Source organism: Providencia sp. CIM-Carb-044 (assembly GCF_033901115.1).
In the GTDB taxonomy this organism is placed as follows: domain Bacteria; phylum Pseudomonadota; class Gammaproteobacteria; order Enterobacterales; family Enterobacteriaceae; genus Providencia; species Providencia hangzhouensis.
Genome location: NZ_JAXADV010000013.1, coordinates 1 through 57,671, shown reverse-complemented (window position 1 = coordinate 57,671; position 57,671 = coordinate 1). Strand labels below are relative to the sequence as shown.

Here is a 57,671-nt window from a genome sequence, read left to right as displayed (position 1 = left end):
CATTAGGTGAATTACTTTATCACAATGATTCATTTAAAGAATTTGTCTTGGCGGGTGCCGTTGATTACTTACAACCTGATGCAACACGCTGTGGCGGTTTAACAGCGGTATGGGAAATTGCTGACTTAGGTATGGCCTTTAATTTACCAGTGACACCACACCATGGCGATATGATGCAGGCACAATTGCATCTGGTAATGGCACATCCCGCTTGTTCTTTACTGGAATTTATTCCATGGACACTGGATTGCTTTGTTGACCCAGTCGAAGTCATTGATGGTGTTTATACCACACCAACCGCGCCTGGGGCAGGTACGACGTTAAAACCTGAAGCATTAGCCAAATTTAACGTGAAATAATGATCATTCCCTTTTTCAATATTTCATTTCTAACAACATGAAAAAGGGAAATTAATAACAAGAATTATTCATTTTAAATTACTTATTTATACTCTGAATAATTCATGGTGCAATCAACAACACTGCAACTTGAAGTATGACGAGTACATTAGCTCTATACTCTACTCTGCTGGTTATTCAGCGGCGGGCTAAACACATAATAAAAATGAATAAATAACATTACTATCTTACAAAAAACTGGGGTGAACCATGTCCACCAATACGGATCATTTATCATCGGCTACCAGCAAAGCAATACGAAAAATAATACCTATGGTGGTATTAATGTTCATATTGGCTTATTTAGACCGTTCAAATATTGGTTTTGCAAAACAAGAGTTTCAATTAACAACTGGGTTAAGTGACGCTGCATACGCATTTGGCGCAGGGATCTTTTTTATCGGCTACGCACTATTTGAAGTGCCAAGTAATATTCTGTTGTACCGAATTGGCGCTCGGGTATGGTTATCGCGCATTATGGTCACATGGGGGCTAGTCTCTGCCGCCATGATGTTTGCTCATGATGAAACCACCTTTATTGTGCTGCGTTTCTTACTTGGTGTCAGTGAAGCGGGCTTCTTTCCGGGGGTTATTCTGTATTTAACCTTCTGGTTCCCACAAAATATCCGGGCACGGGTGACAGGCTACTTCTTATTTGGGGCACCACTGGCGTTTATCATTGGCGGCCCATTATCTGGCTCATTATTGTCGTTGGAAGGAACTTCATTTGCCTTCGGTTTATACGGCTGGCAGTTAATGTTTGTCGTAGAAGGCTTATTAGCATCTATTGTCGGGATTTGGGTGTTCTTTTACCTTGATGACCGCCCTGAAAAAGCCAAATGGCTGACAGCTGAGGAAAAAAGTGCACTTTCCGCTAAATTAGCCTTGGAAGAAGATGCCAAAGCAGGCCATAGCCCGAAAGGCGCCTTGAGAGCATTATTAGATATGCGCGTTCTCTACCTGTGTCTGATTTGGTTTACCGTTCAAATATGTGGCTATGGGATTTATTTCTTCTTACCAACCCAAATCGGTACGTTGTTGGGCAGTAAAGTCGGCATACTTGTAGGCTTTGTTACCGCCATTCCACCACTGTGTGCGGCAATTGCGGTTTATTATGTACCTCGTATTTCAGAACGTCTAAAAGAACGTCGTAAAGTCGCTGCCATCACCTTTATGTTAGGTGCTGCGGGAATTGCGGTTTCTGGTTTATTCGATAGCATTCCCGTCATTGCGATTATTGCCCTGTGTGTGGCAGCGGCTGGTCACTTGGCGATGCAGCCTCTGTATTGGAGCTTCCCATCTGCATACTTAGGCGGCACCGCAGCTGCATCGGGTATTGCTTTGATTAACTCAGTGGGTAACTTAGGTGGTTTTGTGGCACCAAACTTACGAGTTTGGGCTGAAACTACCTTTGAATCTGCCCGTGCAGGACTCTATTTTATCGCATTGGTCACCTTTATCGGTGGTCTGTTGATTCTGACATTAAAAAGATTAGGTATTGAAAAACGATTTGAAGATTAATTAATTATCTTTTAAATCCCTCCCGAGCCACATTAATGGCTCGGGTTTTCTATTACCTTATTTCTTATTTATGAGGTTTACTCGAATATTACGGCGGTTCATGATTGAACATAACCCTACCAAATGTCATGATAAAGTTAGCCAATCATGCAGGGAGCATTCAGATGAACATTGCGGTACAAAACAGCCAATTAGTTCTAACGCATGAAAATATTCTTGAAATATTAAAAACAAATAGTTGGTTTAGTAACTTACCTGATTATTTGATTTCCATCTTAATGACATGCGCCACATTACGTTTCTATCCAGATGGTGAAATGGTTCACTATCAGGGTGACCCTGCTCGTGGTCTATATGCGGTGATTCAAGGTTCAGTAAAAGTAAGTTCAATTTCCTCAGATGGCCGTGAATGTGTATTTCGCTATCTTTCACCAGGCAATTGGTTTGGCGAAATTGCCATGCTAGATAAATCAGCGCGCACCCATGATGCCAAAGCGATTAGCCCAACCATATTACTGACGATATCACCGAAAGACTTAACCATGATCTTGGAAAAACACCCCGTTTTTTACCAATTTCTGAATATTTTACTCTGCAAAGTGATTCGTAATGCCTTTACCATTATCAATGACAGTGCCTTATTATCTGTTTCAGCCCGACTCGCCAAACGCTTATTGAGCTTAGCAGAAGGCTATGGCGAACCTCATGAAAAAGGAATTCAACTAAGCTTATATCTCACACAAGATGACTTAGCGACCATCATTAATACCACACGGCAAACCATCAATAAGCGTTTAGTCGCATGGGAAAAACTAGGCTGGATTGATGCAAAATACGGGAAAATTATTTTAGTTAACCTCCCCGCGCTGAAGCAAATATCGGAAGATGATGAGGAATAACTAGCTGTTATCATCCATGGTTGGGCTATCTGCGAAAAAGTAGCGGTCCATGGTGAACTCGAAGTCATCACTGGTCGCGTTGAATAACATTTTTTTGGTATTTTCCAAATGTTGCCACATAGCTTGCCGCGCCCCTTTAGGGTCTCGACGCGCTAACGCCTGCAAAATTTGGTCATGTTCATCGCACCAGCTCTCAATCGAACGGTTATCAATATGCTCATGAAGCTTGAGCCAGTAAGGGTTACGTAAGCGTTGGCTCCACATTTGCTCAACGATCACCACCATCGCACTGTTATGGGTCGACGCGGCAATTTGCATGTGAAAAGCAAGATCCCATGTTGAATCACGAAAACGATCCTCTTTGCGAGCATGCTTTTGAATATCAACTAGTTTTAAAATATCTTCTTTGGTAGCTTGGGTCGCGGCAAACTCGGCGATATGGCTTTCAATCAGTTGCCTTGCTTGCAAGAGCTCAAACGGCCCACAGCGGCTAAACTCTAATCCCGTTTCTGTATTGACTGAGTTATTAGACCGGTTACTAATAACATGTATGCCAGATCCTTTGCGTACATCCACATAGCCTTCTACTTCTAACATAATGATGGCTTCACGGATCACAGTACGGCTCACCTTCATTTCGTCAGCAAGTAACCGTTCCGCAGGTAATTTAGTGCCAACTGGGTATTCGTCATTTTCGATACGTTCTTTGACCAGAGCCGCAACTTGTTGGTATAGGCGCGGTTCACTCTCTTGTGAGCTCATTATTTTCTCCTTTCACATAACCACCCGACTCGCTGGCCATCAATGTCCACAGTATAACGAAATTTTTCGACGATGGGTGAAATAGAACTTCACTAATAAATAAATCATAATAAATTGGTATAACACCTTTTAAAGTTGTAGACCAGATCGTATAATGAATGAAATTTAGACAACAAAAGATCATTCATACTTTTTATGGCTGATCATGCTTAATCCGATTTCCAGTTCAGGGAACGCAATATGATAAAAGATATAATTAAAATACATCCCAATGACAATGTCGCCATTACTTTAGTTAACCGACAAGCAGGGGAAACCATTAGTGTTGCAGAGCAATCAGTAACATTAAAACAAGATGTTGATCGAGGGCATAAAATTGCCCTCACCTTGATTGAGGCTGGCAATAATATTGTTAAATATGGCGCTCCTATCGGCCATGCAACGACGACCATAACGGCTGGAGAGCATGTTCATACTCATAATACCGCCACCAATTTAAGTGCCTTAAATGATTATGAATACCACCCTGAACACAACACAATTGCCGTTACACGGCCGGATCCAGAAGTGCAAATCTATCGCCGAGCAAATGGTGATGTCGCTATCCGTAATGAAATTTGGGTGATCCCAACGGTTGGCTGTGTTAATGCGCTGGCGAGAAAAATGATCGAACGCTTTAATAAACAACATAATGGCGCTTCTGATATTGATGGTGTTTATCTTTATAACCATACTTTAGGGTGTTCCCAGCTCGGTGATGACCATTTAACAACCCGTACTATTTTACAAGATATGGTTAAGCACCCTAATGCAGGTGGCGTTTTAGTCATCGGTTTAGGCTGTGAAAATAATCAAGTCGCCGCCTTTAAAGAAACATTAGGTGACTATGATGATGAACGCGTGAAATTTATGGTATGCCAACAATTAGATGATGAAATTGAAGCCGGTGTAGAGCACCTTAATGCACTTTATCAATTAGTACAGCAAGATAAACGTGAGGCAGGCAAACTGAGCGAAGTGAAATTTGGTCTTGAATGTGGTGGATCTGATGGCCTTTCAGGGATCACGGCTAACCCATTGTTAGGCTGTTTTTCTGATTTTTTAGTCAGCCATAACGGCACCACGGTGTTAACCGAAGTGCCTGAAATGTTTGGTGCTGAACAAATTCTAATGAACCACTGCCATGATGAACTGACGTTTGAGAAAACGGTCAATATGATCAATGACTTCAAACAGTATTTTATTGCCCATGACCAGCCAATTTATGAAAACCCATCTCCAGGTAATAAAGCCGGAGGCATTTCGACACTCGAAGAAAAATCCCTCGGCTGCACACAAAAAGCTGGCACTAGCCAAGTAATGGATGTTTTAAAATACGGGGAGCGCCTGACAACCCCAGGATTCAACTTGTTAAGCGCGCCGGGTAATGATGCCATTGCCACCAGTGCCTTAGGAGCAGCTGGCTGCCATATGGTGTTATTTACAACAGGTCGTGGCACGCCATATGGTGGCTTTGTCCCCACCATGAAAATTGCGACCAATAATGAATTAGCCGCCAAAAAACCCCATTGGATTGATTTTAATGCAGGTGCCTTATTAACAGGAAAATCCATGAATCAGTTATTAGATGACTTCATTCAGTTGGTTGTCAAAACCGTTAATGGTGAACCTACAAAAAATGAAATCAATGATTTCCGTGAATTAGCAATTTTTAAAATGGGCGTCACACTTTAAAAACAAACTAATCCCTATTGCTTTGGTTATTATTAAGCAATAGGGATATAACTAACTATTTATATTTATTAACTTTTTCCTACCGACCTTACTTTCTATCCTAAGCCATAAGCCCCATTATCGTGACACGAAGACAATAAAGAAAAGTCACCATTTCCCTATTTTTAAGATATGGTAGGATCCATTTCGTAATGACGAATTTTAATTTATTAGCAGGGTAAATAATGATAGACCTAAAACTTAGAGAGGCCAGAGACAGCCTTTCCACCAAAGAAAAACAAGTCGCTGAGTACATTATTGCTAATAAGAAAAACATGCAAAGTATGAGCATTCAATCCCTAGCCCAAGAAAATAAGGTCAGTACCACCACTATCTTGCGCCTGTGCCATAAGTTAGGCTACCAAGGCTTTAGCGATCTAAAAATTGATTTAATTTCATCGATTAATCACAAGTCTTACGGCACTCTACTACAAGAAGATATTGATATTAATGATTCAATGGAAACCGTTAATCACAAAGTAGGATTGATTGAAAAATCATCCATAGAAGAAACTTGCGCTTTGGTCAATTTAAATGCCTTTAAGCTAGCAAATGAATTAATTAGTAAGAGTAAAAAAATTGTCATTTATGGTGCAGGCAGTAGTGGATTAGTTGCAAAAGAATTTGAATATCAACTAATTAAAATAAAAAAAGATGTTAATTGTCACCTTGATTACAGCATTCAATTTAGTATCGTGAATACATTAGATCAGAACGATCTTGTCATTGTCATCTCTCATTCTGGTGAAAACCACGAATGTATCAAACTACTCACTCTTGCCAGAGAATTGAAAGTTCCGACCATTGCTATCACGAAAATGGGGCAAAGCTCGGTGTCATCGCTAGCAGAAACAGTCTTGCACACGATCTCCACGGAGCACGTTTCAAGGCTTATCCCTATTCGCTCAAAAATTTCGCAACTGACTGTAATTAATATGTTGATTACTAACTTATTTATTAAACAGTACGATGAACGAATTCAAAAACAAATTAGTACTCGTGCGGAGCGCTTTTCTCGCTTAAATAGCAATAACTAATCGGCTTTCTCCTCCTTAATATCTTCTATGTGGCTCTAAGTAGCCACTTCGATCTTGCTCACAAAAATGACCCTTTCTAGGAACTCCCCCTTTTCATTCCCCTTTTTTGTGATATTGTTACTTTAAAATAAATATATAAAAGTAATTTTATTACTAAAATAAAAAAATAAATATAAGGGGAAAAAATGAGCTCTCAAATACCTATCATACTGGCTAGCCATGGGCCTTTTGCACAAGGGTTATTGGAATGTGCTGAAATGCTAATCGGCTCTCAAGAAGATATCAGCGTGATTTCCATTCAAAGAGAAAGCAATATTAATGAGGTAAAAAAACATTTATTTGAAACATATCAAAATGTTAATAAAGGCGATGGCGTTTTAATTTTAGTGGATTTATTAGGCGGTTCTCCTTGCAATTTAGCCAGCGAGCTCGTTATTACCCAAAATGATGTTGTGCTGTACTGCGGAATCAATGTTCCTACTTTTCTCGAAATACTCAGCAGCCGAGACCTCCCTTTACATGAACTTCATCAAGTCATTAATGATGTATACCCTGACAGTTGCCTTAATGTCGGTGAACAACTTAAACCATTAGCACAAAATGATAGCGAACTTTAGGAGAATCCCATGCCAATTAATGTTGCTCGAATTGATGACAGACTTATCCATGGCCAAGTTATAACCACTTGGGTTAAAAATTTTGATATTGAACAGGTGATTATCGTCAATGACAAAGTTGCCAATGACACCGTTCAACAATCAGTTCTTACTATGGCTGCTCCACCAGATCTAAAAGTAGTCGTTTTTGGCGTCGATAAATTCATTGAAGTCTTAAAAAAAGCGGAAATTAAACGCCGCACTATGCTGCTGTTTACTAACAGTATTGATGTGAACAGGCTTGTCGAAAGTGGCTTAAAACTGGAAAAACTGAATGTCGGCGGGATGCGTATGCAAGAAGGCCGTCGTAATTTATCCCGTGCGGTTGCTGTAACACCGGATGAAGAACAAGCCTTTAGGTCACTTATCAACAATAACGTTGCCGTTGAAATTCAAATGGTTCCTAAAGATCCCATTGTTGAATTGAAAACATTACTCAATTAATTCATTTAATCATACTTATTTTCACTCAATAAGTAAGGAGCCTATTATGTTAGTAGAGGCCATTTTAATTGCAATTTGGGCAGGCATTTGCTCATTGGATGATGTCGGTCCGCAAATGCTAAGACGCCCACTGCTCACCGGTACTGTGGCCGGTATTATCATGGGCGATATGGTTCAAGGGTTAGCCATTAGCGCCACATTAGAATTGATGTGGATGGGAATTGGTAACGTCGGCGCTTATTCTGCACCCGATATTATCGCTGGTTCAATTATTGGAGTTGCACTCGGTATTGCTTCCAATGGCGGAATTGCAGCGGGTATCGCCCTTGCCGTGCCAGTCTCTATTCTATGCCAACAATTACTGATTATCTGGCGTTCTTTTGCCAGTTTCTTAAATGTCTGGGCCAGTAAATCCATTCTTGATGGAAACTACAGTGGCCTAACAAAAGTCCATTATTTTTCGACGCCACTGTGGTTTTTTATTCGCGCCATTCCCTGCTTTATTGCCGTTTATTTTGGTAGTGACTTAGTCAATAACATATTAAATGCCGTACCTGAAAGTATTCTTACCGGTATGGGGGTCGCATCTAAACTGATCCCTGCTGTCGGTATCTGTATTCTGCTACTCATGTTGCTTAAAGGCAGAATGTGGTTTTTCTTTCTGCTCGGTTTTATGCTCACAACCTATTTAAAACTGCCAATTATCCCAATTACTTTTATCGCTCTGGCATTTGCAGTGCTTTATGACATGGCATTTGCCAGCAGTTTGCGCCAAACACCAGAAGAAAAAACAGCACCAACCTCCCATAAAAATGAAGAAGAGGAGTATGACCTATGAGTGAAGTAACCACCTCTGAAAATAAGAAACTCACGAAAAAAGAGCTTAATGGTATGTTTTGGCGAATTCAAACCATGTCATTCTCATACAACTACGAAAAATTGCAAACTATTGGTTTTGCGCATTGTATGGTCCCCGTTCTCGATAAACTGTATGAAAAAGCGGATCAAGAAACACGTATTAAAGCCATGCAACGCCATTTCGAGTTTTTTAACACGCAAATTAACGCTGGCGCATTAATTCTCGGTGTCACCGCTGCATTAGAAGAAAAAACAACAGAAGAAGAAAAAGAAGCTGTCGTTTCTGTAAAAGCCGGTTTAATGGGGCCATTTGCAGGCCTAGGTGATAGCTTATTAAAATTTACGTGGTTGCCTATTTGCGGCAGCATCGGAGCCGCATTTGCACTGCAAGGTAATATTATTGGCCCTATCTTAATGTTTATTCTGTTTAATATCGTCAATATCGGCACCAAATATTTCTTTATTCATTATGGCTATAACAAAGGCGTTGATTTAATCGAGCAATCGAAAAAATCAAATATTATTCAGCGAATTACTAATATAGCGAACGTTGTCGGGGTCATGGTCCTAGGTTCCTTGATAGCGACGACCGTCAAGCTTTCCACTCCGCTAACCATTGCCGTCGGTGAGCAATCTATCAAAGTACAAGAGATGTTTGACAAGGTAATACCTAACTTACTCACTCTTCTCTTTGCCCTCGGTATTTTCTTCCTTGTTCGTAAATTTCAAGGGAAACATACCGTTGCACTCATTGTCGCCATTATGGTTTTAGGTGTTATTTGTTCTGTGTTCGGAATTTTAGGATGATAAAGGGAAATATATGGAAATCGAAGTCAACAGAGTGAGTGAATCAACACTCGAAATAAAGTTTAGTGAAATTCCATCCTCTCCTCTAGCATTATATTGGACGGATAGACCTGATACTCAAGTTTATCCTGAGAATTTCATTACAGATAAATTAGAGAATACCATTACAGTTCAAGACCCATTAAATGCTAAACAACGTATCTATTTTATTTTACAAAATGCCAACGGACGTAGATTATTCGCTGAAAGAACATTGCCTATTGAGGGATTAAATAACTTCCGTGATTTTGGGGGTTATACCACAACAGACGGAAAACAGGTGAAATGGGGAATGTTATACCGTTCCAACCATTTGTTTAATTTGAATCAACAAGCGGTCAACTATATTTCCCACCTAGGGATTAACAGCATTATCGATTATCGTACTCAAAATGAAATTAATAAATCGCCTAATTGCTATGTTGGTGAAAAGGAAACTTATCACCTTGATGCAACGGCTCAAACTGCTGAATTAGCAGCACAATTTGCCGCATCACCAGATAATGAAGACAAAGCACTAATCGAAAGTGTTATCCAACACATTCCGAAAGAAATGATTAACGGCGATGGGTTACAAATATTGGAACAATATCGCCAATTTGTGGTGAGTGATAAGTCAAAAGCTGCCTTTAAGCAAATGATAGAGGTTTTATTAAATAAACAAAATGCCCCAAGTATTCAGCATTGCCGTGGAGGAAAAGACCGAACGGGTTATGGTGCATTGCTGGTACTTTCCATGTTAGGAGTGCCAAAAGAAACCATTGTACAGGATTATATGATCACCCATTTTAACCGGCTTGAACGTAACGAAATTAAAATGGCGGGATATCGAAAAATAACCCAAGACCAAAATGTACTGGATTATTTACTCTCACTAATTGATACTCAAGAATCATTTATTTTAGAAGTCTTTAATACAATGGAGGAAATATCTGGCTCTGTTGAAAGGTATATTAAAGATGAACTTAAATTCACAGATAATGATATTAAGCAGCTTAGAGAGATATACTTAGTTTAAATAAATTTAATTATCTTATAAACAACCACAGGCTTAATAAAATAAACCTGAGAAATTGCTTTATTTAAAATAACAGTAAAATAGCCACATAGAATATTCATTGTGGCTATTTTATTGACGAAAAAAAATCCGTTATTGATCATAGAATCAATAATTACTCTCGTTCGCCAATTCTATTTAATTAATTTTTTAGCTACTTTATTTTTGCCCGTAATATGCATTTTTACCGTGCTTACGTAAATAGTGTTTATCTAATAATACTTGTTGCATTGAACCTACTTGTGAACTTAATTGACGGGTAAATAAATTCATATAGGCAATTTCTTCTAACACTACGGCGTTATGCACTGCGTTATCGGGGCTTGTCCCCCAAGCAAATGGGCCATGGCTATTCACTAATACGGCAGGAATATCTTTTGCTGACAGGCCTTTTTCCTTAAAGGTTTCAATGATCACATGGCCCGTTTCTCTTTCATAATCCCCTTCAATCTCACTTTCTGTCATTTTACGGGTACAAGGAATTTCACCGTAGAAGTAATCGGCATGGGTTGTCCCTAAGGCGCTCAATGGCTGCCCTGCTTGAGCCCATATCGTGGCGTGACGAGAGTGAGTATGAACAATACCGCCAATTTCAGGGAATGCTTGGTACAGTGCCAAATGCGTGTCGGTATCTGAAGACGGTCGATATTTCCCTTCGACTACTTCTCCACTTTCTAACGATACCACCACCATGTCTTCTGCTTTCATGGTTTCATAGTCAACGCCAGAAGGTTTTATCACCATTAGCCCAGCTTCGCGGTCAATACCACTCACATTTCCCCAAGTAAATGTCACTAGGTTATGTTTGGGTAAGGCAAGGTTCGCTTCAAAAACCTGTTGTTTCAATTGTTCTAACATAACAACTCCCTAGCTTGCTTAAATATGCTTTAATATCAACAACAAAAATTTATTATGGTGATGTTTTTTGTGTGTTGATAACCTTTATCTGGCTATTAAGGTAAACAGATTTAGGCCATTTAAAAAGCACCTCACTTTACAAATTCGTAACAAAATCGCCCAAGTCGGTCTTATTCGGGCATATTCAGTCAAATAAAGTCATAATACAGATGTGGTTAAATGACCGAGTTAGCCCAATATTTTTTGTTTATTAAGAGAAAAGCAAAAAAAACACCGCAAATATAGTGATTCAAATCTAATTATTATGTAACAAGCCACATTAGCACTCTTAAAATTAAGATCAAAATCACTTTAGCAGGCTTTGTTTTTTTCAAAAACAGATTACTTGAATCCAATCACGACAAAAAAAAAGCAACACGGGCAGAATAAATATCGTGGAAAGAATAGGAGTTAAATATGTTACAAGCCGAACGCCATAAATTAATTTGTTCTCATGTTTCGCAGAATGGTTCGGCGTTAGTACGTGATTTAGCTCAATTGTGTCTCGTTTCTCAAGAAACTATCCGTCGTGATTTAACTGCCCTTGAGCGGGAAAATAAGATCATCCGTAGCTTTGGGGGCGCGGTAGCCATCGACCAAGAAGAAATGTCGATGGTGAATGTTATGCCTTCTTCGGTCAAACTCAGTCAAATGGTTGATGGCGCAGAGTCTTTTCGCAAAAGAACCGAAGAGCACCCTGATGCCAAGATGAAGATTTCAAAGGCCGCACTAAAATTAATTCAGCCTGGTGACTGTATTATGTTAGATAACAGTAGTACTTGCTGGTTTCTAGCACGGCAAATACCTGATATCGACATTACGGTAGTGACAAACTCGGTCAAGATTATCCAAGCCTTGGCCTGCCGTGACCGAGTACGTGTTATTGGTATTGGCGGGGAATATTCAGAACGCCATGATGATTTTCATGGCCCAATTGCAGAAAGTATTATCCGTAGCTTTCAGATAAAAACCTTATTTCTTTCATGCCAAGGGTTCAATATCGAAAATGGTATTCGCGATGGCAGTGAAATAAACTCAAAATTAAAAAATATTATGTTACAGGTTTCCGAAAATAAAGTTTTGCTCGCGGATAATAGTAAATTAGGAAAATATGCATTTAGCCAGGTTTGTACATTTGATGATATTGACGTATTAATTACAAACAAACTAAATGATAATAGTTTTCAAGAAAAGTTCTCTAACCTTAGAATTATCGAGTGCGATAAATAAGTTATAAAAATAAAAATCATGTAACTGTGATGTAAGTAAAAAACAATAAGTTCTATTTTATTTTCTGTATTAAATAAGTGCAGGGATATTATTTACTCATAATTCCTTGGCACTTAATTATAGGCATATCTAAATATAAGAAGTTCATTATTTCTAAATAATGGAATTTCTTGATTTAGTATCCATCTACACTAAGGAATACAACTATGAACATGAAGAAGCTAGTTTTACCTTGTTTAATGAGCGTTGCACTATTTTCAAATGTCGCGATGGCTGAATCACAAAAAGCACAAAAGCCCTTTACCATGGGTGTCGTCGTTAAAGTCGGTGGTATTCCTTGGTTTAATGTGATGGAACAAGGTATTACTGAAGAAGGCAAAAAACTCGGTGTAAATGCCTTCCAAGTCGGTCCAACAACGGCTGACCCAGCGGAACAAGTTCGTGCTATCGAAGATTTAATCGCGAAGAAAGTGGATGTCATTGGCGTTGTCCCTAACGACGCTAAAGTGCTTGAGCCTGTATTAAAACGTGCTCAAGACGCTGGAATTAAAGTCATTACCCACGAATCACCAAACCAAAAAAATGCAGATTGGGACTTTGAATTACTTGATACCCAAAGTATGGGCGCTAACCATATGAGAGATATGGCGGCATGCATGGGCGAAGAAGGCAAATATGCCATGTTTGTGGGAAGCCTGACAGTACCATTAGTGAACGAATGGGCCGACGCTGCAATTGCTTACCAGAAAGCGAACTACCCGAAAATGCAAATGGTCGATGACCGATTTGGTGTTGCCGAATCCGTTGATGACTCAATGCGTACAGCTAATGATTTGTTATCTAAGCACAAAGACTTAAAAGGCATCATGTCATTTGGTTCACAAGGCCCTATCGGTGCAGGCCGAGCCATTGATAAACGCCGTAAAAATGATGAAACCTGTGTATTCGGGACATTCACACCTGGCCAAGGCATCAAATTACTGGAAAAAGGCGCAATTGATGGCGGCTATATTTCTAATCCAAAAGTCGCAGGACAAGTATTTGTACAGGTTGCGACTGCCATGATGAATGGTGAAGAAATTAAAGATGGCGTGTCTATTGGTGATATGGGTGAAATCAAAGTCAGTGGCAACACGATTTTGAGTGACAACCCCGTTAATTTGAATATTGGAAATACGAAAAAATTGGTCGAAGTCGGTCTGTAATTTCACCTTGTCAAAATAATGTTCAAAACAAAAATACAATATTTATCAAGATATTAATTTTAATGTTCTTTGAGTTCGAGTCGCCTGCACTAACGCAGCGGCTCGAACTCATCACGAACAAGCCAACACCAATTTATTTGCAGTAGGAATTGTACTTATGACAAGCACCTCAAAAGCTGACAAATCCGATCCACTCATTACCTTGCGCGACCTTTCCAAAAGCTTCGGTGGTCACCGTGCATTACGCAATATCGATTTGACGCTCAACAAAGGTGAAGTGCACTGTTTAGCGGGCACCAATGGGTGTGGGAAAAGCACATTAATTAAAACCATCAGTGGTGTCTATGCCCCTGATGACGGTAGCAAAATTGAAATTGATGGAAAAAGTTATCACCGGTTGACACCAGATAAAGCGCGGGAATTAGGCGTACAAGTTATCTACCAAGATTTGTCGTTATTTCCAAATTTAACCGTTGCCGAAAATATCGCCTTTGAGCTGAACCTCAAAGGCTATTTTGGCTGGTTTCGCAAAAAACAACTGCGCGAAAAAGCGCTAGAAATCCTCAATGAACTGGCTTTCACCATTGACCCCGACACACCTGTGCAATTTTTACCCATTGCTCAACGCCAACAAGTTGCTATCTGCCGCGCCCTAGTTGCTGATGCACGTCTGGTCATTATGGATGAACCAACGGCTTCATTGACCCGTACAGAAGTCAACCAACTACTCTCAACGGTTAATTACCTAAAAGATAAGGGTATTACTGTTGTTTTCGTAAGTCACCGACTAGAAGAAGTGAAAGAGATTTCTGACCGCATCACGGTGATCCGCGATGGTCAAAAAATTGGCACATGGCCTGCTGAAGGCTTAACTACCCGCAAAATTACTGAGTTAATGACTGGCTTAGATATTGTCCATGAACGTAAGCCACCTAATAACGCGGAAGACCGACGCACAGTACTTGAGCTAAAAAACCTCAGTCGAGCTGGGCAATATCGTGATATCAACTTAAATTTAAAACGCGGTGAAGTGTTAGGTTTATGTGGTTTGTTAGGCTCAGGCCGCACCGAATTAGCATTATCGTTATTTGGTATTACCCATCCAGATAGCGGCGAATTATTTATCGAAGACAAGCCTGTTAAGTTAAAAAACAACACCGACGCCATTAAGCGTGGCATTGGTTATGTCTCTGAAGACCGCCTGACTTTAGGTGCCATTTTACAACAATCCATCGCAGACAATATGGTGATTTCGATTCTTGATCGACTCAAAACACCTTGGCATTTAATCGATGAAAAACAGTGCCAAGAAATCGTACAAGAGTGGATAGCCGACTTAGATATTAAAGTCACCGACCCAAATAACGCCCTTTCAACACTTTCAGGCGGTAACCAGCAAAAAGTGGTACTTGCCAAATGGATTTTAACTCGCCCTAAAGTACTGATTTTAGATTCGCCAACCGTTGGTGTTGATATCGGTGCAAAAGACAGTATTTACAAGCTGATTCACCGTTTATCAGGTGTTGGTATCTCCATTTTATTAATTACCGATGAAGCCTCCGAAGCTTATTACAATTGCGACAGAATTTTACATATGAAACAAGGCGCTATCGTCAAAGAAATTGTGACAGATTCCATCAATGAGCAACAATTGGAGGAAATCATCAATGGTTAATTGGCAAAAATTACGACCACAATCTGTCGAAGGCTGGCTGACTTGGGTCATTCTTATCATGGTGGTGTTCTTCACATTGATGAGCCCACAATTTCTGACTATTCAAAATTTACTCGACCTCAGTGAAAGCTATGCGGTGACGGGTATTTTCGCCTTGGGCTTATTTGTGGTTCTTGTCACTGGGGGCATTGATATTTCGTTTGCCGCTGTGGCTTCCGTAGTGCAATACGTGATTGCGACTTGGTTATTGCAAGGTTTTATTGCAAGCCCTGCCGTTAGTATCACATTGGCGATTATCATCGGTATCGCTTTTGGCTTAATCAATGCCATTTTAATTTACTCGCTGAATGTTGTGTCAATTATCATCACCATCAGTATGCAATCACTGCTGTTTGGAATGCTGATGTGGTTAACCAACGGTCACAGTATTTATGACTTGCCAGATTGGTGGGTTGACCCTGTGACTATCCTGCCTTTTGAAGTGGATGGCGAATATTACCAAGTTGGCTTGCCGTTAATTGTAATGCTAGGCATTGCCTTCTTAACGTGGATTTTAATGAATAAAACCCACATCGGCCGTCAGTTATACGCTGTTGGCGGCAGCCAAGAATCTGCATCTCGTATTGGTATTCGTGTTTCCGTGATTTATCTGTTTGCATACGGCTACCTTGGCGCGATGGCAGCGATTGGCGGCATGTTGCAAACCTACCGAATGAGTGAAGTGGTACCGAGTGCCCTTGTGGGAGGGGAGCTGGATGTGCTTGCCGCTGCTGTATTGGGTGGAGCCAGTTTATCCGGTGGCAGAGGCTCGGTGATAGGTACATTAATGGGGGTTTTCCTGATTGGTATCTTGAAAAACGGCCTTAACCTGATTGGTGTTTCAAACTACTTCGTCAATATCGTCATCGGGCTGGTTATTCTCATTGCGATTTGTATTACCCACTATAAAAAACGTAAAGAGACGGACGTAGGTTTTGTTTAACAGGAATATCACCATGAAAAAAAATGCTTTTTTTAAAATTGATGGCTCTGTTATCGGACTGCTTTCAATCTTTGTTCTGGCTATCGCCGCGTTTAGTATTGCCATGCCAGGGCACTTTTTTACTCAAAATACCTTTTTGAGTATCACTTTTCAGTTACCTGAATTGGGCTTACTCACCTTTGCCATGTTTGTACCTATGTTAAGTGGCGGCTTAAACCTCGCCATTATTAGTACCGCTAACTTAACTGGCCTGTTTATGGCTTGGGTGTTTATCAATTACCTGCCAGTGGATGCAGGGACGGGCACACAGCTGATGTGGCTGGTCTTCGCATTGATCGGCGCAACTGTAATTGCGGTCATTATCGGTAGCTTAACAGGGCTGATGATTTCCCATATCGGGGCACACCCTATTCTAGTCACTCTCGGTACTATGACGATTATTAGCGGTATTGGCGTTTACCTCACCAAAGGAGCAGCGCTGAGTGGCATGCCGCCCATTGTTCGTGCCATTGGTTCCGATACGGTGCTTGGGGTACCAATTGCGATGATTATTTTCATTGTTACCGCAATTCTCTTAGCGCTGTTTCTAGGCTGTACGCGTTTAGGTAAAAATATCTATATGAGTGGCAGTAACATCAATGCAACGTGGTTCAGCGGTATTCGTACCGACCGTGTCATGATTGCGATATACACCATTTCTAGCCTGTTATGTGTATTAGCTGGGCTCATCATGATGGCTCGCTTTAACTCTGCACGTATGGGCTACGGGGACTCCTATTTACTGCTCACCATTCTTGCCATCGTATTAGGTGGAACTAACCCATTTGGGGGGGTTGGTAAGGTTAGCCGAGTGTTCTGTGCCTTATTGGTTTTACAGGTCATTGCGACAGGTTTAAGCCTGCTTGGTGTAAGCCTGCACTTTAACCTCGCAGTTTGGGGGATCACGCTCATCTTGGCACTAGCATTCAAGTTCTTCAAAGAAAAATGGAGTGCTAAACGTGCGATGAACCGCAACCAACGCCTTAATAAAGCATCGACACAAAGTTAATTTTTCAAGGGGAAAACCATGCGCAAGCATCCAATTGGTATTTATGAAAAAGCATTACCGAAAAACAGCAGTTGGTTAGAAAAATTAGTTATCGCAAAATCTGCAGGTTATGATTTTGTGGAGATGTCAGTAGATGAAACTGACGAACGTCTAGCTCGGTTAGACTGGAGCACCGCTGAACGTCTGGAAGTGGTTAGAGCCATTCAAGAAACAGGTATTCGCATTCCAAGTATGTGTTTATCGGGCCATCGCCGTTTTCCTTTCGGTAGCCATGATGAAGGCACTCGCATGATGGCCTATACCTTAATGGAAAAAGCCATTAAGCTCGCTCAAGACTTAGGCATTCGCACTATTCAGCTCGCGGGTTATGACGTTTACTATGAAGAGCAAGATGCCGAAACGATTGCCAATTTCGAAAAAGGCATGCAATGGGTCAGTGAAATTGCGGCCGCTTCTCAAGTGATGTGTGCGGTAGAAATCATGGATACGCCATTTATGAATTCCATTAGCAAATGGCAAACGCTTTCCGATAAAATTCGCTCGCCTTGGTTCAAGGTGTATCCTGATGTCGGCAACTTAACGGCATGGGGCAATGATGTCGAAAAAGAATTCACCCAAGGAATTGAACACGTCGCAGCAATTCACTTAAAAGATACGTATGCGGTGACTGAAACCTGTAAAGGCCAATTCCGTGATGTGCCTTTCGGTGAAGGCTGCGTGGATTTTGTTAATTTATTCAAATTATTAAAACGTTTAAATTACCGTGGCTCCTTCCTGATTGAAATGTGGACAGAAAAAGCCGATGAGCCACTGATTGAAATTATCAAAGCTCGTCATTGGATGGAAGACAAAATGCAACAAGCAGGCTGGCACAACGCCTAAAGGAGCCGATAATGAATGCATTTTTTATGGGTGTTGACCTTGGTGGTACCGTCATTAAAGCGGGTATCTACACCGCAGAAGGCCAAGAAATTACCGTTGCTGAACATTCTTTTCCCACTGAGAGTCCACAAGCAGGTTTTAGTGAACGCAATATGGAAATGCTGTGGGAAGCGGCTTGCAGCGTGATTCGCCAAGCGATTCAAAATAGCCAGCTCAACGCCGCCCAAATTTCCGGTGTCAGCTTTTCTTCTCACGGCAAAGGGCTGTATTTACTCAATAGCCAAGGAAAACCGGTTAGGAATGGGATTGTGTCATCTGATTCACGAGCTCAATCTATTGTTGATGAATGGCACCAAGACGGCATCGCGGATAAAGCTTATCCATTGAGTTTGCAGCAATTATGGGCTTCTCATCCCGTGGCACTACTGCGTTGGCTAAAACAACACGAGCCTGATAATTATCGCGATACTCAGCATGTTTTGATGGTTCATGACTATATTCGCTATCGCTTAACCGACCAAATTGCCTGCGAAGAAACCAATATTTCGGGTAGCCAATTATTTAACCAAATCCAGTCGAGTTATGATCCTAAACTATGCCAACTGTTTGGTATTGATGAAGCAAATGACAAACTAGCTCCCGTGATTAACTCGGCCCAATTAGCGGGTACCGTAACCCACAAAGCTGCCGCAGAATCTGGACTGGTGGAAGGAACCCCTGTATTTGGTGGCTTCTTTGACGTGGTGGGTGCAGCGTTGGCGTCAGGGGTGAGCCAAAAAGATAAACTCAGCGCCGTAGCCGGAACTTGGACCATTTCAACACGCGTCTTCGATGAAATCGTGCCTTCAGATTACCCATACGTATGGAGTAAATACTGTATTCCAGGTACCTATTTTGTCCACGAAGGCAGCCCGACTTCCGCCAGTAACCTCGCGTGGTTCACTCGTCACTTCTTCAATCAACGTTTGCAAGATTATGATGTACTGAATCACTGTGTGGCTGAAGGGGCAACGCGGCCAAACGATATTCTGTTTTTCCCTTGGCTGTACGGTTCTAACTACCACAGTAATTTGCACGGTGGTCTACTCGGATTGAGTTCACACCATACGGATGCCGATATTGTTTATGCTATCTATCAAGGGATTGTATTTTCACATTTATTGCACCAAGACCGTATTGTTGGCCTTGATAATACAACAGAATCTATTCGTTTCACGGGTGGCCCAACACAGTCACCACTGTGGATGCAAATGTTCTGTGATGCCAGTAACTTGCCGTTAGATGTCGTCAATGTACAGCAATCAGGTTGCCAAGCCGCTGCACTTTGTGCCGCAGTCGGAACAGGTTACTATTCAGGTTTTGATGTCGCTATTGCGGCAAGCACACCCAAAATCACGACTTACCAACCAAACACCGTTGGGTATCAACAGTTACGTGATAAATTTGCCCGCTTTAAAGCAGTTGCAGATGCATTGAGTCAATAACTTGTTGAATAAAAATAAAGGCAGAACTGATAGCTCGGTTCTGCCTTATTTTTTGACATATTAATTGTCAGCGACAACTTTGGTATTAACTGTGGCTGGTGATAATACGGTATCCTGCGGCAAGCTATCGTACTTCACAAACTCGTCCCGTGGGAAAACAAAGACATCGATATCTTTTTCAGGTGTGATAGTCTCCGCCACGATACTTTTCGCTGGGGAGGTTAGGTTAGTTTCTACTCCTAACCACGACGCGAAGTAATCAAATAAATTCCACTCACTTAACATTTCATCGCGAAATTCACGTTTAGTATCATCCGAATTGATGACCACTAATGGGACTTGATATGCCCCTTTCACGAGTTGACCATGGCGTAAGTATAGATTTCCGTCTTTGATATACCCTTTATACTCTGCTTCCAGTGCTTTTACGTGCTGCTTATTGGCTTTGACTAGCCCTTGTCCATGGTCAGAAAAATATAAAATGGAGAACGGGTAATCCCCATTTTTATTATTTTCTTGCAAGATACTATAAATATCGCCAATAAAATCATCACTCAGTTTAATCGCTGAAACATAACAGTTCGCTATACTTCCCCAGCCAGTATCAAATTGCTCAGGGTTAATGTTGTAATTATTTTTAACGAGTTCGCAAGCTCCTTTCGGCCAACCATCATGGTGAGGTCCCCACATATGAACAAAAATGACTTTTTCTTTCTCTGACGGGTTATTTAACGCGGCTTTAAAGGCAGGTAACATTTTAAAATCATTGGTGAGTTTATTCACACTGTCATCAACGACAAACTTTTCTTGCACGAAAAGGTTTTCAAAACCAGGCTTGCTGTCTCTAACCGGTAAAAAATAATTCGCCTTTAGAAAATAATTTGTAAAGCCAATTTCATCATCACCAAAACTGCCATTATTACCGATATAATAAGTTTCATAACCCGCTTTGTTGGCTAAATCAACAACTGAATTATTATTGTAATACGGCTTTTCATGGTGCTGAGTGATCGTCTTTAAATCATTTTTCGCTAAAGCTCGCGTTAAGGTCGGTACCGTATTGGATGCCGCACTAATAAAATTATTGAAAAAACGCCCATTTACCGATGAAAGAAACGGTGTATTTTCTAATGGGTAGCCATAAGTATTCATATAATTCTTATTGGTACTTTCACCAATAATGACAACTTTTATCTTATATTTATCATCGTTTTTTTTAGTAATTTGAATATCACTAGCCGTATTCACGCCATAGCAAATATCTGCATTGCTTTTTGCTGCTTGAATTAACTCAGGTGTACAGGCTTTTTTATAGACGCCGGCACTTTCATTGGTATTTGCTTGAGCCCATGAAACGCTAGCTAACAGAAGCGCACTATAAAGTGCGGTTAATTTCATTACTTTCATACTCAGAACCTCATCTTCGTAACTTATTATATTTATGAGTTGCTGTGGTGTAGCCAGGGTAGAGTTTGTGAAATAATGTAGCATTGCACTAAAATTTCACACCTTAATTAATATATTGAAATATTATTTCATTAAAAGACGAAGAAGACGAAATTGAGATACAGCTAACAATAATTAATTATGAAGAATCACGCATTTACTAGGCATATTTTCATGTTAGCTGTATATCAAGAAAGATAAAAAATTAGTAATCAACTAGTTATATACCATAAATTCATTTATCAGAATGAATAATAAGCGTTACACCCATTACATCTAGAGTTGTGATAAAGATCTGCAATTAAACATTAATCGACATTTGATTAGTGATACAGCTCTAATTTTGCTCTTTCCTCACTAGAAAGCATTATGGAACCGGTTCCATAATGCTTTATTCGCAATGACAAATGGGCAAAATGCCCTTTAATCAGACAGAGGAAAGTCATGAGCAAACACATTATTGTTGTCACTGCGGCCTATGGGGCGCAAACCGTAAAACAATTAGGCGGCCAACAAGCCTTATTCGAAGTGATTCAAAACAGCCATGCAGATGGCGTGGAGATCCGCCAAGAGCTTTTGCTGCCGAATGATAGCCTGACGGATATTGCTGATAAGCTACAAGCAAGGCAACTAAAAGCTGTCTATTCTATTCCTGATACCCTATTTCAACAACGAGCTCCTATCGCAATCACCAAATTACAAGGCTATTTCGAAGATGCCAAACAACTCAATGCACGCTTTTTAAAACTATCACTTGGTGAGCTACCTGAGTGCTATGACTTATCCGAAGTTATTGGTGTCATCAATCAATACACCACCCAATTGGTGATTGAGAACGACCAAACAGAAGCCGGTGGTCATATTGCGCCTCTTGAACGCTTTTTTGCTGATGTCAAAACCCAGAATATGCCCATAAAAATGGCGTTTGATATGGCGAACTGGCATTGGCATCGGGAAGATCCGTTAAAAGCCGCACATATTTTTGCTCCCCAAGTCGCTTACATTCACGTTAAAGCCTGCCAATTGCGTGACAACAAACGTGTTGCTGTAGCACTTGATGACAGCGATGGCACATGGAAAGAAGTGCTAAACGCCCTACCGAATGACGTTCCTTGTGGTATCGAGTTTCCACTCGAAGGCGATGATTTACGTGCAGTCACTGAATACTATGTTTCTCTGTTAAAGGCTTTCTAGGTTAGAGGGAGAATTAATTTTATGAAAAACCAATTAGATGTCGTAACTCTTGGTGAGGCCATGATGATGTTCGTCGCCACACAAACAGGGAAATTACATGAGGTCGAAAACTTTGTTCGCCGTGCCGCAGGGGCTGAACTCAACGTTGCTGTTGGCCTTTCACGCCTTGGGTTAAAAACGGGATGGATTAGCCGCTTAGGTAATGACTCTTTTGGGCGTTTTATCCAAGCCACATTGGATAATGAATATATAGATACTCAATGTGTTACGGTAGATTCTCGTTACCCAACTGGCTTTCAACTCAAATCTAAAGCCGAAAATGGAACCGATCCCATCGTAGAGTATTTTCGTCAAGGTTCTGCGGCAAGTCACTTAGATTTAACAGACTTTAATGAAGATTATTTTCTATCCGCACGCCATTTACATTTAAGTGGCGTGGCAGCAGCACTTTCACCCACCAGCTACCAACTGTCACTGCATGCCGCGAAATGGATGCGAAATGCAGGAAAAACACTATCATTTGACCCCAACTTGCGCCCTTCTCTATGGAAGAGTGAAACAGCGATGGTAGAACAGCTCAACCAACTCGCGTTCCAAGCTAATTGGGTCTTACCAGGCTTAAAAGAAGGCAAAATTCTAACGGGTTTCGACCACCCCGAGTCTATTGCTGACTTTTATCTCGCCCAAGGTGTTGAAGCCGTTGTGATTAAAACCGGAGAACACGGGGCTTATTATAAAAATGCGGGTAACCAACAAGGTATGGCTCCTGCCGTGCATATTAAACAAGTCATTGATACCGTTGGTGCCGGTGATGGCTTTGCCGTTGGCGTCATCAGCGCCTTACTTGAAGGCTTAACACTACCGCAAGCTGTTGCAAGAGGTAATTTTGTTGGAGCTAGAGCCATTCAAGTTATAGGTGATAGTGAAGGCTTACCAACTCAAGCACAATTGCAGCATGAAATGGCATTACTCCCCGCAGCCACTACTAAAGCTGCATGTTAAAAGGAAATCGATTATGACAATGAATACTCCAGCAGCGTCACGTTGGTGGCGCATCATGCCAATCGTGTTTATCACCTATAGCCTTGCTTATTTGGATAGAGCAAACTACAGCTTTGCCGCCGCTGCAGGTATCAACGCTGACTTAGGCATTACCAAAGGGATGTCGTCACTACTCGGCTCATTATTTTTCCTTGGCTATTTCTTTTTCCAAATACCAGGCGCTATCTACGCGGAAAAGCGCAGTGTCCGCAAACTGATTTTTGCCTGTATTTTTCTCTGGGGAATGTTTGCCAGCTTAACGGGAATGGTCAGTAATATCCCAATGCTAGTAATTATTCGCTTTAGTTTGGGTGTCGTTGAAGCCGCCGTGATGCCAGCGATGCTCATCTATATCAGTAACTGGTTCACTCAATCAGAACGCTCACGCGCCAATACCTTTTTAATTTTAGGTAACCCAGTCACGGTGTTGTGGATGTCCGTGCTATCCGGTTATCTCATTCAAGCATTCGGTTGGCGTGAAATGTTTATCATTGAAGGGGTTCCAGCGATTTTGTGGGCTTTTTTCTGGTGGAGAACAGCACGTGATAAACCAAGCCAAGTGAATTGGCTAAGCCAGACTGAAAAAGAGACATTAGATAAAATTCTCAGTGACGAACAGAAAAACATCAAACCTGTCCGTAACTACCGTGAAGCTTTTAAATCACGTAACGTGATTTTACTGTGCGCCCAGTATTTTTGCTGGAGCATCGGTGTGTATGGCTTCGTACTGTGGTTGCCATCTATTATTCGTGGAGCATCTAACCTTGGGATGGTAGAAACAGGCTGGCTTTCTGCCGTTCCTTACCTTGCGGCAACCTTAGCGATGATCCTCGTATCATGGGCATCTGACCGTATGCATAACCGCAAACTATTCGTTTGGCCAATGCTTTTACTCGGTGCGATTTGCTTCCTCGGTTCGTACTTACTCGGTAGCACGAATTTTTGGTTCTCTTATACCTTATTAGTGATTGCGGGTGCAGCAATGTACGCCCCATATGGGCCCTTCTTCGCTATCATTCCTGAAATGTTGCCAAAGAACGTTGCAGGTGGTGCAATGGCATTAATCAATAGTATGGGCGCATTAGGTTCATTCTTTGGTTCATGGTTTGTTGGCTATTTAAATGGAGCAACAGGTAGCCCAAGTGCTTCGTATATGTTTATGGGACTCGCATTATTAGCCTCGGTTTTCTTTACCTTGATAGTCAAACCAAACCAAGAACAAAACAATGATGTTGTCATCACGAAGCATGCTTAAAAGGGATACTATGAAACAGAATATTATTTTATATAAATCCATTCCTACGGATCAACTTGAACGGCTACAGCAACACTTTAATGTTACTGTATTTGATAGCGTTACACCTGAAAATCTCGCTAGCTTTAAACAAGCGTTATCCCGCGCTGACGGCATTATCGGGGCCAGCTATCCTATCACGGCAGATGACATTGCCAATGCTCCGAATTTGAAAGCGGCATCGACCATTTCCGTTGGTATCGATCAATTTGATATTGATGCAATGAATGCTAGAAAGATTGCATTAATGCATACACCTAATGTATTAACCGAAACCACCGCCGATACCATTTTTACGTTAGTGCTTTGCAGTGCACGCCGCATTATCGAAATGGCTGAGATGGTCAAAAATGGCCAATGGACTCAAAGTATTGGTGAAGATGCATATGGCAGTAATGTGAATGGGAAAACTATCGGTATTTTAGGCATGGGCCGCATTGGCTATGCCGTTGCCAAACGCGCTTATTTAGGCTTCGGGATGCCAGTTCTCTATTACAATAACCATATCCACCCCGATGCAGAAACCCAACTTAAGGCACGTCGTTGTGACCTCGATACGTTGCTGGCAGAATCGGATTTTGTCTGTGTCGTGCTGCCATTATCAGCGTCAACCGAAAAGTTGATCGGTAAAAATGAGTTGGCAAAAATGAAACCCAGTGCATTTTTGATCAACGGTTCAAGAGGCCGTATCGTCGATGAAGCCGCCCTGATCGATGCATTAGAAAGTGGCACAATTCGCGGGGCGGGTTTAGATGTGTTTGAAGTTGAACCCCTTCCAAGCAACTCTAAGCTACTCACGCTGCCAAATGTGGTTGCTCTGCCACACATCGGTTCTGCCACCCATGAAACCCGCTACGCCATGGTCGAGTGCGCTGTTGATAACCTAATAGCCGCCTTAAAGGGCGACCTAAGCCAAAATTGTGTTAACCCTGAAATAGCAAAATAGCTGGAATGCCCTAATTTATTAGGGCTCTTTGGCTCTTTAACCATCAATGCGCATGAGCGTGTCCCGGGCGAGCAACATTGCTTCGCTCACACTCCGTCAGAAACTGGATAGAATTAAGTTTACTGGTTGATGGTGCTAAATAATATAATCCAACGGTTTTTTGACTGGGTGAGTAAATCTCCAACATGCCATTGACATCAGAATAATAATCACCTTTATTTATCACGATGTTAAAATCTTTTATTTTCTCAACGCGTCGCTGCTCTGTACTTTTCACTAGCGGATAACTCATATACTCATAGCCAACAAAATCAACAATATTGACCTGACCATTATTGAAAAAGACTTGTACCTTACTTGCCCCTGTTGGAAAGGTAAATTTGCCGTTACGTTCTAATGTGATGTGATTATAACTTTGGTCTACTTGGCAGGTATACTCTTTGACCTGACTTCTGGTGCTACAACCCGCTAAAACAAGGCTAGCTAGCAATAATATCCCTATCTTTTTCATATGTTCCCTATGCTCTCAAAATGGTTATAATTTAGTCTACACACCAGTATACATGTAATAAACCTTAAGCTAAATTGGTAAATGGTAACCAAATTTTAAGAACCGAATAACTTAGCCCCAAAGACTACAATGTCGTCGATTTTCGGATCAGCAATTCCCCATTAAATAAATATTGCATTGGTGGCTTATCTGGGTTTTCAAGTTTTTCCAATAAGCACTCCACCGCTTTATGCCCCATTTCCGCTGTCGGTTGAGACACTGAGGTTACCCCTTGCCCAGCCAATGCCGCCCATTCGAGGTTATCGAAACTCAAAAAGCCAATATCCGTTCCCCAACGTAACCCTTGTTTATTCATGACATACGCCAGCTGCAAGGTCAGTACGCCATTAGCGGCAACAATCACTTTGCGCATACCACGATGTGCAGTACAAAAATCGGCAACAATGGCCTCTAATTTTGCAGGGTCAGGCAAGGTCACTTCATGAAATTCGCTTTGGATATGTTGATGGCTCTGCGATAACGCTTGAAAGGTCTGTAAGCGCTCTTGGCGTGCGCTGTTATACACAATGGGCTCAGTCACGAAGCAAATCGCTTCAAACCCTTGTTCAATCAGATGATTAAAGGCCATTTGTGCAGAAGCGGGGTTATCTAGCCCCACCATGTCACTGGGAAAATTGTCGATTTTTCTATCTAACAAGACGAAAGGTAGGGTGGTTTCTTTCAGCACTTCAATGAATTGTTCGTTAACACCCGCTGAATTTATGATAAGCCCATCAACGCGGTAACCTTTTAGCAATTGAATAAATTGGCATTCACGCTCAATGCTGTTATCTGCATTGCAAACCACGGTCATGAAACCTTGTTTGATTGACTCGGCTTCTACCCCTTTTAATACTTCAACAGAGAATGGGTTACCGATATCGGCAATAATCAAACCAATCAAGCCTGTCCGCCCATGTTTCAAGCTACGCGCCATTTGGTTTGGGCGATAGTTTAATTCACGAATGGCGCTTTCAATGCGTTGACGCAAATTATCAGAAAGCAAATGAAATTCACCATTCAAATAACGTGAGATACTGGTTTTCCCTGCCTGAGCTTTGGCAGCGACATCTTTGATCGTGGCAACTTTTTGTGTTTTCGGGGCCATAGCTTCAGGTTTTTCCATTCTCTAAAAACATCACCAAGAGGTTATCTTACTCGAATAAGCATCATTTTACTTGTGGTATTGCGTTAACTTGCTGTTTTAACCATTGAATAAAAATATCCGCCTTCGGGTTTCGTTTATCATTTAGCATCGCAAAATAGTGGCGCTGTTGGCACTTCAGCGAAATATCACCAAATGGCATTACCAGTTCTTGGCGCTTTAAGCGTTTTTCAACTAATTGTTTACGTCCCATCGCCACACCGGCATGGTTCATTGCGGCAACAATCGCTAAATCAGAGCGATCAAAGCATAGGTTTCGGCGATGAGGAAACAAGGTTAATTGGTAATGTTCACTCCACGCCTTCCATTCATCATAATCAGAGTTACTGCTCCAAGCTTGTCTATCATGTAGCAAAGTACAATTTTTCAATTGATGAATATTATTAAGCAAATCATGTTGTTTAGCATATTGCGGACTACAGACCGGAACAATTGACTCTGACATTAAATCTTCACAATATAAATTGGGCCGAGTGATATCATCATAATAAATAGCAATATCAATGCCATAGCCACGAAAGTTAACGTCATCGTTGCCCGTTAATAGATTTAACTGAATTGAGGGATATTGGTTAGCAAAATCCGCAATTTTGGGAATTAACCAGCACTGGGCGATGGATGGTCGTGAATACACCGTAAGTTCACCCGAGATTTCTTGGTTCTTGATATCAATAATTTCTTGGTTAATATCATCCAAATTTTTGCGTAGTGCCCAATAAATTCGCTCACCATCAATCGTCAGCTCAATACGCCGATGAAAACGCTCAAATAATTTAAAACCTAACTCCCCTTCTAACGTATTAATTCGGTGGCTAACTGCACTGGGTGTTAATGCCAACTCCTGTGCCGCTAATGCAAAAGAGCTATGCCGTGCTGCTGCTTCAAAGGTATGTAGGCGCGATAGCTGATAACTTGATAGCCGTTTATTCCATTGAATAAATCCAGATTGCTCAAATTGATTGAAATTTTCTGACATCAACGCCTCCAATAAAAACAACGATACTCAATGATTTCTACAATACCCTTTTTAAGATGAATTTAGATGACCCAAAGACGCTATTCTCCGTTTTATATGACTAATATCACACCTTTGAGTTAATTTGATTCATCTAAAGCTCGTGTTTCATCGTTTGTCACCACTGAATATTTATTATCCAATAGAAAAACAATAACAAGATGATCAGAGGTAGGATATGGACTCTACAATGTGGATGATTGGTACTTTAGTTATCAGTATTTTACTAATCATCGTTTCAATTATTAAATTTAAGTTTCATCCCTTTTTAGCACTTTTACTCGCCAGCTTCTTTGTCGGTATCTCCATGCAAATGAATCCATTGGAGATGGTCAACGCTATCGAAAATGGCATTGGGGGTACACTTGGTTTCTTAGCTGCCATTATCGGGCTAGGAACTATTCTTGGAAAAATGATGGAAATCTCCGGGGCAGCAGAGCGAATTGGGGTGACATTACAAAAAAGCCGTTGGTTGACTCCCGATGTCACCATGGTACTCATTGGGTTAATCTGCGGTATCACCCTGTTTGTTGAGGTCGGTGTGGTGTTACTGATCCCACTCGCATTTTCCATTGCCAAAAGAACCAATACTTCATTATTAAAGTTAGCGATCCCATTGTGTACTGCGCTGATGGCCGTCCATTGCATCGTACCGCCACACCCTGCTGCTCTATTTGTCACAAATGAATTAGGTGCTGATATTGGTACGGTGATTGTTGCAGGGTTAGCCGTAGGCCTAGTCGCGTCATTAGTCGGCGGGCCACTGTTCCTCAAATTCTTAGGTGACCGCTTACCGTTTAAAACTGTGCCAGAAGCGTTCTCAGATCTTGAGGTACGTGAAGAAAAAGACTTACCTTCTTTAGGTGCGACACTGTTCACGGTGTTATTGCCAATTGCCCTCATGTTAATCAAGACTGCCGCTGACTTGAACATGAGCAAAGATAGCCAGTTATTTACCCTCTTACAGTTTATTGGTAACCCAATAACCGCTATGTTTATTGCTGCTTTTGTCGCTTATTACATGTTAGGGATCCGACGTAACATGGGTATGAGCGTATTACTCAGCAAAACCGAAGAGAGTTTTAGCTCAATCGCTAATATTTTATTGATTATCGGCGCAGGAGGAGCATTTAACGGTATCTTAAAAGGCAGTGGACTGAGCGATTCCTTAGCGATGGTGTTATCTGGTATTGATATGCACCCAATTTTACTGGCTTGGCTAGTCGCCATTATTCTTCATGCCGCTGTCGGTTCTGCCACCGTTGCGATGATGGGCGCAACGGCGATTGTTGCTCCGCTAATGCCAATGTACCCACACATTAGCCCAGAAATTATGACATTAGCCATTGGCTCAGGCGCAATTGGCTGCACTATCGTCACTGATTCATTGTTCTGGTTAGTCAAACAGTACTGTAACGCGACTTTAGCCGAAACATTCCGTTTTTATAGTGTCGCCACGTTGATTGCGTCTTTCGTCGCGCTGGCAGGGACTTTTGCACTTTCATTTGTGATTTAAAAGAGAGTAATTATGACTCAGATAAATGTTGATAAGTTAATTGCTGACTACCCTTTAGTTCAGGACTTAATCGATTTAAAGCAAATTGCGTGGTTCAACCCAAAGGTCACGACGACGCAAGCGGGTTTGCCTTATGTCGGGCTAACCATTGAAGATGTTCAAGATGCAGAAGCGCGCTTAAACCGCTTTGCGCCTTATTTGATGAAAGCGTTTCCAGAAACTCAAGCGACACAAGGGATTATTGAATCTGAAGTTATCGATATTCCCAACATGCAGGCCGCGCTGGAAAAACGGTATCAAACGCCAATAACAGGGAAAATGTTACTGAAAAAAGATAGCCACCTACCAATTTCAGGCTCAATCAAAGCCCGCGGAGGCATCTATGAGGTTTTAACCCATGCAGAAAAATTGGCTTTAGCAGCAGGTTTATTATCAACAGATGATAATTATGAGATTTTAATCTCTGAACAATTTCGTCAATTCTTTAGCCAATACCGCATCGCGGTGGGCTCAACCGGTAACCTTGGCATGTCCATCGGCATTATGAGCGCTAAACTTGGCTTTAGCGTCAGCGTGCATATGTCCGCAGATGCCAGACAATGGAAAAAAGACAAATTGCGTTCACATGGTGTAAATGTTGTGGAATATGAGCAAGATTACAGCATCGCCGTTGAACAAGGCCGTAAAGAAGCAGAAAAAGACCCAAACTGCTTTTTTATTGATGATGAAAACTCCACGACCCTATTTCTTGGCTATGCCGTCGCAGGCCTTCGTCTAAAAAAACAATTTGTAGAGCAAGGGATTACAGTGGATAACGACCACCCGCTATTTGTCTATTTACCTTGTGGTGTTGGTGGTGGCCCCGGTGGCGTTGCTTTCGGGTTAAAACTCGCCTTTGGGGATGCCGCCCATTGCTTATTTGCAGAACCAACGCATTCACCTTGTATGTTGTTAGGAGTACATACCGGGTTACATGATGGCGTGTCAGTTCAAGAGATTGGTATCGATAATATCACTGCCGCTGATGGCCTTGCCGTTGGCCGCGCATCCGGTTTTGTGGGGCGCGCGATGGAGCGGTTGATTGATGGTTATTACACTATCGATGATAGCGAAATGTATAACCTGTTAGGCTTACTCAACCAGACCGAATCTATTAAATTAGAGCCTTCGGCCTTGGCGGGTATGGCTGGCTGTGTGCATGTCACGCAAAACACAGATTATTTGCAATCCAAATCACTCACGCCTAAGCAACTGGCCAACGCAACACATCTGGTATGGGCAACAGGTGGCGGTATGGTACCCGCAGATGAGATGCAAAAATATTTATCACAAGCCAATCTAAGTTAACAATTAACCTGTTCAAAGCCCTCTTACATTCAATGATATGAGGGCTTTGATAAAAACTCGGGATCCCAAGCTTGGTCAGTTCGGGTGAATACCCAATGCGAATTGTAGATCGGCAAGCGTTATCATCAACATCATAGAGTCAAGTGGTGAAGGGACGAAACCAATGTGCTCATAGAACCGTTTAGCATTGTCCGTTAATGCGTGAACCACAACCCCTCGAATGCCCACCAGCCCAGAAGCCTGAATAACACGATGACAGGCATCTTTAACTAACCCCCTACCAACTCCAAGACCTTTCGCCCTTGTATCTACAGCTAGCCTGCCGAGTAAGATGACGGGAATGTCAGAGGGCATGTTGCGGCGAAATCGTCCAACGGCTTGATTGGTGCTCACAACCCCGGTGGACAAGGCATAGTAACCCATTACTTGGTTATCCGAAGTGGTCACAAAAGTGCGCGAGGCCCCTGAGTTTTGATTACTCATTGCCCGGTTTTTTAACCAGAGATCCAATGCCTCTTCACCAGAGGAAAACCCTTCCAGTAAATGGCCTGTTTTTAGTGGTTCTGGCGCTGTTAGCTTCAATGTCATTCCTCCCAAGGGGATTTAGACATCATCGTTTTCCTCAATGCCTCATTACTACTAGGCGCGGCATCAAGCTGGCTGATAAATTCTTGGTAAACCTCGGCGCTGACGTTAATCACCCGCAGATCGGCCAGCGTTTCTTCAGCTGCACGCCGCGCCGCTTCCAGAACAAATTCGGTACGGTTTTTTCCCACAGCATTCGCAGCACGGTCGATCAGGATTTTGTCTTCCGGTTTTATTCTCAGGTTAAGAGATGAGCGAGTCACGGCAACATCATTTTGAGTCGACATATCGACCTCCCAATTGATTGCTTACTCAGCTAAGCATACAGAAGTGTAATGTCGTTGTCATTACATTGTAAATACAAGATTGTCGTACCATGTATTTATGACGTAAATATCACATTGATTTAACAGTGAAATTAATAAAAAAATCAAAAAGCTGACATGAGTGAAATCCCCCAATAGCTGGGTAACCAATTATTAGGGGTCACTTAATGAGAAGAGGGCTTTTTACCATCAACCGCAAATTATTATCCTTGCAATGATTGCCCCGGTAATGGGACTAAATCACTTTCAATATAGCGTCTCACTAAAGTCGCGAGCGCGACTAATGAGTCCAAATGAGTCCTTTCCCAACCGTGGGAGCTGTCTAGTGCGAAACATGCTAAAGCCGCACGAATATCCCATCCTGCATCAATTGCTGCAGCACTATCCGAACGATAATGTTTAAACGTATCGCGGACGTGAGGAATGTCATACTGCTGGCATAATTGTAATAAATGCCGCGTAATTGCTAAATCAAACGGGCCGGTTCTGTCGCGAAAAGCTAAGGTGAGGGCGTCATCCCTTGTGGTTTGGTCTGGCGCAGAAACGGAGTTATCAATCGCCAATAACTCTTGAACTTGCGGACCAAAACCATGGGTGCCTCCGATACCGACCTCTTCTGAAATCGTGAACATCATTTGGCAAGATACCGCTGGCACAATACCGTCATCCACCAGTGATTTTAATGCGGCTAACATCACTGCACATCCGGCTTTATCATCCAAATGACGCGATACAATAAAACCGTTATCAATGAATTCGGGTTGAGCATCCACTGCAACAATATCACCGACGTTTAAGCCATGGGATTGCAAATCAGCAAAGTTATAACAGGGGGCATCAAGGCGAATTTCTAAATTATCCCAATCGGCTACTTGGGTATCTACCTCAGTATTAAAACGGTGCCCTGAGGCTTTTAATGGCAAAATTGTCCCACGATATTGGTGATCATCACTAAATACTGTCACCCTTGCACCTTCCGCAAAACGGGCTGCCCATGTGCCTGTATTACGCAGTGCCAAACGCCCATTCGGTTTGAGTTGTGTCACCATCGCCCCTAATGTATCAAGGTGTGCGGCCAATGCACGTTTAGGTTCTTCAGAACCGAGTGTGATATAGAGCACCCCGCGGCGTGTGTATTTTGGTGTAAACCCCAACTCCGACAACCATTGGTGAGTTTGCGCAACGGCTTGTTCAGTCATCCCTACAGGGCTAGGTGTGCATAATAATGTTTTTAATACAGAGGTCAGATATACTTTATCTATCATTATATTACCTATCTTCACTTAAGAAACGTTCTTGTAATGTGGCTTGTAGAGCTAACATGGCTTGTTCTGCATAAGCCATATGTGCTTCCATTACCGATTGAACTTTAGCGGCATCTTTACGGCGTAAAGCCTCGATTAATTGATATTGGTATTCGATGCCTTGACGCCTGTCGACAGGCTCAGGTTTTAAATAAATGTCCTGACAAACGGCTAAGTCTTTGAGTAAGCGTTGTAAAAAATGGCAGATAAACACTAATAAAACGTTATCGGAATAGCTGGCGACCACCGCATGAAAATCCAGTTCTGCCATTCGTTGCTGCCAGCGTTCATTTTCATCTACGGGCTCATGGTCATAAATGGCGATGGTATCGTACAGCTTTTGAATTCCTGCGTTATCGATATTATCAATGGCACTGACTGCTACCACCGGTTCTAATAATTTACGTAACGTATAAATATCCTTGATTGATATATCCCGCGTAAATAAATAGTTTGATAACAAACTCATCGCTCGCGCTTCAGTCATTGAATCAATAAACGCGCCACCACCAGGCCCAGTTTTTGTTTTAATTAACCCTTGAACTTCCAATGACTTTAATGCTTCTCTCACAGTGCTTTTGCTAGCGTTATAATGTTCAATTAGCTCTTTTTCTTGTGGCAAACGGTCACCGGGTATGAGGTTATTGGCCATAATGGTTTCTTTTATCGCATTGACGATTTCATCAGTACGTTTAATACGCACTGACTCTATCGTCATTGGCTTATTGGTGCTCATATTAGCTTCTCAACTGGTTTAAATAAGTTTCTAATCGACTGAATCAACACGAATTCGTGGGGCACTTGCCAATAAATTTCGCGTATATTCATGCTCCGGTGCGGCAAATAAGCTGCGGGTATCTCGACATTCTAGCAAATCCCCTAAATAGAGTACGGCAACTCTATCTGCAATCGACTCCACTACCGCCAAATCATGGCTAATAAACAAATACGACAATGAAAACTGTTGTTTAAGTTGTTCTAATAACAATAAAACTTGCGCTTGTACCGAAACATCCAGCGCACTAACGGGTTCATCAAGTACCAATATTCGTGCATCAGCAGCTAATGCTCTCGCAATCGCTAACCGCTGTGCCTGCCCTCCTGAAAACTCATGAGGATAGCAAGCTAAAGCGTCGATTGGCATATTGACAGCTTCGAGTAATTCCGCCAAACGCTTCGCTCTTTGTGATGTGTTCATGTGCTTTAAGTATTTCAATGGAACCGTTAATGTCTCGCCTATCGTTTTACGGGGGTTCAAAGAAGCAACCGGGTCTTGAAAAACGTACTGAATGGCTTGCCCAAATGCACGTGAACCTTGTTGCAGCCATTCGGCACGAGTTTGCCCTAATACCGTAATTTCCCCCGAGGTTTCACGCTCCAACCCAACTAAAATACGCGCTAAGGTACTTTTTCCAGAGCCACTCTCCCCTACAACAGCAAGGGTTTCACCTTCATAGAGCGATAATGAAATATTTTTTAGTGCGTGAACTTGGCGTCCACGAGGGTGAAATAGGCTTCTTGGCTGCCCAAAGGTTTTCACCAACTGATTAACTTCAATCACTTTTTTCATTAAACCTCCTGTGCCGATGTTAAATCATTACCATTGGGCTGATGACCATAAAGTTGTTGGACTTGTTTTAAAAATCCACGCCCTTCCCCTAATTTAGGGACACTGGCGATCAGGCGTTGTGTGTAAGGATGCTGAGGCTGGCGTAATACCGTTTGTGTCTCCCCTGTTTCAACTATCTCACCTTGCTGCATGACGGCAACACGGTCGCAAATTTGGTTAATAACCGCGAAATCATGGGTAATAAATAAGAGTGCAACACCACGTTCACGGCGTAGTTGGTTGAGTAACTCTAAAATACGCGCCTGCACCGTAACATCTAATGCGGTGGTCGGCTCGTCGGCAATAATCAACACAGGGTCATTAGCCAATGCCATCGCTATCCCTACACGCTGGCGCTGCCCGCCCGAAAGCTCATGGGGGTAGGCATCAAAACGCTCCTGCGCATCTGGGATCCCAACGCTATCCAATAATTCAATGGCTTTATTTTTCGCCTCATAGAATGACAACGATTGGTGAGCGGTAATGGCCTCACGCAATTGCACACCAATGGTAAATTGCGGATGAAGTGTCGTCAGTGGGTCTTGGAAAATATAAGATACCTTCGCACCGCGACGGCGTTGCATAACGGATAACGGTAATGACAACATTTCTTCATGTTCTACATAAATACCACCAGCGGTAACCAACGCAGGTGGCGATGCAAGCAACCCCATTACCGATAAAGCCGTAACACTCTTACCCGAACCGCTTTCTCCAATTAGCCCTAAACATTCCCCCGCACCTACGGTAAAACTGATCCCTTTTACCGTAGGGCGTAATTGATTTCCTTGGCGAAAAGCGACCGACAAGTCTTTGACTTCTAATACCACTTGTTCGCCTCCCGTTTTCGCAGGAATATTAACTCTGTCAGTCTGTGTCATCGGTTGTGATCGCTGTAAGGCTCCTGATTTTAACCGGGGATCAAGAATGTCACGCACGCCATCCCCTAACAGGTTAAAACTAATCACAATAAGAAAGATCATAATACCAGGTACCAATGCCACATGAGGAGCAACAAACATTTGTGCGCGCCCTTGCCCTAGCATTGAACCTAAATCTGCATTCGGTGGTTGAGTACCTAGCCCTAAAAATGACAAGCCTGCCGTCTCTAAGATCATCCAGCCAATGGTCGTTGACATGGTAACCACAATGATTGGCAAGACATTCGGTAACACTTCCGTTAATAGGACTTGTAGGTGGTTTTTACCTGACAACCTTGCAGCTTGTATAAAATCTCTATCACGTAAACCCACCGTTAACCCACGAATATTCCTAGCAAAAAAGGGAATATTCACTAATGCGATAGCATACAACGCATTGAGTAGCCCTGGCCCAAGTACCGCTACAATCGCTAAGGCTAATAAAATGTATGGAAATGCCATTAGCATATCAATACAACGCATCAATAATGTATCAGTACGATGGCCTACATACCCAGCGACCAAGCCAATTAGGGTGCCGAATATTGCCGCAATTAGTGTTGCGGAAATACCGACCAATAGGGATACTCGCGTTCCCCACAGCAATCGAGACAAAATATCTCGCCCTAAATGGTCAGTACCTAATAAATGGCCAGATGAAAAAGCGGGAAGTAGCCGATTAACTAAATCTGTTTCATCAGGATTAGCAAGAGGTAGCCAAGGCGCTAAAAATGCCAAGAGCATAATGATAGATAACGTAAATAAGCCCAAAGTTGCTAAACGGTTCGCCAGTAATAATGAGCCAATCGATTGGCGATGACGATGCTGAATAACAGGGGTCACTGACTGGCTCATGATTTCAACCTCGGGTCTAACATGGCTTGCGCAACATCCGCAAGTAAATTGATAAAGACATAGGACGCTGCTGCAATCAATACGCCCCCTTGAACTAAAAACAAGTCACGGGTTGCCACAGCCTTCACTAACATGGCGCCTAGCCCCGGCCACTGAAAAACGGTTTCAATGTACACCGCACCACCAAAAACAAAGCCCGCTTGGATACCAATGACTGGGATAACGGAAACCAGTGCCATGCGAAATGCATGGCGAAAAATCACTTTGCGTTCGCTCAAACCTTTTGCTCTTGCGGTGCGAATAAAATCAAGCCGCAATACTTCTAACATTGCTGTACGCGTCAGGCGCGCTATCACCCCTGTTGCGACTAATGAAAGCGTCACTGCGGGTAAAACAAGGTGATGCAATAAATCGCTCAGGCCACCGCCTTGCCAAATATCGTACATTCCTGATGCCGGAAACCATTGTAATTGAACAGAAAAAAGCATAATCATCAATAAGCCGATCCAAAAAGATGGCATTGAGATACCCAATAAAACAGCAAGTGTAATAAATCGGTCACTCCAACTGAATTGGCGAATGGCGGAAAGGACTCCGGCCAGTAACCCTAAAACTGAACTCAGTAACAACGCACTTCCGCCCAAAATTAATGTGGCAGAAAATCGCTCTAAAACTTCATCAACGACAGGCCGGTTAAGAACAAATGAACGGCCAAAGTCACCCGAAATTAAATTATGCATCCAAATAAAATATTGCTGATATAACGGCTTATCCAACCCAAGCTCTGTTTTTACTCTAGCCACATTTTCAGGAGTCGCCCAAGGTCCAAGCAGCGCTTGAGCAGGGTCTCCAGGGATCATTGCCATGATAAAAAAGACAATTAACGTCAAACCAATCAGTATGGGTATGGTCGCTAAAATGCGTTTCAAACAGTATAACCACATAGTTTTTCCCCATAAAATCAAAAGATTAATTGAATATTCAATTCACATTAATCAATCTTTACGAACGTCTTTAAGTAATAAGTTAAAGTTAGGCTGCAATTTGAAATGTTTAACATGCTCATTAGCGACCGCATTTTGCTTCCAATTCGCCACAAATAACCAAGGGGCATCTTGATGAACAATTTTTTGTACTTGCCGATATAACTGGGCGCGCTCCTCGAGATTATTGGTGACTCGAGCTTTGTCTAATAACCTATCGAGCTGCTTGTTACTGTAATAACCGGAATTGAACCCGCCTTTATCTGGCCAAGAAGCACTATGTAAGGTTAAAAAAGGTAAAGTATCTGGGTCATTCGTCATCCACGCCATTTCGGCCATATGCGCTTGTTTTAGACCTGCATTGACCTTTGATAGGTAGGTATTCCATTCAAAGGTTTGAATTTCGACAGATAGCCCAACCGCTTTCAGGTCTGCTTGAATGGCTGTCGCCATGGGGATCGGGTCTAGCATCCCTGAGCCCCCTTCCGTGACATAAAAAATAACTTTTTGCCCTTGAGCCCCTGCTTCTGCTATTAATTGGCGTGCTTTTTCAGGGTCATAAGGATAAGCCTTGGTTTCTGCATCAAATGCCCAATCAAATGCCGATGGGATGGGCCCTTGTGCTACTCCCGCAGAGTCCTGAAGAATGTATTTCACAATATTGTCTTTATTTACCGCATAGTTAACGGCTTGCCTCACACGCACATCATCAAACGGTGGCTGAGACGCATTGAGCATGGCGTACCAAACATGAGGCCCTACGGCTTCATAAACATGAAAGCGGTTGTCATTAACAAATAATGGGACGTTATCAGCAGGGACTTCCACCATGGCATCAATTCCCCCCGATAACATTTCGGCTACCCGAGTATTGGCGTCAGTGATAGGCCGAAAAACAACATGTTTTAAACTGGGTTTACCATCCCAATAGTCTTCATTAGCGGATACGACCACCCTTTGGTTTGCGGTCCACTCATCAAACTTGAAGGGACCTGTTCCGCTGGGGTGCCGGCTAAAGTCTTTGTCATATTTCTTTACTGCTGTGGGTGAAACAATCAGCCCTGCAGGTGTCGCTAAGTTCGATAAAAACGGGGCAAACGGTTCTTTTAAGGCAAACACCACCGTTTTATCATCTGGAGTTTCTATCTTGTCTATTGCAGAAAAGAAAAATGATAATGGGAATGGCCCTGTATGGTAGTACGGGTGCTGGTTATCCAACATTCGCTCAAATGTGAATTTAACTGCATCCGCATTGAATGGGCTACCATCGTGAAATTTTATATTCTCGCGTAAATGGAAAGTATATGTCAGGCCATCATCACTAACAGACCATGATTGGGCTAAAGCAGGTTCAAGCGTTAATGTACCGTCCGCATTGCGAACTAACCCTTCGTACAAGTTAACCAAAATTCGAGAATCATTCGCAGCGGTTGCCACTTGTGGGTCTAATGACTGCGGCTCAGCAACTTGCCCTAATAACAAGACATCAGGATGGTTCACCGCCAATGTCGGTAGCGAAATAAAGCATAAAAGCCAAAAACTGGCTATCCACCTACATAAACGCATTTTCATTTGCTTCCCCCTGAGTGCTGACATTGCTATATGATTGTGAAGTGTGATTTGTGTCAATTTTGTTAATAATTTTATCTTTTTCTTTATTTATGATGATAAATTATATTTCAAGCAAGAATTTATAATGATAAATTTGATCAAGGTCTAATTTATGAGGTGTAAAATGACATTTTCAATTGTGGCGCGCTGCCCATTGACAGGAAAAATAGGTGCAGCGACGGCAACGGGTGGCCCTGCGGTTGGTGCATTGGTCTTACATGGCAAAAGCCAAACGGGGGCAATCGCAACTCAAGCAATGACCAACCCCATTGCTGGCTTAACAGGTATTGAATATTTGCAGCAAGGCCATAATGCGAATAAAAGCTTAGATCATCTGGTTAAGGAAGATATTGACTGTGAACGGCGACAATTAATTATTATGGATAACTATGGTGATACAGCTGATTGGACAGGTCAATATTGCTTACCTTGGTGTGGAAGTCTATCGGAACCCAACTTAGCCATTGCTGGAAATATGTTAGTAGGTGAACAGGTTCTAAGCGCTATTTATCAAAGCTATTATAAAAATGCTGACCAAGATCTGGCTGTTCGATTACTCATTGCCATGCAAGCCGGTGCCGATGAAGGTGGTGATTATCGAGGCATCCGCTCCGCTGCATTAAAAGTATGGAATGACCGGCAATACGCAGACATTGATATTCGCTGCGATTGGTCAGAAGCACCGCTATCAGCGCTTGAAACCATCCTTCAACAGGTTCGCTCCGAGGATTATGCTAATTTTTTCGCGCAAATCCCCACAGGAAATGAATATATCGCTAATAAGTGAAGCTATCATGGTGCATATCGACTAATAAAGTAAAATAACTGAATGATGTGTACCTGAAGTAAAAGTAACTATTTATGAAAATATTATTAACTGCATGAATAACTCTGTATTTTTTATCATTAAAGCCAGTTTAGCTTATTATTCAATTTATCATTCATTACTTAATCTTAATTATTCACTCTTGTCATACGTCCTATTACTTTTTACTATTCGTTGCCATCAGAAAATAAGTGGTTATTTTTAACAACATTAAAAATAATGAAAAACATCTATTGCTTTAAATTTATCTAATTCTATCTCATAAATGATTACGATAATTAACCTTAATAAAGACTAGGTTATTTATTTTTGTTTAGACACTTCACCACAGAAACAAAATAACATTTATTATCAATTTGTTATAAAACATCTCTCCAACTAACCTAGTGGGCAATATTTATGCAACCTAGCCAATCAATATTAAATACGGTTAAATACTGCAAGCCTTAACAAATGGATGATTAATAATCAAGTGAACAAAAATAGCTCAAAAAGTACATTTAAAACTCATTTATATATTAATTTCCCAATTTTAGAACTTAAGGGATATTCAGAATTTTCATCTATGGTGAAATATTAATCTCCCTCTTTGACCCCCTCATCAATTATTGCCTTTAAGCTAAATTTTCATATTTACACCTGTACACTTTTAATGACATTAACATTAAAAAAATATTAATTCTTATATCTCTAAAATAAAGTAATCACCTACAAAGCCTTTACAGCACTGAGCAGATCAATTTACGTCGCATTTCATTTCAATGACCTTTATTAACAAATGCTACCGCCACTTAACAATTACAAAATATATGATAAGATCATTATCTCAATTTGAAATTATTTACTATATAAAAAACAAGATTGTTATTGAGGTTATAGATGAAAATCTCGAGAAGAAAGCTATTATTAGGGGTTGGTGCTGCTGGTGTTCTAGCAGGAGGTGCTGCGGTTGTTCCTATGATTAATCGTGAAGGTCGTTTTGAATCGACTAAATCACGTGTACCTGCTGTTGCCGGTACTGAAGGCAAATTACCTGAGTCTGCGGATGCAGTCATCATCGGTGCTGGCCTTCAAGGGATCATGACCGCAATTAACCTTGCAGAGAAAGGTCTTAATGTTGTTATCTGTGAAAAAGGTGTTGTGGGCGGTGAGCAATCAGGCCGTGCATATAGCCAAATCATCAGCTACAAAACCTCTCCAGCTATTTTCCCTTTACACCACTATGGGAAAATTCAATGGCTCGGTATGAACGAAAAAATCGGTGCTGATACCAGCTACCGTGTTCAAGGCCGCGTTGAAGTGCCTTCAAGCGAAGAAGATTTAGAAATTTCAAGAGCGTGGATTAAGTCTGCATCTGAAAACCCAGGTTTCGATACGCCTTTACGTACCCGTATGATTGAAGGTACTGAACTGGCTAATCGTCTGGTTGATGCGCAAACCCCATGGAAAATTGGTGGTTTCGAAGAAGACTCTGGTAGCCTTGACCCAGAAGTTGTTACGCCAACGATGGCAAACTACGCTAAATCAATCGGTATTCGCATCTACACTAATTGTGCAGTACGTGGTATTGAAACTGCAGGCGGCAAAATTTCTGATGTTGTCACTGAAAAAGGTGCAATCAAAACGTCTCGTGTTGTTCTGACGGGGGGTATTTGGTCGCGTCTGTTCATGGGTAACTTAGGTATTGACGTTCCAACACTAAACGTTTATCTGTCACAACAGCGTATTACTGGCGTACCAGGTGCACCAAAAGGTAACGTACACTTACCTAACGGTATTCACTTCCGTGAACAAGCTGATGGGACTTATGCTGTTGCACCACGTATCTTTACCAGCTCTATTGTTAAAGACAGCTTCCTGTTAGGCCCAAGATTCCTACATGTATTAGGTGGCGGTGAATTACCATTAGAATTCTCTCTTGGTAAAGACTTATTCAACTCCTTCATGATGGCAACATCTTGGAATTTAGACGAGAAGACACCATTCGAAGAGTTCCGTACGGCAACAAATACACCAAACAATGAACACTTAGATGGCGTTCTAGAAAGACTGAGAAAAGAGTTCCCAGTATTTAAAGAGTCTAAAGTGGTTGAGCGTTGGGGTGGTACTGTTGCACCAACGGATGATGAAATTCCAATTATTTCAACCATCGAGCAGTATCCAGGTCTGGTCATCAACACCGCTACAGGCTGGGGTATGACAGAAAGCCCTGCATCTGGTCGATTAACGGCAGAATTGTTAATGGGTGAAACACCATTTATCGACCCTACGCCGTATAAACTTTCTCGTTTTAACTAAAAAACGGGGAAAATAACGATTTTTACTGTGGATCTATTAGCGAATAGTTTAAAGTTAAATGAAAGTTTAATTTTTGATAAAATTAATAGATCCTATTTACTTTGATAATGTTAAGGAGTTTACATGCGCTATAAAACTTTATTGCTTTCTCTGCCTTTGATTTTAGGTGTAGCAAGTGCGAATGCAGCTGATGATGTTAAACGCGTTCCAGTGAAAGGATTCCCTATCTCTGAATCAGTAGAAATCAATGCGGGCAACCTCATTTTCCTAAGCGGAAAAGTCCCTTCTAAAATCTCTGCAGACGCTAAAGAAGGCGTTTTAGAGTCTTATGGTAATACCGAAGCACAAACAATCAACGTATTAAAACAAATCCAAGCTAACCTCGAAGGTATGGGTTTGACAATGAATGACGTTGTTAAAATGCAAGTATTTTTAGTTGGTGGTGAAGAAACTCAAGGTACTATGGACTTCGCTGGCTTCATGGCTGGTTACAATAAGTTCTATGAGTCTGAGAAAATTACTAATCTGCCAGCTCGTTCTACCTTCCAAGTCGCTAAACTGGCTAACCCAGCTTGGAGAGTAGAAATAGAAGTGACAGCGGTACGCCCTGCTGCAAAAAAATAAGTTATTCAATAACGAATAGCTAAACGATAATGAGGCATAGCAATGTGCCTCGTTATAATAACACTTCTTAATTGCCACATCTTTCAACATTCCCTCACAGACTGTCATTATTGCTTCCTGTATGCTATTGCTTAAAGTTCTTCAATAAATAAACGTGCTATGCTGCAATCATTAGCACTGCAATCATTAGGGTAAAAATGAGTCATCGCATCAAATAAGGCAATATATGATTAAAGAGTCTCTCAAGATCCACGGTAAAAAACAGTTTGAAATCAAACAAAAAGTTCTATTGCCTCGTAAATCAAAAGAGATCCGCTATCAGGTCGAAAGTTTTTTCTTTCTTCCATCATCATTGCAAGTCAACCCTGATCTATACACGCCATCAAGCCTTCAACGTAGCCTCAAAAACTATATCCGCTTAAGCCCTCCCACGGTTAAGCTTTCAGCTTTACCAGAAGAAAATGGCGAATTAGATGACTTAAAACGCTGGTTAGAACAATGTGACCCATTAAACCCACCCTCATTGGACGAGTATGAGAACAAGTTAAAACGCTATGCTTTAACCTTTAAGCGCACGGTACGAATTAATGTCAAAATGATAAGCCAAAACGCCCAACGACAAACAGATGAATACTTAACCGAGTTTATGGCGAACATGGCGAAATGCCTCGGGGTTTATCGGGCGTTAGCGCCACTGGCGGGAAAAATTGAAGAAAGCATTCGCTCAAATGCATTTTCTTATTGCGACGAGTTTATGACCTACTACACCATGAATTATTTGCGTGATTTATTAGCTGAGAAGCAAATACCCTTACGTGAAGAAATCCGTCATTTTTGGTATCAAGAAATGCGTTACCTAAAGAAACAATACCCTGATTGTTTTCCCAGTGATGAAACTGATGCCGAATTAGTGACATATCGTCGCAATTTATTGAAAAAATACATCAATCGCTACCTTTACTTAGAGATCCGCCATAAACGTGGGTTGCCATTATTATTGCACTCCATTTATGGTATCGCAGCAGCAATCTCAATGATTTTTGCCACGTTAATCGCCTTTCTTTGGCAAGGAAAATATGGCGCGTTGAGTGCAAATTTATTTTTAGCTATGGTTATTGGCTATATTTTCAAAGATAGGCTGAAAGAAATTGGTCGTGAGCAACTCTATCGCGTTTTCCAAAAGTGGATCCCGGATAGACAGCTACGTATTTATCGTGAAGGTGTTAAGGCCCCTGTCGGGCTATGCAAAGAGTCTTTTCGCTTCATCAGTGAAAACATGCTCTCCCCTGATATCCGTGAAATGCGACAAAAATCCCATTGGGTTAATTTAGTTAATGTCCAACGTATGGAAGATATCCTGTATTACCGCAAAGATGTATTGCTTCATAACCGCCATTCGGTGTTTGAAAAAAACCAATCATCAATTGCTGATATCACACGCTTTAATATTTCAGATTTTCTAAAATATATCGATATTAGCTATGAAGAACTCACTGTAAATGATGATGAACCTGCAATCATTGGTGAAAAGGTCTACCATATTTACCTTTGCCGCCGTGTCACAATTAACAAAAAAACCTACAATGAGCTGGCGCGTTTAGTGGTTAATGCCGATGGGATAAAACGCTTAGAAGTGTTGCAATCACTGGACTTGCTGACAACCGATGAAGACATTGAAATTTCACCGCAATGAATTCATTCTGCCACTAACGGTCTTCTATTCGGTACATTTAGGTTGTAGCCAACACCGCTACAGCTCAAACTATGATAACCATTTAATTTTCTAAATCATTCGAACTGTAGCAAGGCGGCAAGAGAAGATATCTCGGGGAGCATACAAAAGTATGTGACCCGGAGTAGCTGAACGTAGCCAACACCGCTACAGCTCGAAGGATGATAACCATTTAATTTTCTAAATCATTCGAACTGTAGCAAGGCGGCAAGAGAAGATATCTCGGGGAGCATACAAAAGTATGTGACCCGAGTAGCTGAGCGTAGCCAACACCGCTACAGCTCGAAGGATGACGAAAATTTAGTAGTAGAGAGCAATATACTGATCATCCACCCGTTTAATATCAACCGGAGTATCAAAAATATCCTCAATAATGTCAGATTTCATGATCTCTTCTGGCTTACCGTGATAAGACAGGCGGCCGTTTCTCAGAGCGACAATATAGTCCGAATAAACGGAAGCGAAATTTATATCGTGGATTACTAAGATAATGGTTTTGCCTAGCTCATCTGCCGCTTTACGCAGCAGTTTCATCATGATCACCGCATGTTTCATATCCAGGTTATTCAATGGCTCATCAAGTAAAACATATTCTGTGTCTTGACATAAAACCATTGCGACATAAGCCCGTTGGCGTTGGCCACCCGATAATTCATCTAAATAACGGTGGCGTAAATCTGACAAATTTAGAAAAGAGAGTGACTCATCAATTTTCTTTTTATCGTCAATGGTTAAACGGCCTTTAGTGTATGGGTAACGCCCAAAACCAACCAATTCCTCGACTGTTAAACGGCTGGCAAATTGATTTTCTTGGCGTAAAACTGACAAACATTTCGCTAATTTATCACTCGGTGTTGTCGATACGTCTAAATCATTCACTTTGACGTAACCACCGTGATCAGGCTGTAACAAGCGCCCAATTATCGACAACAGTGTTGATTTACCTGCACCATTAGGCCCGATGATTGAGGTAATACCGCTATTTTTAATTGTTGTTGTTACGTTATCTAAGACTTTAGTATCCTGATAACTTTTCGATATCTGACTAATTTCAATCATACTAAAACCTTCTTAACACCATATAAATAAAGAAAATACCGCCGACAAATTCGATAACAACTGATAATGTCCCAGCCATATTTAAGCCATATTCTAGAATCAACTGCCCACCAATCAACGCAATGACACCAAGTAGAAAGGAAACGGGTAGCAAATAGCGGTGTTGGCTACTGCCAGCCACTAAATAAGCTAAATTCGCGACCATCAAACCTAAGAATGTTAAAGGCCCAACTAATGCTGTAGAAACTGCAACTAATATTGAGATAAGCAACAAAATGACAGTGACTTGCTGGCGATAATTAATTCCTAGATTCACCGCATTGGCTTGCCCTAACGCGATAACGTCAAAACAATAACGCATGCGCCACAATAGGACACCGACGACTGCCGTAATCATTAATGTGAATAGAATTAGCTCAGGTGTTCCCTTTGTGAAGGTGGCAAACATCCGGCTTTGTAAAATGGAAAATTCATTAGGGTCCATTAAACGCTGCAGCAATGTCGCTACGCTGCGAAATAATGTGCCAAGAATGATACCCACCATCAATACTAGGTTGATATTCATTTTAACTGACACAAATAACCAGCGGTAGAGCAGAACAGAGAACAGTACAAGTAGTGTGGACTCTAATAAAAACTTACCAATATTCAATAACCAAGAGGATGGAAAGCTCTCACTATAGAAGATAAAAATGGTTTGTAATAATACAAACAATGCTTCTAATCCCATGATAGATGGGGTTAATATCTTATTATTAGCAATCGTTTGAAAGAGAACTGTTGAAACCCCAGCCGAGAAAGCTACCACAATCATGGTGAGAACAATATAGCCTCGATGCGGCAAAATATAAGCAAGATTGCTACCCAAATTGACCGTCATATAAAGCACAATGGATAGCAGCGATAGTGCCAGTAGTATCCATATTCTTTGCAACGGCGTTACCCCTTTTTTAGGTAACGCTATTGATGAATTAACTTTTTGCATAACGTTGTTGCTTCAACAATAAATATAAAAAAATCACCGCGCCAACGACACCTAAAATCACACTTGCTGGGATTTCAAATGGATAGCGAATTAAGCGCCCAATAATGTCACACAGTAAAACTAAGCCACCACCAGCAATACAAATCCATGGGATGGTTTTACGTATGTTATCGCCCATCACTAAGCTCACGAGATTTGGAATAATTAAGCCTAGGAAAGGTAATGCCCCGACCACCACGACCACGACGCCACTGATTAAAGCGATAATCGATAAACCAATGGTCATCACTTTGCGATAATTTAGGCCAACATTAATTGAAAACTCACGTCCCATACCAGCCACCGTAAAGCTATCGGCAATCCAGCAAGCAATTAATGTTAATATTCCCACTAACCACAAAAGTTCATATCGGCCTTGAATGATGCTAGAAAAGTCACCGCTCATCCATGCACCAAGAGATTGTAGTAAGTCGAAGTAATAAGCGGTAAAAATGGTTAATGCGCTAATAACTGCCCCTAACATAATCCCCACCAGTGGAACTATCAGGGCAGATTTTAAAATCACACGACGTAATAGCACCATAAACAACATGGTGCCAAGAAGTGCAAAACCGCTGGCCACCACCATTTTAGTCATAATACTTGCTGCTGGGAAAAGCACCATGACGACCAATAAGCCTAAACTGGCTGACTGGGTTGTTCCTGCGAGGGAAGGTTCAACAAAACGGTTTTGTGTTAATAATTGCATGATTAGCCCAGCAACACTCATGGCGCTACCAGCTAAAATCAAGGAGACGGTTCGGGGAATTCGGCTAATAAAAAAGATGTCTTGCATCTCTGGGTCGGTGAAAAGCGAAACGGGTGACACGTCACCCGCTCCAATAAACAAGCTTAATACCGCTAAAACCAATAACGCGACAATTCCACAAAAAAGATAAAGCGTTTTCATCGGTTATTTTGCTTGGCTCTTCTCTAATGCTGTATTGATATCGTCCATTAACTGAGAATAAGTTTGGATCCCACCGGCAATATATACTGCTGTTGGGTCAAGGTAAGTAATTTGGCCTTTTTCCCATGCAGCGGTTTTTCTAACTAATGCGTTATCTAATACTTCCGCAGCAGGCTGTGCATCCGTTTTGCCAATTGCGCTGTCACGGTCGATAACAAATAACCAGTCTGGGTTTAATTTCACCAGTAATTCTGCATTAACGATATTACCGTGGCGACCCGTGTTTTCTTCAAACACATAAGCAGGTTCAAAACCTAATACATCAAAGATAAAACCGAAACGAGAACCTGGTCCATACGCAGAAATTTTACCGCCACTAACTAAGATTACCATCGCTTTACCCGCAGTCGGCGCTTTAGCTTTGATACCTTCAATTTTAGTATTGAAGTCAGAAATCAGTTTTTTGGCTTGTTCTTCTTTACCGAATAGCGCGCCAAGTTCATTAGTACGTTCAGTTAAGCTACCAATAAAGTTTTTGTTATCAATATCTAATGAAATAGTTGGTGCAACACCGCTGAGTTTGTCATAGGCATCACGAGCACGGCTACCACCTAAAATCAGGTCAGGCTTAGCATTACTTAAGGCTTCATAAGCAGGTTCAAATAATGTCCCGCCATTGATGTATTCAGAACCACTGTATTTAGTTAAGAATTCAGGGAAGTGAACGTTGGTTTGTGGAACACCGGCAACTGGAGCCCCGAGTGCATCCATGATGTCCAATGTTTCCATGTTCATCACCATGACTTTTTGCGGATGACGAGGAATTTCAGTTTTGCCTTGGGCATGTTCTATTGTGATAGTTTGTTGTTCTGCGACTTGAGCTGTTTCTGTCGTGTCTTTTGCGTTATCACAACCAGCTAACACTAACGCAGATAACAACGCAATACCCGAAACTAATGATTTTGCAAACATCTAATTTCCTCCGTCCATCGATAAAAGTACTGATGATAAAATTTGGTGATCCACAATGTAGCGTATATTACACGCAAATAAGCGCAAATGATATTAGTTTGCATTTGCATTCACTAAAAAGTTGTTGCAACGCACAAAAACATCAATTTAATTTGTTGAATCTATGAATTTTAAAGTGTTAAAAGGCAAGAGAGAGATAAAAAACGAGGAGAACTCTATAAAAGAAAGGGTTGGCAGTTTGTTACGACAAATAAATAGGTTGAGTTTTCTACTGTACGTGTTTGCTTAGCGACTTTTATTACAGTTAGGCGACATAAAATCGTCATCTCAACCTATTTATCATTAACAACCATTTAAAGACTTATTATTGCGTATCATCCAGTCGCCCATTTTCACTGAGCTGAGAGCTGATATCTTCAAGGAACCAATCAATTGGTGTTCCCATCAAAAATGCAAGTTTAAACAAGTGAAACAAATCAATCTTGATTTTGCCTCTTTCATAGCGTGAAATCTGTTGTTGACTAACACCTAATAACTGAGCTAACTGAAACCCTGTATACCCCAGTTCTCTACGCTTTTCTAAGATCCTCTGACCTACCATATAATGGATTTTTTCACTGCCATTTTCTGAATACATATTTTCACCATTTATTAAGGCACAGTTAAAATAAGGGCTGCGGCACCTTCAAACTGACCGGCTTGAACTCGGCCATTAGTACCTAATACAGCTTTCATGGTTACCGAATTTGTTCCACCAGCAGGCACATGAATTCTGTAACCAGCTTCTCCTGGCGTATCGTTTCCACCTAGATACAAATTCGCGTATAAACTGTTATCTGGTCGTAAATTAACACGGCCATTTGTCACGTTAACACCTGTGGCAATCACTAGCACATCCATCGCTAAGTTACAGGTCACACTAATGTTTACTTGTTTTGATTGACCATCAAGTTCAGCTTCACTAATCGAACCAAAGTTAATATCAGGGATCGTATTGTTAATCTTACAAGCCCCAATCGGTGGAGGCGCAATACCACATAATGAGCCGGGAATTAACCCACCGTTACTCGTAACCCCAGTACGATCTTGGTAAAACAGCCCCACACATTCCTGATTATTCTGTAGCCTAACCCCAGTATGAACAGCCCACTGTGTTGCTGGAGCTGTCGCCTTTGCCAAAACACCGGGTATATTCTGAACGTCACGCATGTATTCATACTTAGAAATTTCGGCCAACTCGACGGTTGCCGCCCCTGGTGTTCCAGCAGCTGTATGCTTATGGCTTATGGTGAGATAGCATTTCGACCATCTAAAGCAAGGATTACGCGTAGTTGGCAATTCAGGGTCCCAGCGAGCAATGACGTACTTATAGTTTGCATCCCCATTATTTGGGTTATTACCGGGCTTTGATTCAGTGATATAGGAAAAAACAGAGGCTGATGCAGTAGATGAAAACATGACTGCACCAATTAATAGCGATAAAAATACTTTCATATTAGTTCACAGCCTTATTATTCATAATCTAATTTAAATGTTGCTACAGCACTGTAAGGGCCTACTTTTATTGTCTTATTTGCAATAGCATCCGGTTCACCTTTTAAATAGGCATAGAACCTCAATTGGTTAGCACCATCTTGTAACGTTAACTTCGAGCCTTTCTGGTCAATAGCCAGTGGTGTTTTATCTGAGTTTTGTAACCCCACTGCGAAACCAGATGCAACACTACCTGTTGATAATGCAATAAAACCAGGAAGTGCAAGATTAGGTGTTCCTGAAAACGTCACTTCCACAAATTTGCCTATCGTTGTGTCACAGTCGGCCAGTTTAATCGCAAACTCTTTAGGAGGCGTTTCACCATAGGCGTAAAAGTTTTTTTCTGGTGTATCAAAAAACTCCATCAGGATGTTTTCATCACCCGGTAAAATAGTGCAGGGTTCCTCCACTAAATTACCGATAATCCTTAAATTATCAGGCACAGCGAAAGCAGTGCTAACGTTGATAAGTAAGGCACTAGCTACTGCACATTGAATTAGTTTGTTCATTATTGGTACTCCGCTAGCAATGTCCCTGTTGCGGCAAAGCCTCCTTCAGGCAACGTAACTCCCAATCTCTTTACAGGAACAACCTCTAAAACAGGTGGTTGCCCATAGCTAATCTTTAACGGTTTATTAATTTCAAAACCGAGGCCATTTTGGGTAATACGCATGCCAAGATCTCGAACATTAGTTTCCAGTGCCGACTTATCAAAATCTGTTGCTGTCCCTTTGATAGTTAGCATTAAGTCCCAACCTTTTAAGTTTTCTTCACACTTCAATGCGTAATTAATCGGTTTCGCAAAGTTAACGCCATCAACCTTATGTAAACCAATGTCTTTGTATTCGATGACGTGAACTTTATCTTCAAAAACAGTGCAAGGCGGTGGAAGTAACAAGGTTCCAGTAAATTCCACATCGTTTGCCATCGCAGCGCTAACAGGTATAACTAACAAACTCATTATCAGAGGAAGTCTTTTCATTATTTTTTTCATTATTTTCCCCTCACTGATAATCAAGTTTGATAGTGACGCCCGCATGAAAAACCCCACCCTTTGTTAATGTTGTGGATAAATCACGAACAGGTATGGCTTCAAATTGAGGGGCATTTGGATACACAAACTTAATTTCTTGGTTTAATCGAAGTTTGCTTCCGTTATAACGAAAAGCGATCCCTAAACCTTGAATGTCTGTTTCAATCGCACCACTATCAAAGGAGGCAGGAATACCAACCAACGTCATTTTCATTTGTGATGTCGGTCTTTTTTCACAATCAATATTGTAATTTATCGATTTTGCATAGGCGTTACCGTCAATCCGTGTACTCATGATTTCGTCAAAATTAACTTTGATTATATTTCCGCCATTAATTTTGCAAGGTGGTGGTGCCAAAACAACCCCTTTAATCGGTACGGTTATCATACCTGGCGTAATTGTCGCCCTTGTACTTCCTGATGGGCTAATACGCGAATCAGGTAATCCTGCATAGGAAACCGATGTAAAAAATATTCCAGCGAGACATGATGCCAGCAGGTACCGCTGCTTATTTAAATCACTCATAATCCACCTTAAAGTCCATTACGGCGCTGAAACTTCCTTCCGTCAGTTTTTCGGGAGTTCTCACTGGCGTTACAAAATATTGAAGTGTGCCTTGCGGTGCATCGAGAAATTGTGGACGACCACGACTTCCTAGCCTGATATCTTCTCGTTGTGCATCCGTCACTTCTAACGCCACGCCAGAGACACCTTTTACACTTAACATTTCTGGAAAATGCTTATCCGATACGGCAACAAAAGAAACCGTTATCACCGGTTGCATTGCATCCCAAAGTGCACGACCCGTTCGAGTGTCTTTCATTCGACTTTCCGTACGAATGCAGTGCCTAAATTCTAATTCGAATGACACTGGCTCAGCTCTATCACCAGGTTTACGGAGTGAATAAGAAGGGATCTCCCCTAGAGACACTTCTTGGCGCTTTGAATTGGTCACATCCATCGTACAAGGTGCCTCGGTCATCATGCCATTTACTGTCAATGTTCCGTGTAATCCATCAATATCCCAGCTACTTATTCCAAAGGTAAATACTGGAACTAAGCCAAATAAGATAGTGCTGAACTGGAGAGTCCTTTTCATACATTATTCTCCGTTATCTGTCCGTCGAAGATTCAACTTTGCAAGTTGTACCGGCGCAACCAAACGTCAATTTAGGCCTTCCACCATAATCATTGATATAAGTTAGAACTGGTTTTGCCCCCATGGCACTTGCGCTACCCTTAAGCATTCCGTTACTTTTTGGTGAGATCATCACAGGCTCAAATTGCTTCACCGTATCTCCTCCCACTCTTGAACTTGCATCCACAATCGTGACAAAGTAAGCAGTTGGATTTGTGATTTCGTAGGCATCTCCTTTACGCGTTAACGTAATTTTTTCCTGCCATGGATTTTCTAAATCCGTACGAGTGGCGTATAACGCTTTTGGTCGATAAAACAATTTAATACGCGTCTGTAATGCAATCTGTAAAACGTTAGCTTCTTTACTACGTGGTGGAATCTCACGTAAGTTAAAGTAATAAACACTTTCTCTGTCTTGAGGTAATGTAGCGATATCAGGAAGAGATTGAATTTTAACCTGGCTACCTTCACCTGGTTCTACACGTTGAACTGGTGGTAAAACCGTGAGTGGGCTTTCAATTTTGTTACCATTAGCGTCTTCAATCCAACCCTGCGCAAGATAAGGTAATTCTGTGTTTTCATTCTTAATATTCAAGCTAATGGTTTTTTCAGTCCCATTATAAATGACGCGTGTTCTATCAAGTGCAATAGCAGCCAGAGCCTGCCCGCATAGCACCGCAGATAACGTGATTGTTGTAGTGAAAAATACAATTTTTTTAATATTCATAAGTACCAACTATTTATAAAATCAAGCAACTTGGGTTACTCTGTATAATCTGTGCTGTAAGCAATATCCGGTGGTTTTAATAACCAACGCTGACTCGGCGCTACGCCCTGTTTAATCGGCGCAGGCTTGTAAACTGGAGCTGACTGCCCAACAGGAACGGCTTTTGCTGGCATATACCCAGGTTTAACACTTGGGCTGTTTGTACACGGTAATAACAGTGAGTTAAATTCAGCCGTGGTAATATTTTCTGGAACCTGAATTTTGCATTGCACACTTCCATCCCAATACACATCTAAAACTTCATTTGGGTTGATACCTGAGATATACACAGACCCATTATCAGTTACGATACCGAGCTCTCTATTCTTCTCATTTCTCACGGTGGCACCGAATGGCGGATAACTTCCATCTGCCAATGCCAATCTCACCATGGTTTTAATACCCGATAACACTTCAAACTCGCGATAACCTACAGCCCCTTCTGTCAGCGTAATTGGCTGAGATGTCCGGATGGCTTCTACGTTGTCAGGCAATTGAGTCACATCAATGGATGTACTGGTACGATAGTAATCACTGATATCAGCAACTACCGCTTTACCAAAAATATTGGTTTCAGTGGTCGGCCCAAAACCTTGAACAGGCACATTTTTCACCCCCTCAGTTCCCACCATCACACGGCTTCCACCTGGGGTATTAATGCGGTGCAATGCAGCACCATGCCCAGTGACTGTTGCACCACCTTGTAAAGAAAATGCAGCTGAGGTAGTATCGCCATTGATATAGCTGGTACTTGCAGTAAGTGTTGCTAAATCAGCGTAACGTGTATAGAAACCATCAATAGTTCCACGGCCTCGGTTACTCACCCCAGTACCCACACGATAGTTCGTCTTATCATCAATGGAATCAAAATAACTGACGGTGTGTGAGTTACCATCTCTTGTCACCATATTGTTGTAGCTAATTGACGCTCTATCTGCCCAAGGCAAAGAAAGATTCATATATAGCCCGTCGTCATTATTTCTATTATCAAATTTGTTACGGAATGCCGTTAAACTTAAGTTGATATTTTTAAAACGACCAATATCAAAATATTTCGCAATAGAAAGGTTATAACGTTTTGCCGCTGGCTTATTCCAATAGGTTTCGTGGTTATAGTTCAGATACGCTGTCAGATCTGCACTGGTGAAATACTTATTAAATGTAATCGTATACAGCTCTTTACTATTATCGAATTCCACACCTCTATAACGACGATCGAGGTACTGGTTCATACTCATAAAGTCACGTTCAGAGAATCGGTATCCTGCGAAAGTGACTTGGCTATCATAGTCTTCAAAACGTTTTGAATAACTTAAGCGATACGATGCCCCCGTATAGATTTTGTTATCTGTTTTCAGTTTCGCGCGTGACTCGGTGACATCGAATGAAATTGCACCAAAGGCGAGTAAATCTCGACCAACACCGAGTGATAACGCGTTATAGTCACCTGCTGCTATTGCACCGCCGAATAATGACCAACCGTTGGAGATCCCCCAGCTAAATTCCCCCGTAACAAACCCTTGCCCTTCTGTTTCATGTTCCATATTATTCGGTCGTCCACCTGCAATCTTAAACAGAACTGAGCCTGGACGAGTTAAATAAGGAATAGAGGCGGTATTCATTTGGAATTCTTGTACAGAGCCATCTTGCTCTTCGACGCGTACATCTAATTTACCGCTAACCGCATCACTTAAATCTTGAATACGGAAAGGCCCCGGAGCAACTTGTGTTTCATAAATAACACGTCCTTGCTGAGTCACGATCACTTTTGCATTGGTTCTTGCAACGCCAGTCACCTCCGGTGCATAGCCACGTAGGTTTGGTGGTAGCATTCTTTCATCAGAGATCAGGCTGGCCCCCATATAACGGAACGAGTCAAATAGTCCTGAACGTAAAAATTGCTCACCCATCGTGAGCTTTGCATTTAGCTCTTTTACTGCTCTATAGGCATAATATTGGCTCCAATCCCATTTACGGTCGGTCGATTGCCCATTAGTGCGATTATAACTTGCTTGCCAATCTGCCCTAAAACGCCACGCACCAAGGTTAAAGCCAGTTGTACCGTTACCAGTAACTGACTGGGTATTGGCTGAATCCGCAGGCCTTGTTAAGTTAGCATTCAAGTTATAGTCAAAAATTAGGGCGGGTACACCTTCATCCCAACGAGATGGCGGATCCCAGTTATCAGAAGTAAATTCGATATAAGCCTGAGGTACAGTAATTGTGACTGTTTCTTTGGCTAAAGAACCGCTTACTGTCATTCCAGGGATCGTTTCTGGAATTAAACATTGGCCATTTTTAGCAAACTCAACCTTTTTCTTCCATTCATCGCGCAAAGCAATATGTTCAACAACATCTGGCGTTAAACAAGGCTCCGTCATACTTGGATCATTAGGATCCTCGATATATTCAATATCAAAAATGTCAGCTAAGTCGCGATTATTTAAATTAATTTTAAATGGATATTTCCCTGGCATAACATAGCCCGCACGAGAGAACTCGTTTAAGGAAATATTTTTTTTATCCTGAAGATCTAAAACATCTGTATTAAACTCAATACTATCATTATTTGCATTAGCTAAATTTATATGAGCAATAGCAAGAAACACCATGGTAGCAACAGGCGTTAAAAAATAACTTACTGAGTTATTAAATACTTTATTTTTACTTTTTAATTGCAGAGCCATAATAGTCCCTTAGTAATAACTCAGTAATAATCCATTTTAAAACGGATAGTTGTCTGATAATTCCCTGGTTTTAAACGTTTATTATTAGATACTACCCGCACCTTATAATGCAGAGTTGTATTGCCTGCGCTAATGGGTAAATCAGGCATTGCTCTACCAGGTATAGCTACATTTCCAGCTGTATCAGAAATTTTTACTGACAATCCATTTGCATGCCCAAAAACATCGAAGTTACGGCCATCTGTTGGACCATCGAATGTAATATTGAAAGTTTGCCAATTAGGAGTTCCAGGAGTTACCGGTGTTAAAACACAATTGATAAGGCGTATAGAGAAATCACTTGTAGGACTTTCTCTGTCGTGAATTATCTGGCTAACCGGTACAGTCGTTATGTTAACTGATTGATCTCGGCTATCTGCATCTATTGCACAAGGGCTCTCAATGATTGAACCGCCCATGGTAACAGTTCCTTTGAACTGACTTTGTGCCCGAGAATTTTGATTTTGCGCACTAACTATCGGGGCAAATATCATTCCTGAAAGCACCATGACAATGATGCCAAAGTGATTCATAGCGACTCCATTTCAACTTAATAACCAATTTCAATGCATTAAAATTAGTGCCCATACATCCTTGTACGGGCTATACCAATTACTGGTAGCTCAGAGCAAATGTTGCAATTGCATCAAATTCACCTGGTACAGCTGGTTTGTTTGCTGCATCATCATCGCCTTGCAAATAAGCTTGGAAACGCAATGTGTTCGCACCAGTTAATAAAGTTTGAGATGGTGATTTAGCACCTAAAGCAATTTTAGTTCCGTTGTAATCAGTGATCACGATACCCGCGTTTTTCGCAGTACCAGCAATAGCTAAACCATCAGTTACCGAAGTACTTGGAATACCAGTAAATGTAGTTTGAACAGTTTTCAGAGTTGTGATGTCACACTGCTCTAATTGGATATTGAAGTCACGAGCAATACTTTTACCGCCACCGTTTAATGCAGACGTCGCGATAGCACCCATTTGTACTTCAAATGCTTGAGAACCTGGTGGAATTGAGCAAGGAGCATCAATAATTGAACCTTTGAAAGTGACTTGACCGCCACCTTGGTTTGCAGAAGCAGAACCAGCAACTACTGCCAGACCTAAACCTAATACTAAAGCAAGTTTATTTAATTTCATTTTATACATTTCCATTAGATAAAAAAGACGACACAAATTAAAATAATGAGTTATTATCAATCTGATTATTTTAATTTTTTCTTAAAATATATTCGATTAGTAAATATTAAGGATTGACACTAATAACTATTCCTATTTATCAAACTCCATTAATAAATAAAATAATTAAACAATGCATCAATGCGGTGCCATTATTATATCTCATTCTAGTTATGTCAAATCTGAAGATTAATTAACTACTCACATTGTAAGTTAGTGATATATATATATAATCCAGAGAATACTCTATTTTAAATACTCCATTACTGGATAAACGAGTGATGTACATCTAATTAAATCGACCTTTTTTTAATAAAAAACCACAAAATAAACCCAATCATTACTAATAAAGTTTTTTATACTCATAAAACGGGTTCTTATTAGTGAAAAAAAATGAGGTGGAAGATAACCCCCTCTGGCAGGATAGTTGTCACCCCCCTAAAATTTAACCAGTTGGGGGTTAAGGCTTGAATGTGCCGAGTTACA

General features: G+C 41.4%; 55 protein-coding genes (1 of these 55 running past the window's edge). 27 read left to right on the top strand and 28 right to left on the bottom strand.

Annotation, left to right across the window (positions count from 1 at the left end):
* The 3 genes from SJ312_RS19430 to SJ312_RS19420 all read left to right on the top strand — a co-directional run.
* Positions 1 to 359, top strand: the final stretch of a protein-coding gene (locus SJ312_RS19430; RefSeq protein ID WP_004907900.1) for a mandelate racemase/muconate lactonizing enzyme family protein. It extends 754 nt beyond the left edge of the window; 359 of the gene's 1,113 nt are visible here — the last part of the coding sequence; its start codon lies off the left edge, out of view; the stop codon is at positions 357 to 359.
* A gap of 249 nt (positions 360 to 608) precedes the next feature.
* A complete protein-coding gene (locus SJ312_RS19425; protein WP_096864484.1) occupies positions 609 to 1,919 on the top strand; it encodes an MFS transporter in 1,311 nt (436 codons plus the stop codon).
* 164 nt (positions 1,920 to 2,083) lie between these two features.
* The gene (locus tag SJ312_RS19420) at positions 2,084 to 2,818 is read left to right on the top strand and encodes a Crp/Fnr family transcriptional regulator (RefSeq protein WP_099975398.1); all 735 of its coding nucleotides are present in this window, start codon (positions 2,084 to 2,086) and stop codon (positions 2,816 to 2,818) included.
* On the opposite strand, the gene exuR is transcribed toward SJ312_RS19420, so the two are convergent.
* Entirely contained in the window at positions 2,819 to 3,580 is a 762-nt protein-coding gene (gene exuR, locus SJ312_RS19415) for a transcriptional regulator ExuR (protein WP_004259169.1), read from the bottom strand.
* Positions 3,581 to 3,820: 240 nt separating this feature from the next.
* Here exuR and SJ312_RS19410 point away from each other — a divergent pair, with 240 nt between their 5' ends.
* From SJ312_RS19410 to SJ312_RS19380, 7 genes are all read left to right on the top strand, one after another.
* Positions 3,821 to 5,314, top strand: a complete 1,494-nt coding sequence (locus SJ312_RS19410) for a UxaA family hydrolase (RefSeq protein WP_004259171.1) — start codon at positions 3,821 to 3,823, stop codon at positions 5,312 to 5,314.
* A 224-nt stretch (positions 5,315 to 5,538) separates the two neighbouring features.
* Positions 5,539 to 6,390, top strand: a complete 852-nt coding sequence (locus SJ312_RS19405; RefSeq protein ID WP_004259175.1) for a MurR/RpiR family transcriptional regulator — start codon at positions 5,539 to 5,541, stop codon at positions 6,388 to 6,390.
* Positions 6,391 to 6,575: 185 nt separating this feature from the next.
* Complete coding sequence (locus tag SJ312_RS19400; protein ID WP_319868223.1) at positions 6,576 to 7,007, top strand: PTS sugar transporter subunit IIA; 432 nt, start codon at positions 6,576 to 6,578, stop codon at positions 7,005 to 7,007.
* A gap of 9 nt (positions 7,008 to 7,016) precedes the next feature.
* On the top strand, positions 7,017 to 7,490 hold the full coding sequence (locus tag SJ312_RS19395) for a PTS system mannose/fructose/N-acetylgalactosamine-transporter subunit IIB (protein WP_004259181.1): 474 nt from the start codon (positions 7,017 to 7,019) through the stop codon (positions 7,488 to 7,490).
* Between the two features lie 46 nt (positions 7,491 to 7,536).
* Positions 7,537 to 8,328 (top strand): PTS mannose/fructose/sorbose/N-acetylgalactosamine transporter subunit IIC, encoded by a 792-nt coding sequence (locus SJ312_RS19390; RefSeq protein ID WP_094961577.1) that lies wholly within the window; start codon positions 7,537 to 7,539, stop codon positions 8,326 to 8,328.
* Entirely contained in the window at positions 8,325 to 9,155 is an 831-nt protein-coding gene (locus SJ312_RS19385; protein ID WP_004259186.1) for a PTS system mannose/fructose/sorbose family transporter subunit IID, read from the top strand. The genes SJ312_RS19390 and SJ312_RS19385 overlap by 4 nt, the downstream gene beginning before the upstream one ends.
* A gap of 13 nt (positions 9,156 to 9,168) precedes the next feature.
* Positions 9,169 to 10,212 carry a tyrosine-protein phosphatase gene (locus tag SJ312_RS19380; protein WP_164565557.1) on the top strand — a complete coding sequence of 348 codons (1,044 nt, stop codon included), beginning with the start codon at positions 9,169 to 9,171 and terminating at the stop codon, positions 10,210 to 10,212.
* A gap of 198 nt (positions 10,213 to 10,410) precedes the next feature.
* Here the strand turns inward: SJ312_RS19380 and araD are convergent, their stop codons facing one another.
* A complete protein-coding gene (gene araD, locus SJ312_RS19375) occupies positions 10,411 to 11,109 on the bottom strand; it encodes an L-ribulose-5-phosphate 4-epimerase (RefSeq protein WP_319868221.1) in 699 nt (232 codons plus the stop codon).
* Positions 11,110 to 11,565: 456 nt separating this feature from the next.
* Here araD and SJ312_RS19370 point away from each other — a divergent pair, with 456 nt between their 5' ends.
* The 7 genes from SJ312_RS19370 (at position 11,566) to SJ312_RS19340 (ending at position 19,654) form a co-directional block, all read left to right on the top strand.
* Complete coding sequence (locus SJ312_RS19370; RefSeq protein WP_096864479.1) at positions 11,566 to 12,378, top strand: DeoR/GlpR family DNA-binding transcription regulator; 813 nt, start codon at positions 11,566 to 11,568, stop codon at positions 12,376 to 12,378.
* 212 nt (positions 12,379 to 12,590) lie between these two features.
* The gene (locus SJ312_RS19365; RefSeq protein WP_319868229.1) at positions 12,591 to 13,583 is read left to right on the top strand and encodes a substrate-binding domain-containing protein; all 993 of its coding nucleotides are present in this window, start codon (positions 12,591 to 12,593) and stop codon (positions 13,581 to 13,583) included.
* Between the two features lie 157 nt (positions 13,584 to 13,740).
* A complete protein-coding gene (locus SJ312_RS19360; protein WP_094961581.1) occupies positions 13,741 to 15,258 on the top strand; it encodes a sugar ABC transporter ATP-binding protein in 1,518 nt (505 codons plus the stop codon).
* The gene (locus SJ312_RS19355; RefSeq protein ID WP_319868218.1) at positions 15,251 to 16,240 is read left to right on the top strand and encodes an ABC transporter permease; all 990 of its coding nucleotides are present in this window, start codon (positions 15,251 to 15,253) and stop codon (positions 16,238 to 16,240) included. The genes SJ312_RS19360 and SJ312_RS19355 overlap by 8 nt, the downstream gene beginning before the upstream one ends.
* Positions 16,241 to 16,253: 13 nt before the next feature.
* The gene (locus tag SJ312_RS19350) at positions 16,254 to 17,288 is read left to right on the top strand and encodes an ABC transporter permease (protein ID WP_004259206.1); all 1,035 of its coding nucleotides are present in this window, start codon (positions 16,254 to 16,256) and stop codon (positions 17,286 to 17,288) included.
* An 18-nt stretch (positions 17,289 to 17,306) separates the two neighbouring features.
* Positions 17,307 to 18,170: an L-ribulose-5-phosphate 3-epimerase gene (locus tag SJ312_RS19345; RefSeq protein ID WP_096864476.1), complete on the top strand. Its 864-nt coding sequence runs from the start codon at positions 17,307 to 17,309 to the stop codon at positions 18,168 to 18,170.
* 11 nt (positions 18,171 to 18,181) lie between these two features.
* Entirely contained in the window at positions 18,182 to 19,654 is a 1,473-nt protein-coding gene (locus SJ312_RS19340) for an FGGY-family carbohydrate kinase (protein WP_319868217.1), read from the top strand.
* Positions 19,655 to 19,714: 60 nt separating this feature from the next.
* On the opposite strand, the gene SJ312_RS19335 is transcribed toward SJ312_RS19340, so the two are convergent.
* Complete coding sequence (locus SJ312_RS19335) at positions 19,715 to 21,061, bottom strand: phosphoethanolamine transferase (protein WP_161595390.1); 1,347 nt, start codon at positions 21,059 to 21,061, stop codon at positions 19,715 to 19,717.
* Between the two features lie 483 nt (positions 21,062 to 21,544).
* On the opposite strand from SJ312_RS19335, the gene SJ312_RS19330 reads away from it, so the two are divergent.
* The 4 genes from SJ312_RS19330 to SJ312_RS19315 are packed head-to-tail and all read left to right on the top strand — an operon-like array spanning position 21,545 to position 25,575.
* On the top strand, positions 21,545 to 22,294 hold the full coding sequence (locus SJ312_RS19330) for a sugar phosphate isomerase/epimerase family protein (protein WP_153674128.1): 750 nt from the start codon (positions 21,545 to 21,547) through the stop codon (positions 22,292 to 22,294).
* Positions 22,295 to 22,315: 21 nt separating this feature from the next.
* Positions 22,316 to 23,296: a sugar kinase gene (locus tag SJ312_RS19325; protein WP_187710766.1), complete on the top strand. Its 981-nt coding sequence runs from the start codon at positions 22,316 to 22,318 to the stop codon at positions 23,294 to 23,296.
* 13 nt (positions 23,297 to 23,309) lie between these two features.
* Positions 23,310 to 24,590, top strand: coding sequence for an MFS transporter (locus tag SJ312_RS19320; protein ID WP_004259221.1), 1,281 nt, complete (start codon positions 23,310 to 23,312; stop codon positions 24,588 to 24,590).
* A gap of 10 nt (positions 24,591 to 24,600) precedes the next feature.
* Positions 24,601 to 25,575, top strand: coding sequence for an NAD(P)-dependent oxidoreductase (locus tag SJ312_RS19315; RefSeq protein WP_036958057.1), 975 nt, complete (start codon positions 24,601 to 24,603; stop codon positions 25,573 to 25,575).
* A gap of 43 nt (positions 25,576 to 25,618) precedes the next feature.
* Here SJ312_RS19315 and SJ312_RS19310 read toward each other — a convergent pair whose 3' ends face one another.
* From SJ312_RS19310 to dsdC, 3 genes are all read right to left on the bottom strand, one after another.
* The gene (locus SJ312_RS19310; RefSeq protein ID WP_110591150.1) at positions 25,619 to 26,086 is read right to left on the bottom strand and encodes a hypothetical protein; all 468 of its coding nucleotides are present in this window, start codon (positions 26,084 to 26,086) and stop codon (positions 25,619 to 25,621) included.
* Positions 26,087 to 26,210: 124 nt separating this feature from the next.
* Positions 26,211 to 27,251 carry a LacI family DNA-binding transcriptional regulator gene (locus SJ312_RS19305; protein WP_094961590.1) on the bottom strand — a complete coding sequence of 347 codons (1,041 nt, stop codon included), beginning with the start codon at positions 27,249 to 27,251 and terminating at the stop codon, positions 26,211 to 26,213.
* A gap of 43 nt (positions 27,252 to 27,294) precedes the next feature.
* Positions 27,295 to 28,266 carry a DNA-binding transcriptional regulator DsdC gene (gene dsdC / locus SJ312_RS19300; protein WP_004259232.1) on the bottom strand — a complete coding sequence of 324 codons (972 nt, stop codon included), beginning with the start codon at positions 28,264 to 28,266 and terminating at the stop codon, positions 27,295 to 27,297.
* Between the two features lie 217 nt (positions 28,267 to 28,483).
* On the opposite strand from dsdC, the gene dsdX reads away from it, so the two are divergent.
* Positions 28,484 to 29,821 (top strand): D-serine transporter DsdX, encoded by a 1,338-nt coding sequence (dsdX, locus tag SJ312_RS19295; RefSeq protein WP_094961591.1) that lies wholly within the window; start codon positions 28,484 to 28,486, stop codon positions 29,819 to 29,821.
* Positions 29,822 to 29,833: 12 nt separating this feature from the next.
* Positions 29,834 to 31,168, top strand: coding sequence for a D-serine ammonia-lyase (dsdA, locus tag SJ312_RS19290; protein WP_187710765.1), 1,335 nt, complete (start codon positions 29,834 to 29,836; stop codon positions 31,166 to 31,168).
* Positions 31,169 to 31,243: 75 nt separating this feature from the next.
* On the opposite strand, the gene SJ312_RS19285 is transcribed toward dsdA, so the two are convergent.
* The 8 genes from SJ312_RS19285 to SJ312_RS19250 all read right to left on the bottom strand — a co-directional run bounded on the left by SJ312_RS19285 (position 31,244) and on the right by SJ312_RS19250 (position 39,322).
* Positions 31,244 to 31,756: a GNAT family N-acetyltransferase gene (locus SJ312_RS19285; protein WP_110591148.1), complete on the bottom strand. Its 513-nt coding sequence runs from the start codon at positions 31,754 to 31,756 to the stop codon at positions 31,244 to 31,246.
* The gene (locus SJ312_RS19280; RefSeq protein WP_102138080.1) at positions 31,753 to 32,040 is read right to left on the bottom strand and encodes a DUF1778 domain-containing protein; all 288 of its coding nucleotides are present in this window, start codon (positions 32,038 to 32,040) and stop codon (positions 31,753 to 31,755) included. Before SJ312_RS19280 ends, SJ312_RS19285 begins: the two co-directional genes overlap by 4 nt.
* Before the next feature lie 242 nt (positions 32,041 to 32,282).
* Complete coding sequence (locus SJ312_RS19275) at positions 32,283 to 33,344, bottom strand: osmoprotectant NAGGN system M42 family peptidase (protein WP_110591147.1); 1,062 nt, start codon at positions 33,342 to 33,344, stop codon at positions 32,283 to 32,285.
* Positions 33,345 to 33,348: 4 nt separating this feature from the next.
* The gene (locus SJ312_RS19270; RefSeq protein WP_004259240.1) at positions 33,349 to 34,119 is read right to left on the bottom strand and encodes a FadR/GntR family transcriptional regulator; all 771 of its coding nucleotides are present in this window, start codon (positions 34,117 to 34,119) and stop codon (positions 33,349 to 33,351) included.
* Positions 34,120 to 34,149: 30 nt separating this feature from the next.
* Entirely contained in the window at positions 34,150 to 34,953 is an 804-nt protein-coding gene (locus SJ312_RS19265; RefSeq protein WP_198633860.1) for an ABC transporter ATP-binding protein, read from the bottom strand.
* Complete coding sequence (locus tag SJ312_RS19260; RefSeq protein WP_096864464.1) at positions 34,953 to 36,767, bottom strand: dipeptide/oligopeptide/nickel ABC transporter permease/ATP-binding protein; 1,815 nt, start codon at positions 36,765 to 36,767, stop codon at positions 34,953 to 34,955. Before SJ312_RS19260 ends, SJ312_RS19265 begins: the two co-directional genes overlap by 1 nt.
* On the bottom strand, positions 36,764 to 37,711 hold the full coding sequence (locus SJ312_RS19255) for an ABC transporter permease (protein ID WP_004259249.1): 948 nt from the start codon (positions 37,709 to 37,711) through the stop codon (positions 36,764 to 36,766). The genes SJ312_RS19260 and SJ312_RS19255 overlap by 4 nt, the downstream gene beginning before the upstream one ends.
* Before the next feature lie 51 nt (positions 37,712 to 37,762).
* Positions 37,763 to 39,322: an ABC transporter substrate-binding protein gene (locus SJ312_RS19250; protein WP_110591144.1), complete on the bottom strand. Its 1,560-nt coding sequence runs from the start codon at positions 39,320 to 39,322 to the stop codon at positions 37,763 to 37,765.
* 163 nt (positions 39,323 to 39,485) lie between these two features.
* Here SJ312_RS19250 and SJ312_RS19245 point away from each other — a divergent pair, with 163 nt between their 5' ends.
* The 4 genes from SJ312_RS19245 to SJ312_RS19230 all read left to right on the top strand — a co-directional run bounded on the left by SJ312_RS19245 (position 39,486) and on the right by SJ312_RS19230 (position 44,802).
* Positions 39,486 to 40,148, top strand: a complete 663-nt coding sequence (locus tag SJ312_RS19245) for a DUF1028 domain-containing protein (protein ID WP_004259254.1) — start codon at positions 39,486 to 39,488, stop codon at positions 40,146 to 40,148.
* A 918-nt stretch (positions 40,149 to 41,066) separates the two neighbouring features.
* A complete protein-coding gene (locus tag SJ312_RS19240; RefSeq protein ID WP_004259261.1) occupies positions 41,067 to 42,485 on the top strand; it encodes an NAD(P)/FAD-dependent oxidoreductase in 1,419 nt (472 codons plus the stop codon).
* 123 nt (positions 42,486 to 42,608) lie between these two features.
* On the top strand, positions 42,609 to 43,109 hold the full coding sequence (locus SJ312_RS19235; protein ID WP_004259262.1) for a RidA family protein: 501 nt from the start codon (positions 42,609 to 42,611) through the stop codon (positions 43,107 to 43,109).
* A 226-nt stretch (positions 43,110 to 43,335) separates the two neighbouring features.
* Positions 43,336 to 44,802: a hypothetical protein gene (locus SJ312_RS19230; protein ID WP_110591143.1), complete on the top strand. Its 1,467-nt coding sequence runs from the start codon at positions 43,336 to 43,338 to the stop codon at positions 44,800 to 44,802.
* Positions 44,803 to 45,141: 339 nt separating this feature from the next.
* Here SJ312_RS19230 and SJ312_RS19225 read toward each other — a convergent pair whose 3' ends face one another.
* The 14 genes from SJ312_RS19225 to SJ312_RS19160 form a co-directional block, all read right to left on the bottom strand.
* Positions 45,142 to 45,900 carry an ABC transporter ATP-binding protein gene (locus SJ312_RS19225; protein WP_004259268.1) on the bottom strand — a complete coding sequence of 253 codons (759 nt, stop codon included), beginning with the start codon at positions 45,898 to 45,900 and terminating at the stop codon, positions 45,142 to 45,144.
* A gap of 1 nt (position 45,901) precedes the next feature.
* Positions 45,902 to 46,885: an iron chelate uptake ABC transporter family permease subunit gene (locus SJ312_RS19220; protein WP_004259269.1), complete on the bottom strand. Its 984-nt coding sequence runs from the start codon at positions 46,883 to 46,885 to the stop codon at positions 45,902 to 45,904.
* Positions 46,872 to 47,834, bottom strand: a complete 963-nt coding sequence (locus SJ312_RS19215; protein ID WP_004259272.1) for an ABC transporter permease — start codon at positions 47,832 to 47,834, stop codon at positions 46,872 to 46,874. The genes SJ312_RS19220 and SJ312_RS19215 overlap by 14 nt, the downstream gene beginning before the upstream one ends.
* Positions 47,835 to 47,837: 3 nt before the next feature.
* Positions 47,838 to 48,806, bottom strand: a complete 969-nt coding sequence (locus SJ312_RS19210; RefSeq protein ID WP_319868214.1) for a siderophore ABC transporter substrate-binding protein — start codon at positions 48,804 to 48,806, stop codon at positions 47,838 to 47,840.
* Between the two features lie 364 nt (positions 48,807 to 49,170).
* A complete protein-coding gene (locus SJ312_RS19205) occupies positions 49,171 to 49,443 on the bottom strand; it encodes a helix-turn-helix domain-containing protein (RefSeq protein WP_004259284.1) in 273 nt (90 codons plus the stop codon).
* 14 nt (positions 49,444 to 49,457) lie between these two features.
* Complete coding sequence (locus SJ312_RS19200) at positions 49,458 to 50,300, bottom strand: adhesin (RefSeq protein ID WP_319868213.1); 843 nt, start codon at positions 50,298 to 50,300, stop codon at positions 49,458 to 49,460.
* 17 nt (positions 50,301 to 50,317) lie between these two features.
* On the bottom strand, positions 50,318 to 50,848 hold the full coding sequence (locus SJ312_RS19195; protein WP_004259289.1) for a fimbrial protein: 531 nt from the start codon (positions 50,846 to 50,848) through the stop codon (positions 50,318 to 50,320).
* On the bottom strand, positions 50,848 to 51,333 hold the full coding sequence (locus SJ312_RS19190) for a fimbrial protein (RefSeq protein WP_036958061.1): 486 nt from the start codon (positions 51,331 to 51,333) through the stop codon (positions 50,848 to 50,850). The genes SJ312_RS19195 and SJ312_RS19190 overlap by 1 nt, the downstream gene beginning before the upstream one ends.
* A gap of 10 nt (positions 51,334 to 51,343) precedes the next feature.
* Positions 51,344 to 51,898 carry a fimbrial protein gene (locus SJ312_RS19185; protein ID WP_004259293.1) on the bottom strand — a complete coding sequence of 185 codons (555 nt, stop codon included), beginning with the start codon at positions 51,896 to 51,898 and terminating at the stop codon, positions 51,344 to 51,346.
* Positions 51,891 to 52,472: a fimbrial protein gene (locus tag SJ312_RS19180; protein ID WP_004259295.1), complete on the bottom strand. Its 582-nt coding sequence runs from the start codon at positions 52,470 to 52,472 to the stop codon at positions 51,891 to 51,893. The genes SJ312_RS19185 and SJ312_RS19180 overlap by 8 nt, the downstream gene beginning before the upstream one ends.
* Positions 52,473 to 52,485: 13 nt before the next feature.
* Positions 52,486 to 53,238, bottom strand: coding sequence for a fimbria/pilus periplasmic chaperone (locus SJ312_RS19175; RefSeq protein ID WP_094961602.1), 753 nt, complete (start codon positions 53,236 to 53,238; stop codon positions 52,486 to 52,488).
* 35 nt (positions 53,239 to 53,273) lie between these two features.
* On the bottom strand, positions 53,274 to 55,964 hold the full coding sequence (locus SJ312_RS19170; protein WP_319868211.1) for an outer membrane usher protein: 2,691 nt from the start codon (positions 55,962 to 55,964) through the stop codon (positions 53,274 to 53,276).
* 20 nt (positions 55,965 to 55,984) lie between these two features.
* Positions 55,985 to 56,536, bottom strand: a complete 552-nt coding sequence (locus SJ312_RS19165; RefSeq protein WP_004259299.1) for a fimbrial protein — start codon at positions 56,534 to 56,536, stop codon at positions 55,985 to 55,987.
* 79 nt (positions 56,537 to 56,615) lie between these two features.
* On the bottom strand, positions 56,616 to 57,146 hold the full coding sequence (locus SJ312_RS19160) for a fimbrial protein (protein WP_036958062.1): 531 nt from the start codon (positions 57,144 to 57,146) through the stop codon (positions 56,616 to 56,618).
* Positions 57,147 to 57,671: the final 525 nt, after the last annotated feature.

Coding starts and splice junctions, on each gene's coding strand:
- SJ312_RS19425 (WP_096864484.1), top strand. CDS start 609: ATGTCCACCAATACGGATCATTTATCATCGGCTACCAGCAAAGCAATA.
- SJ312_RS19420 (WP_099975398.1), top strand. CDS start 2,084: ATGAACATTGCGGTACAAAACAGCCAATTAGTTCTAACGCATGAAAAT.
- exuR (WP_004259169.1), bottom strand. CDS start 3,580: ATGAGCTCACAAGAGAGTGAACCGCGCCTATACCAACAAGTTGCGGCT.
- SJ312_RS19410 (WP_004259171.1), top strand. CDS start 3,821: ATGATAAAAGATATAATTAAAATACATCCCAATGACAATGTCGCCATT.
- SJ312_RS19405 (WP_004259175.1), top strand. CDS start 5,539: ATGATAGACCTAAAACTTAGAGAGGCCAGAGACAGCCTTTCCACCAAA.
- SJ312_RS19400 (WP_319868223.1), top strand. CDS start 6,576: ATGAGCTCTCAAATACCTATCATACTGGCTAGCCATGGGCCTTTTGCA.
- SJ312_RS19395 (WP_004259181.1), top strand. CDS start 7,017: ATGCCAATTAATGTTGCTCGAATTGATGACAGACTTATCCATGGCCAA.
- SJ312_RS19390 (WP_094961577.1), top strand. CDS start 7,537: ATGTTAGTAGAGGCCATTTTAATTGCAATTTGGGCAGGCATTTGCTCA.
- SJ312_RS19385 (WP_004259186.1), top strand. CDS start 8,325: ATGAGTGAAGTAACCACCTCTGAAAATAAGAAACTCACGAAAAAAGAG.
- SJ312_RS19380 (WP_164565557.1), top strand. CDS start 9,169: ATGGAAATCGAAGTCAACAGAGTGAGTGAATCAACACTCGAAATAAAG.
- araD (WP_319868221.1), bottom strand. CDS start 11,109: ATGTTAGAACAATTGAAACAACAGGTTTTTGAAGCGAACCTTGCCTTA.
- SJ312_RS19370 (WP_096864479.1), top strand. CDS start 11,566: ATGTTACAAGCCGAACGCCATAAATTAATTTGTTCTCATGTTTCGCAG.
- SJ312_RS19365 (WP_319868229.1), top strand. CDS start 12,591: ATGAAGAAGCTAGTTTTACCTTGTTTAATGAGCGTTGCACTATTTTCA.
- SJ312_RS19360 (WP_094961581.1), top strand. CDS start 13,741: ATGACAAGCACCTCAAAAGCTGACAAATCCGATCCACTCATTACCTTG.
- SJ312_RS19355 (WP_319868218.1), top strand. CDS start 15,251: ATGGTTAATTGGCAAAAATTACGACCACAATCTGTCGAAGGCTGGCTG.
- SJ312_RS19350 (WP_004259206.1), top strand. CDS start 16,254: ATGAAAAAAAATGCTTTTTTTAAAATTGATGGCTCTGTTATCGGACTG.
- SJ312_RS19345 (WP_096864476.1), top strand. CDS start 17,307: ATGCGCAAGCATCCAATTGGTATTTATGAAAAAGCATTACCGAAAAAC.
- SJ312_RS19340 (WP_319868217.1), top strand. CDS start 18,182: ATGAATGCATTTTTTATGGGTGTTGACCTTGGTGGTACCGTCATTAAA.
- SJ312_RS19335 (WP_161595390.1), bottom strand. CDS start 21,061: ATGAAAGTAATGAAATTAACCGCACTTTATAGTGCGCTTCTGTTAGCT.
- SJ312_RS19330 (WP_153674128.1), top strand. CDS start 21,545: ATGAGCAAACACATTATTGTTGTCACTGCGGCCTATGGGGCGCAAACC.
- SJ312_RS19325 (WP_187710766.1), top strand. CDS start 22,316: ATGAAAAACCAATTAGATGTCGTAACTCTTGGTGAGGCCATGATGATG.
- SJ312_RS19320 (WP_004259221.1), top strand. CDS start 23,310: ATGACAATGAATACTCCAGCAGCGTCACGTTGGTGGCGCATCATGCCA.
- SJ312_RS19315 (WP_036958057.1), top strand. CDS start 24,601: ATGAAACAGAATATTATTTTATATAAATCCATTCCTACGGATCAACTT.
- SJ312_RS19310 (WP_110591150.1), bottom strand. CDS start 26,086: ATGAAAAAGATAGGGATATTATTGCTAGCTAGCCTTGTTTTAGCGGGT.
- SJ312_RS19305 (WP_094961590.1), bottom strand. CDS start 27,251: ATGGAAAAACCTGAAGCTATGGCCCCGAAAACACAAAAAGTTGCCACG.
- dsdC (WP_004259232.1), bottom strand. CDS start 28,266: ATGTCAGAAAATTTCAATCAATTTGAGCAATCTGGATTTATTCAATGG.
- dsdX (WP_094961591.1), top strand. CDS start 28,484: ATGGACTCTACAATGTGGATGATTGGTACTTTAGTTATCAGTATTTTA.
- dsdA (WP_187710765.1), top strand. CDS start 29,834: ATGACTCAGATAAATGTTGATAAGTTAATTGCTGACTACCCTTTAGTT.
- SJ312_RS19285 (WP_110591148.1), bottom strand. CDS start 31,756: ATGACATTGAAGCTAACAGCGCCAGAACCACTAAAAACAGGCCATTTA.
- SJ312_RS19280 (WP_102138080.1), bottom strand. CDS start 32,040: ATGTCGACTCAAAATGATGTTGCCGTGACTCGCTCATCTCTTAACCTG.
- SJ312_RS19275 (WP_110591147.1), bottom strand. CDS start 33,344: ATGATAGATAAAGTATATCTGACCTCTGTATTAAAAACATTATTATGC.
- SJ312_RS19270 (WP_004259240.1), bottom strand. CDS start 34,119: ATGAGCACCAATAAGCCAATGACGATAGAGTCAGTGCGTATTAAACGT.
- SJ312_RS19265 (WP_198633860.1), bottom strand. CDS start 34,953: ATGAAAAAAGTGATTGAAGTTAATCAGTTGGTGAAAACCTTTGGGCAG.
- SJ312_RS19260 (WP_096864464.1), bottom strand. CDS start 36,767: ATGAGCCAGTCAGTGACCCCTGTTATTCAGCATCGTCATCGCCAATCG.
- SJ312_RS19255 (WP_004259249.1), bottom strand. CDS start 37,711: ATGTGGTTATACTGTTTGAAACGCATTTTAGCGACCATACCCATACTG.
- SJ312_RS19250 (WP_110591144.1), bottom strand. CDS start 39,322: ATGAAAATGCGTTTATGTAGGTGGATAGCCAGTTTTTGGCTTTTATGC.
- SJ312_RS19245 (WP_004259254.1), top strand. CDS start 39,486: ATGACATTTTCAATTGTGGCGCGCTGCCCATTGACAGGAAAAATAGGT.
- SJ312_RS19240 (WP_004259261.1), top strand. CDS start 41,067: ATGAAAATCTCGAGAAGAAAGCTATTATTAGGGGTTGGTGCTGCTGGT.
- SJ312_RS19235 (WP_004259262.1), top strand. CDS start 42,609: ATGCGCTATAAAACTTTATTGCTTTCTCTGCCTTTGATTTTAGGTGTA.
- SJ312_RS19230 (WP_110591143.1), top strand. CDS start 43,336: ATGATTAAAGAGTCTCTCAAGATCCACGGTAAAAAACAGTTTGAAATC.
- SJ312_RS19225 (WP_004259268.1), bottom strand. CDS start 45,900: ATGATTGAAATTAGTCAGATATCGAAAAGTTATCAGGATACTAAAGTC.
- SJ312_RS19220 (WP_004259269.1), bottom strand. CDS start 46,885: ATGCAAAAAGTTAATTCATCAATAGCGTTACCTAAAAAAGGGGTAACG.
- SJ312_RS19215 (WP_004259272.1), bottom strand. CDS start 47,834: ATGAAAACGCTTTATCTTTTTTGTGGAATTGTCGCGTTATTGGTTTTA.
- SJ312_RS19210 (WP_319868214.1), bottom strand. CDS start 48,806: ATGTTTGCAAAATCATTAGTTTCGGGTATTGCGTTGTTATCTGCGTTA.
- SJ312_RS19205 (WP_004259284.1), bottom strand. CDS start 49,443: ATGTATTCAGAAAATGGCAGTGAAAAAATCCATTATATGGTAGGTCAG.
- SJ312_RS19200 (WP_319868213.1), bottom strand. CDS start 50,300: ATGAAAGTATTTTTATCGCTATTAATTGGTGCAGTCATGTTTTCATCT.
- SJ312_RS19195 (WP_004259289.1), bottom strand. CDS start 50,848: ATGAACAAACTAATTCAATGTGCAGTAGCTAGTGCCTTACTTATCAAC.
- SJ312_RS19190 (WP_036958061.1), bottom strand. CDS start 51,333: ATGAAAAAAATAATGAAAAGACTTCCTCTGATAATGAGTTTGTTAGTT.
- SJ312_RS19185 (WP_004259293.1), bottom strand. CDS start 51,898: ATGAGTGATTTAAATAAGCAGCGGTACCTGCTGGCATCATGTCTCGCT.
- SJ312_RS19180 (WP_004259295.1), bottom strand. CDS start 52,472: ATGAAAAGGACTCTCCAGTTCAGCACTATCTTATTTGGCTTAGTTCCA.
- SJ312_RS19175 (WP_094961602.1), bottom strand. CDS start 53,238: ATGAATATTAAAAAAATTGTATTTTTCACTACAACAATCACGTTATCT.
- SJ312_RS19170 (WP_319868211.1), bottom strand. CDS start 55,964: ATGGCTCTGCAATTAAAAAGTAAAAATAAAGTATTTAATAACTCAGTA.
- SJ312_RS19165 (WP_004259299.1), bottom strand. CDS start 56,536: ATGAATCACTTTGGCATCATTGTCATGGTGCTTTCAGGAATGATATTT.
- SJ312_RS19160 (WP_036958062.1), bottom strand. CDS start 57,146: ATGAAATTAAATAAACTTGCTTTAGTATTAGGTTTAGGTCTGGCAGTA.